Annotated in this window: 54 protein-coding genes, 2 CRISPR repeat arrays and 2 riboswitches (1 of these 58 running past the window's edge); of the genes, 13 read left to right on the top strand and 41 right to left on the bottom strand. The window is 36.3% G+C overall.

Features of this window, described 5'->3' with window-relative positions:
• From IGJ93_RS06380 to IGJ93_RS06355, 6 genes are all read right to left on the bottom strand, one after another.
• Positions 1-1,597 carry the 5' portion of an ABC transporter ATP-binding protein gene (locus IGJ93_RS06380; RefSeq protein WP_249024339.1) on the bottom strand. The gene continues 98 nt to the left of window position 1, outside the view, so 1,597 of the gene's 1,695 nt are visible here — the first part of the coding sequence; its start codon is at positions 1,595-1,597; its stop codon lies off the left edge, out of view.
• Between the two features lie 132 nt (positions 1,598-1,729).
• Positions 1,730-2,482 (bottom strand): MarR family winged helix-turn-helix transcriptional regulator, encoded by a 753-nt coding sequence (locus IGJ93_RS06375; RefSeq protein ID WP_075491518.1) that lies wholly within the window; start codon positions 2,480-2,482, stop codon positions 1,730-1,732.
• 507 nt (positions 2,483-2,989) lie between these two features.
• The gene (locus tag IGJ93_RS06370; protein WP_413130697.1) at positions 2,990-5,023 is read right to left on the bottom strand and encodes a penicillin-binding transpeptidase domain-containing protein; all 2,034 of its coding nucleotides are present in this window, start codon (positions 5,021-5,023) and stop codon (positions 2,990-2,992) included.
• A gap of 200 nt (positions 5,024-5,223) precedes the next feature.
• On the bottom strand, positions 5,224-6,579 hold the full coding sequence (celB, locus tag IGJ93_RS06365) for a PTS cellobiose transporter subunit IIC (RefSeq protein WP_086270944.1): 1,356 nt from the start codon (positions 6,577-6,579) through the stop codon (positions 5,224-5,226).
• Between the two features lie 14 nt (positions 6,580-6,593).
• On the bottom strand, positions 6,594-6,920 hold the full coding sequence (locus tag IGJ93_RS06360; protein ID WP_067481971.1) for a PTS sugar transporter subunit IIB: 327 nt from the start codon (positions 6,918-6,920) through the stop codon (positions 6,594-6,596).
• Positions 6,921-6,949: 29 nt separating this feature from the next.
• Entirely contained in the window at positions 6,950-7,900 is a 951-nt protein-coding gene (locus tag IGJ93_RS06355) for a N(4)-(beta-N-acetylglucosaminyl)-L-asparaginase (RefSeq protein WP_075491516.1), read from the bottom strand.
• Between the two features lie 355 nt (positions 7,901-8,255).
• Here IGJ93_RS06355 and IGJ93_RS06350 point away from each other — a divergent pair, with 355 nt between their 5' ends.
• Positions 8,256-8,408, top strand: coding sequence for a hypothetical protein (locus IGJ93_RS06350; protein WP_176694882.1), 153 nt, complete (start codon positions 8,256-8,258; stop codon positions 8,406-8,408).
• 251 nt (positions 8,409-8,659) lie between these two features.
• Here IGJ93_RS06350 and IGJ93_RS06345 read toward each other — a convergent pair whose 3' ends face one another.
• The 3 genes from IGJ93_RS06345 to IGJ93_RS06335 form a co-directional block, all read right to left on the bottom strand.
• Positions 8,660-9,955 (bottom strand): Sapep family Mn(2+)-dependent dipeptidase, encoded by a 1,296-nt coding sequence (locus IGJ93_RS06345; protein WP_086270945.1) that lies wholly within the window; start codon positions 9,953-9,955, stop codon positions 8,660-8,662.
• A gap of 9 nt (positions 9,956-9,964) precedes the next feature.
• Positions 9,965-10,693, bottom strand: a complete 729-nt coding sequence (locus IGJ93_RS06340) for a GntR family transcriptional regulator, LSA1692 subfamily (protein ID WP_067481965.1) — start codon at positions 10,691-10,693, stop codon at positions 9,965-9,967.
• Positions 10,694-10,827: 134 nt separating this feature from the next.
• Complete coding sequence (locus IGJ93_RS06335; protein WP_430597043.1) at positions 10,828-11,463, bottom strand: PepSY domain-containing protein; 636 nt, start codon at positions 11,461-11,463, stop codon at positions 10,828-10,830.
• A gap of 237 nt (positions 11,464-11,700) precedes the next feature.
• On the opposite strand from IGJ93_RS06335, the gene IGJ93_RS06330 reads away from it, so the two are divergent.
• A complete protein-coding gene (locus IGJ93_RS06330) occupies positions 11,701-12,291 on the top strand; it encodes a histidine phosphatase family protein (RefSeq protein WP_067481961.1) in 591 nt (196 codons plus the stop codon).
• 176 nt (positions 12,292-12,467) lie between these two features.
• Here IGJ93_RS06330 and IGJ93_RS06325 read toward each other — a convergent pair whose 3' ends face one another.
• The 12 genes from IGJ93_RS06325 to IGJ93_RS06270 all read right to left on the bottom strand — a co-directional run bounded on the left by IGJ93_RS06325 (position 12,468) and on the right by IGJ93_RS06270 (position 22,191).
• Entirely contained in the window at positions 12,468-12,677 is a 210-nt protein-coding gene (locus IGJ93_RS06325; protein WP_067481959.1) for a hypothetical protein, read from the bottom strand.
• A gap of 51 nt (positions 12,678-12,728) precedes the next feature.
• Positions 12,729-13,337, bottom strand: a complete 609-nt coding sequence (locus IGJ93_RS06320) for a flavin reductase family protein (protein WP_430597042.1) — start codon at positions 13,335-13,337, stop codon at positions 12,729-12,731.
• Positions 13,338-13,349: 12 nt separating this feature from the next.
• A complete protein-coding gene (locus tag IGJ93_RS06315) occupies positions 13,350-14,243 on the bottom strand; it encodes a VOC family protein (protein WP_095803628.1) in 894 nt (297 codons plus the stop codon).
• Between the two features lie 14 nt (positions 14,244-14,257).
• Positions 14,258-15,217 (bottom strand): ring-cleaving dioxygenase, encoded by a 960-nt coding sequence (locus IGJ93_RS06310; RefSeq protein ID WP_067481953.1) that lies wholly within the window; start codon positions 15,215-15,217, stop codon positions 14,258-14,260.
• Positions 15,218-15,253: 36 nt separating this feature from the next.
• Positions 15,254-15,676, bottom strand: coding sequence for a MarR family winged helix-turn-helix transcriptional regulator (locus IGJ93_RS06305; protein ID WP_067481951.1), 423 nt, complete (start codon positions 15,674-15,676; stop codon positions 15,254-15,256).
• 161 nt (positions 15,677-15,837) lie between these two features.
• Complete coding sequence (locus IGJ93_RS06300; RefSeq protein ID WP_067481949.1) at positions 15,838-16,410, bottom strand: accessory gene regulator B family protein; 573 nt, start codon at positions 16,408-16,410, stop codon at positions 15,838-15,840.
• 93 nt (positions 16,411-16,503) lie between these two features.
• Positions 16,504-17,241, bottom strand: a complete 738-nt coding sequence (locus IGJ93_RS06295) for a LytR/AlgR family response regulator transcription factor (protein WP_067481947.1) — start codon at positions 17,239-17,241, stop codon at positions 16,504-16,506.
• Between the two features lie 313 nt (positions 17,242-17,554).
• On the bottom strand, positions 17,555-17,710 hold the full coding sequence (locus IGJ93_RS06290) for an AgrD family cyclic lactone autoinducer peptide (protein WP_082294043.1): 156 nt from the start codon (positions 17,708-17,710) through the stop codon (positions 17,555-17,557).
• A 142-nt stretch (positions 17,711-17,852) separates the two neighbouring features.
• Positions 17,853-19,148: a sensor histidine kinase gene (locus IGJ93_RS06285; protein ID WP_140444158.1), complete on the bottom strand. Its 1,296-nt coding sequence runs from the start codon at positions 19,146-19,148 to the stop codon at positions 17,853-17,855.
• Between the two features lie 273 nt (positions 19,149-19,421).
• A complete protein-coding gene (locus IGJ93_RS06280) occupies positions 19,422-19,622 on the bottom strand; it encodes a cold-shock protein (RefSeq protein ID WP_067481945.1) in 201 nt (66 codons plus the stop codon).
• Between the two features lie 187 nt (positions 19,623-19,809).
• Complete coding sequence (locus IGJ93_RS06275) at positions 19,810-21,453, bottom strand: hypothetical protein (RefSeq protein ID WP_071868344.1); 1,644 nt, start codon at positions 21,451-21,453, stop codon at positions 19,810-19,812.
• 3 nt (positions 21,454-21,456) lie between these two features.
• Complete coding sequence (locus IGJ93_RS06270; RefSeq protein ID WP_067481941.1) at positions 21,457-22,191, bottom strand: ATP-binding cassette domain-containing protein; 735 nt, start codon at positions 22,189-22,191, stop codon at positions 21,457-21,459.
• A 170-nt stretch (positions 22,192-22,361) separates the two neighbouring features.
• On the opposite strand from IGJ93_RS06270, the gene IGJ93_RS06265 reads away from it, so the two are divergent.
• Positions 22,362-22,664 carry a DUF2316 family protein gene (locus tag IGJ93_RS06265; protein ID WP_071868343.1) on the top strand — a complete coding sequence of 101 codons (303 nt, stop codon included), beginning with the start codon at positions 22,362-22,364 and terminating at the stop codon, positions 22,662-22,664.
• A 114-nt stretch (positions 22,665-22,778) separates the two neighbouring features.
• Positions 22,779-22,928 carry a hypothetical protein gene (locus IGJ93_RS06260; protein WP_169819312.1) on the top strand — a complete coding sequence of 50 codons (150 nt, stop codon included), beginning with the start codon at positions 22,779-22,781 and terminating at the stop codon, positions 22,926-22,928.
• A gap of 437 nt (positions 22,929-23,365) precedes the next feature.
• Here the strand turns inward: IGJ93_RS06260 and IGJ93_RS06255 are convergent, their stop codons facing one another.
• The gene (locus IGJ93_RS06255) at positions 23,366-25,147 is read right to left on the bottom strand and encodes an ABC transporter ATP-binding protein (protein ID WP_284590488.1); all 1,782 of its coding nucleotides are present in this window, start codon (positions 25,145-25,147) and stop codon (positions 23,366-23,368) included.
• Positions 25,147-26,889, bottom strand: coding sequence for an ABC transporter ATP-binding protein (locus tag IGJ93_RS06250; protein WP_430597041.1), 1,743 nt, complete (start codon positions 26,887-26,889; stop codon positions 25,147-25,149). The genes IGJ93_RS06255 and IGJ93_RS06250 overlap by 1 nt, the downstream gene beginning before the upstream one ends.
• 135 nt (positions 26,890-27,024) lie before the next feature.
• Between IGJ93_RS06250 and IGJ93_RS06245 the strand changes: the two genes are divergently transcribed.
• Complete coding sequence (locus IGJ93_RS06245) at positions 27,025-27,861, top strand: AraC family transcriptional regulator (protein ID WP_095803624.1); 837 nt, start codon at positions 27,025-27,027, stop codon at positions 27,859-27,861.
• A gap of 66 nt (positions 27,862-27,927) precedes the next feature.
• Here IGJ93_RS06245 and thiT read toward each other — a convergent pair whose 3' ends face one another.
• From thiT to IGJ93_RS06230, 3 genes are all read right to left on the bottom strand, one after another.
• Positions 27,928-28,488, bottom strand: coding sequence for an energy-coupled thiamine transporter ThiT (gene thiT, locus IGJ93_RS06240; protein WP_067481930.1), 561 nt, complete (start codon positions 28,486-28,488; stop codon positions 27,928-27,930).
• Between the two features lie 55 nt (positions 28,489-28,543).
• A riboswitch (TPP riboswitch) is annotated at positions 28,544-28,645 on the bottom strand.
• Positions 28,646-28,777: 132 nt separating this feature from the next.
• Positions 28,778-30,097, bottom strand: a complete 1,320-nt coding sequence (locus IGJ93_RS06235; protein WP_071868338.1) for a PTS sugar transporter subunit IIC — start codon at positions 30,095-30,097, stop codon at positions 28,778-28,780.
• 170 nt (positions 30,098-30,267) lie between these two features.
• The gene (locus IGJ93_RS06230; RefSeq protein ID WP_430597040.1) at positions 30,268-30,981 is read right to left on the bottom strand and encodes a GntR family transcriptional regulator; all 714 of its coding nucleotides are present in this window, start codon (positions 30,979-30,981) and stop codon (positions 30,268-30,270) included.
• A gap of 174 nt (positions 30,982-31,155) precedes the next feature.
• Here IGJ93_RS06230 and IGJ93_RS06225 point away from each other — a divergent pair, with 174 nt between their 5' ends.
• Complete coding sequence (locus IGJ93_RS06225; protein WP_086270946.1) at positions 31,156-32,580, top strand: glycoside hydrolase family 1 protein; 1,425 nt, start codon at positions 31,156-31,158, stop codon at positions 32,578-32,580.
• A gap of 203 nt (positions 32,581-32,783) precedes the next feature.
• Positions 32,784-33,282: direct repeats of the CRISPR family, unit length 36 nt; unit sequence GTTTTAGAGCTATGCTGTTTTGAATGCTTCCAAAAC.
• A 177-nt stretch (positions 33,283-33,459) separates the two neighbouring features.
• On the opposite strand, the gene IGJ93_RS06220 is transcribed toward IGJ93_RS06225, so the two are convergent.
• On the bottom strand, positions 33,460-33,831 hold the full coding sequence (locus IGJ93_RS06220) for a pyridoxamine 5'-phosphate oxidase family protein (protein ID WP_075491538.1): 372 nt from the start codon (positions 33,829-33,831) through the stop codon (positions 33,460-33,462).
• Between the two features lie 214 nt (positions 33,832-34,045).
• Here IGJ93_RS06220 and IGJ93_RS06215 point away from each other — a divergent pair, with 214 nt between their 5' ends.
• Complete coding sequence (locus tag IGJ93_RS06215; RefSeq protein WP_067481922.1) at positions 34,046-34,483, top strand: PH domain-containing protein; 438 nt, start codon at positions 34,046-34,048, stop codon at positions 34,481-34,483.
• 65 nt (positions 34,484-34,548) lie between these two features.
• On the opposite strand, the gene IGJ93_RS06210 is transcribed toward IGJ93_RS06215, so the two are convergent.
• The 3 genes from IGJ93_RS06210 to IGJ93_RS06200 all read right to left on the bottom strand — a co-directional run bounded on the left by IGJ93_RS06210 (position 34,549) and on the right by IGJ93_RS06200 (position 37,005).
• A complete protein-coding gene (locus IGJ93_RS06210) occupies positions 34,549-34,926 on the bottom strand; it encodes a MerR family transcriptional regulator (protein WP_075491510.1) in 378 nt (125 codons plus the stop codon).
• A gap of 49 nt (positions 34,927-34,975) precedes the next feature.
• Positions 34,976-35,830 carry an aldo/keto reductase gene (locus IGJ93_RS06205; protein WP_071868335.1) on the bottom strand — a complete coding sequence of 285 codons (855 nt, stop codon included), beginning with the start codon at positions 35,828-35,830 and terminating at the stop codon, positions 34,976-34,978.
• 539 nt (positions 35,831-36,369) lie between these two features.
• The gene (locus IGJ93_RS06200; protein WP_071868334.1) at positions 36,370-37,005 is read right to left on the bottom strand and encodes a nitroreductase family protein; all 636 of its coding nucleotides are present in this window, start codon (positions 37,003-37,005) and stop codon (positions 36,370-36,372) included.
• A 105-nt stretch (positions 37,006-37,110) separates the two neighbouring features.
• Here IGJ93_RS06200 and IGJ93_RS06195 point away from each other — a divergent pair, with 105 nt between their 5' ends.
• Positions 37,111-37,470: a MerR family transcriptional regulator gene (locus IGJ93_RS06195; RefSeq protein ID WP_071868333.1), complete on the top strand. Its 360-nt coding sequence runs from the start codon at positions 37,111-37,113 to the stop codon at positions 37,468-37,470.
• 80 nt (positions 37,471-37,550) lie between these two features.
• On the opposite strand, the gene IGJ93_RS06190 is transcribed toward IGJ93_RS06195, so the two are convergent.
• Positions 37,551-39,689 (bottom strand): HelD family protein, encoded by a 2,139-nt coding sequence (locus IGJ93_RS06190; protein WP_285700360.1) that lies wholly within the window; start codon positions 39,687-39,689, stop codon positions 37,551-37,553.
• A 498-nt stretch (positions 39,690-40,187) separates the two neighbouring features.
• On the opposite strand from IGJ93_RS06190, the gene IGJ93_RS06185 reads away from it, so the two are divergent.
• Both IGJ93_RS06185 and IGJ93_RS06180 read left to right on the top strand, forming a co-directional pair.
• The gene (locus IGJ93_RS06185; RefSeq protein WP_071868331.1) at positions 40,188-41,015 is read left to right on the top strand and encodes a restriction endonuclease; all 828 of its coding nucleotides are present in this window, start codon (positions 40,188-40,190) and stop codon (positions 41,013-41,015) included.
• Positions 41,016-41,307: 292 nt separating this feature from the next.
• Positions 41,308-41,697: a YxeA family protein gene (locus tag IGJ93_RS06180; RefSeq protein ID WP_067481912.1), complete on the top strand. Its 390-nt coding sequence runs from the start codon at positions 41,308-41,310 to the stop codon at positions 41,695-41,697.
• Positions 41,698-41,772: 75 nt separating this feature from the next.
• Here the strand turns inward: IGJ93_RS06180 and IGJ93_RS06175 are convergent, their stop codons facing one another.
• From IGJ93_RS06175 to IGJ93_RS06160, 4 genes are all read right to left on the bottom strand, one after another.
• The gene (locus IGJ93_RS06175; RefSeq protein ID WP_067481910.1) at positions 41,773-42,489 is read right to left on the bottom strand and encodes a transaldolase; all 717 of its coding nucleotides are present in this window, start codon (positions 42,487-42,489) and stop codon (positions 41,773-41,775) included.
• 1 nt (position 42,490) lies between these two features.
• Positions 42,491-43,861, bottom strand: a complete 1,371-nt coding sequence (locus IGJ93_RS06170) for a PTS ascorbate transporter subunit IIC (protein WP_067481908.1) — start codon at positions 43,859-43,861, stop codon at positions 42,491-42,493.
• Between the two features lie 63 nt (positions 43,862-43,924).
• Positions 43,925-44,206, bottom strand: a complete 282-nt coding sequence (locus IGJ93_RS06165) for a PTS sugar transporter subunit IIB (protein ID WP_067481906.1) — start codon at positions 44,204-44,206, stop codon at positions 43,925-43,927.
• Positions 44,206-44,673: a PTS sugar transporter subunit IIA gene (locus tag IGJ93_RS06160; protein ID WP_082294042.1), complete on the bottom strand. Its 468-nt coding sequence runs from the start codon at positions 44,671-44,673 to the stop codon at positions 44,206-44,208. The genes IGJ93_RS06165 and IGJ93_RS06160 overlap by 1 nt, the downstream gene beginning before the upstream one ends.
• Before the next feature lie 448 nt (positions 44,674-45,121).
• On the opposite strand from IGJ93_RS06160, the gene IGJ93_RS06155 reads away from it, so the two are divergent.
• Positions 45,122-46,840, top strand: coding sequence for a BglG family transcription antiterminator (locus tag IGJ93_RS06155; protein WP_430597039.1), 1,719 nt, complete (start codon positions 45,122-45,124; stop codon positions 46,838-46,840).
• Between the two features lie 173 nt (positions 46,841-47,013).
• Positions 47,014-47,643: a CRISPR direct-repeat array (repeat unit 36 nt; unit sequence GTTTTGGAAGCATTCAAAACAGCATAGCTCTAAAAC).
• Positions 47,644-47,909: 266 nt separating this feature from the next.
• Here IGJ93_RS06155 and IGJ93_RS06150 read toward each other — a convergent pair.
• The 6 genes from IGJ93_RS06150 to IGJ93_RS06125 form a co-directional block, all read right to left on the bottom strand.
• Positions 47,910-49,289, bottom strand: coding sequence for an FAD-dependent oxidoreductase (locus IGJ93_RS06150; protein ID WP_270492564.1), 1,380 nt, complete (start codon positions 49,287-49,289; stop codon positions 47,910-47,912).
• 296 nt (positions 49,290-49,585) lie between these two features.
• Complete coding sequence (locus tag IGJ93_RS06145) at positions 49,586-50,455, bottom strand: histidine phosphatase family protein (RefSeq protein WP_430597038.1); 870 nt, start codon at positions 50,453-50,455, stop codon at positions 49,586-49,588.
• 497 nt (positions 50,456-50,952) lie between these two features.
• Positions 50,953-52,227 (bottom strand): phosphopyruvate hydratase, encoded by a 1,275-nt coding sequence (gene eno, locus IGJ93_RS06140; RefSeq protein WP_095803619.1) that lies wholly within the window; start codon positions 52,225-52,227, stop codon positions 50,953-50,955.
• Between the two features lie 106 nt (positions 52,228-52,333).
• Positions 52,334-52,399, bottom strand: a riboswitch (Fluoride riboswitch).
• Positions 52,400-52,442: 43 nt separating this feature from the next.
• Positions 52,443-52,745, bottom strand: a complete 303-nt coding sequence (locus IGJ93_RS06135) for a hypothetical protein (protein WP_095803618.1) — start codon at positions 52,743-52,745, stop codon at positions 52,443-52,445.
• Positions 52,746-52,817: 72 nt separating this feature from the next.
• On the bottom strand, positions 52,818-53,180 hold the full coding sequence (locus tag IGJ93_RS06130; RefSeq protein WP_430597037.1) for a hypothetical protein: 363 nt from the start codon (positions 53,178-53,180) through the stop codon (positions 52,818-52,820).
• 100 nt (positions 53,181-53,280) lie between these two features.
• The gene (locus IGJ93_RS06125; RefSeq protein ID WP_086270956.1) at positions 53,281-54,054 is read right to left on the bottom strand and encodes a MerR family transcriptional regulator; all 774 of its coding nucleotides are present in this window, start codon (positions 54,052-54,054) and stop codon (positions 53,281-53,283) included.
• 78 nt (positions 54,055-54,132) lie between these two features.
• Here IGJ93_RS06125 and IGJ93_RS06120 point away from each other — a divergent pair, with 78 nt between their 5' ends.
• Together IGJ93_RS06120 and IGJ93_RS06115 are read left to right on the top strand one after the other, a co-directional pair.
• Positions 54,133-55,851 carry an ABC transporter ATP-binding protein gene (locus IGJ93_RS06120; protein ID WP_071868328.1) on the top strand — a complete coding sequence of 573 codons (1,719 nt, stop codon included), beginning with the start codon at positions 54,133-54,135 and terminating at the stop codon, positions 55,849-55,851.
• Positions 55,852-55,855: 4 nt separating this feature from the next.
• Positions 55,856-57,646, top strand: coding sequence for an ABC transporter ATP-binding protein (locus tag IGJ93_RS06115; RefSeq protein WP_311797869.1), 1,791 nt, complete (start codon positions 55,856-55,858; stop codon positions 57,644-57,646).
• Positions 57,647-57,671 lie beyond the last annotated feature (25 nt).

The raw sequence follows: 57,671 nt of genomic DNA, 5'->3' as shown, positions 1-57,671 counted from the left end.
TGAAGTAAATTTGATCCGCACCAACAATTGTTGATAAACGATGGGCAATGACTAAGGTTGTTCGTCCTTTCATCAAATGATCTAATGCACGTTGGACTTTTTCTTCTGATTGTGAATCCAAACTTGCAGTTGCTTCATCTAACATCAAAATTTGTGGGTTTCGTAAAAACGCACGGGCAATCGCAATTCGTTGTTTTTGGCCACCTGATAATTTCACACCACGTTCCCCGATTTCAGTCTCCAATTGTTCAGGGAAATCACGAACAAACTGATCGGCATACGCTAAACTTAAGCCGTGCCAAAGTTCGTCATCAGTCAAAGTTCTACCCAAACCATATTGTAAATTATCTCGAATACTTCCAGCGAAAACAGCACTATCTTGTGACACGTAGCCAATTTGTGAACGCCATTCGCTCAAATTAAACGATTGAATGTCTTGATTGCCAGCTGTAATTTTACCAGCTGTTGGTTGGTAAAATCGTTCAAGTAAAGAGAAAATCGTTGACTTCCCGCCACCACTTGGTCCAGCAAAAGCGACCACTGTATTGGGTTTTGCATAGAACGAAATATCCTTTAGAATTGGATGATTTTCTTCATAGCTGAAAGAAATATTTTCTGCTTGAATCGTTTTTCCTGCAACATCGACAGCTACTTCACCGTTCTTTTCAACCGTTGTTTCCAAAATTTGTTGGATACGTTCCGTTGCCCCCATTGCTTTTTGCGCTTGAGAGAAAAACATCGCAAAGCTTGTCACGGGCGTGATGATATTAAACAGATATAAAAGGAATGCAACTAATTCGCCACTTGTTAACGTACCTGCTTGAACGCGTACGGCACCATAGCCAAGGATTCCAACAAACAATCCAAGCATTGCTGTCATCATGATTGGTTGTAAAACAGCTTCTATTTTGGCATCTTTGACACCTAAAACAAAAATCTTTTCGATAAACGTACGACCACTATTTTTTTCTGCTTCCTCGCCATTACTTGATTTGATCAAACGAATCTCAGCAAGTTTTTCTGTAGCATCGGCATTAAAATCAGCTGTCGCACCTTGTAGTTGACGACCAATCTTAGACATCATCTTACCAATTGGGATCATGATAATCATGACGACTGGTATTGCAACAAACATCAGCGTCGCCATCTTCCAATCCATAATGATCAAAATAATAACTGAGCCAACTAGTTGGATTGCACCAGTGATAAAGTTTGGAAATTGAGTCGTCACTAAATCTTTGATCACCGTTGTGTCATTTACTAAACGAGAACTGCTCTCACCTGATTTATGTTCATCATAATAACCTACAGGTAAATGAAGTAAATGTGCCCATAACTTTTCTCTTAGGGATTTAACAGAATGTTCACCAACATAACGAAGTAAAAAACCACCAATCGTTCCAAAACCAAGATAAACGGCAAATGCAACAAGTAGCACTGCGACCATTTTCCCGTCAATTTTTGATAATTCACTGGTATCAACCAGCCCCTTTGTTAACTGTGGGACGACCAAACTTGCTCCACTTGTGACTAGACTGAGTAAGATCCCAAATAAAAACAAACCTTTCTTGGAGCTTACACTGTTAATCAATTTCATAAAATCTTTGAATTTAAATGTTCCAGTAGATGCTGGTAGTTCTTCAGCAAATCTTGCGGGTTGTCCGTCGCCGCCTCGTGCCATGTTCTTTTCCTCCTAATACCTAAAAACTTGTTCTAAAATTTTTAATCGTTAAAAATCTTCCCACTCATCATCATTGTTTCTTTGCGAATCATCTTTGTTGAATGGATGCTGTCTTTCATTTGGACTGCCTCTCCAAAACTCACGTCGAAAATCACGACCAAATCGATTTGGAAAATCTTGTGAAAAGTCTGGACGACCACCACGTTCACCAAATGGCGATTTTCGCATCATTCGTTTCATTTCGCGACGCATTTTTCGTAAATCTTCAGGTGGTAAGTTTTGCCAATCTCCACCGTATTCTTCAAATAAAGCTTCCCGCATTTCTTGCATTGCTTGGAAACGATCTAATGGATCAATAAACTTTTCTGATTGACGATGAAATTCACCGCTCCATCCACTAGAAATTTTTTCTAATAAGTCGCTAAAAGTTGTCTGCTCCTCTTCAGTTAAACCAGCAAAAAAGATTTCGCTTTGATTTTCTTGTTTGAAGGATGCATTCTTTTCCGCTTTTGTTCTTCCTTGTTCCGTTAGATAAACGCGTTTTGTTCGTTTATCATTTTCATCTTCCTCACGGGTAACATCCCCACTTTTTTCCATTTTTTTCATTAGTTCTGCTAACGAGCTTGGTCGTAAATCTAAAACTTCAGCAAGGTAGCTTTGGACTAATCCATCCTCTAGTCGTAAAATTGCCAAAACTCGTTGTTGCCCAGTAAATTTTTGCTTTTTTTGACTCATAAAAGCATTGCTTGCTTCACTAATAAAACGTAGTTGCTTCATCAAACGTTCAGATAATTCACTCATCTTCAAAATTCCTTTCTTTTAGTTCGGTACCGAACTTTATTTCGTTAGTTATTATAGTTCGGCACCGAACTATTTGTCAACTACTTTTTATAAATTATTTTTTTGAGAGCTTTTGATGTCTTCAGTTGTACCAATTAACTACCCTAGAACAATAAAAAAGTAGGTATGACAAGACTTTTGTCATACCTACTTTTTCTGGATAGATGGTGTTCACCAAGCAACTTCTTGCTATCTTGTCGTAGTTAAACGCTTTGTACCACAACCTTTACTCACGGTGTTCCCAAGGCAGCTCCTTCGGCAATAATTCCTTCCTTCATAAAAACATGAGGAACTGTTTTTAGAAAGAAATTCTTATTGCTTGAAGCTAAACACCTTGTGCCACAACCTTATCCACGGTGTTCCCCAAACAACTCCTCGAAATAACTCATACCTGTCCAAAAATATGAAAAACTATTTTTGTCAGTTATTCATTATTTTTTCGGAGTTAAACGTTTTGCGCCACAACCTTTATTGATAAGTTTCATTTAGATAGTTTACTAATTCTGGTGCTCGTTGTGTTGCAGAGTCCCCTTCTTTTTTATCCTCTAGCATACTAATCATGAGATAGCCTTGGTTAGTTGGATTTGTAGCAAATAAGAAACTATTTTCTTGCCCTTTTTCATCTTGTTTTTCCTTGATTTCTGCTGTACCTGTTTTTGCTGCTAAAGGAATTCCTAAGCTAGCGAGTGAATGTGCTGTCCCATTAGGATCAGTCACAACAGCTTCCAAGTCTGGCAAGATTGTTTGAACAGCGGAGTTACTAACCACACTGTCTTTCGTTTTCGTTTTTGCATCTAAAACTAATTTAGGATAGATAAGATTTCCATTGTTAGCAAAAACGGAATACATCGTTGCTTGCTGGATAGGTGTAATCAATAATTCTCCTTGACCATAACCAGTATCTGCTAATAAAATTTCTGATTTGAAGCTATCTTCATTAGAAATCTGTGCAGGATTCATACTGATTGGTAGGTCTAAATCTTCACCAAAAATAAACTTATCTAAGCCCGCTCGGAAAGCTTTTTCTCCCATTTTCAATGTTTGTTGTGCCATATAAATATTATCAGAGTAAACCAACGCATTTCGTAAATTAACTTGTGCCACATCGCTTACCCGCGTCACTTCATACGACCCCCAAGAAGAATCCTTTTGCCATTTTAATCCATCAATGCTTAAGCTCTCTTCAGGATTTAGTGTGCCATTGTCCAAACCAATTGCGGCAGTAATCATTTTAAATGTCGAACCCGGCGCATAACCAATAGCAAAACGGCTGATAAATGGTTGGTTTTTGTCATCGGCATACACTTGGTAGTCCTTTTCAGAGATACCATTGGTCATTTTATTCGGATCATAACTTGGTGAACTTGCTAAAACGAGTAGATCGCCTGTTTTTGGTGTGGTAGCTACAGTCGAGCCAGCTTCTCCACCTAATTCATCGTAGGCAGTCTTTTGAGCCTTTGCATCAATCGTTAATTTAATTGATTTGCCATTCTTCACTTCTTGTTCTTGAAGTACGTTTTTTTCATTCCCATTTTCATCTGTGATAACTAACTTCCCACCGTTGGTTCCCCGTAATTCTTTATCGTAAGCCATTTCCAAACCAGAGCGTCCAATTTTTCCTACACTACTTAATTTTGGATTCTTTTCGATATCTTCGGCAGTAATGTCACCTACATAACCAATTAATTGTGCGGCAGCTTCACTTAATGGATAATATCGTCCAGTTACTTCTTGAATAGTTGCACCCGCAGGTAATTCTGGTGTTTCCCCATCAATGATTTTGAGTGGAACGAAGTAATCTGGTTGAACCCAACTTTGTGAGATAGCTTGGTTGATTGCATCTTCTGTTAGTTGTGTCCTCTCAGCAAGAGTTTTGATATTTGCCTCTTTTTCTGCACCTTCGCCTAACTTACTTGGAACAACACCGAGTTGCTTCAACTGGCCATTGGTTGCTAATCCTTCCCCGTTTCGATCCAGGATTTCACCACGCGTTGCCTCTTGTGTGTTCAAGCTGACTTTGTCCCCATTTTCCATAGTAGGGAAAACCAAATTAGGTTGCCAATTGATTTTGGGGCCTGTTTTTTCGCGAGTCAGTGTCCCTTCAAAAGTCAGATTTTTTAGCTCACCCAAAGCAGTGCTCATTTTAGCTGTGTAAGAAAAAGTATAGGTATCTTTTTTCTTTTTTTCGACAGTTAAATCTGACACGGTATATCCTTTTATATCAACAGCATCATAGATATTCTGGTACTTCTCCAAAATGTCTTGAGTCGTCCATTTCGATTTTTTTGTAGCTGTTGTTAAAAAGGTCGTTGCTTTTTGATAATCGCCTTTATCAAGTGCCTTTACAAATTGTTTAATCGTTGTTTTCGCTTCATCGACAGTTTTGTTTTCTTGATCATGTTGATAATAGAAAAATCCCCCACCAGCTATTGCAATGAGTGCTACAGCGCCTAAAATATATGGGACAGAGCTTTTTGTTTTTTTCTGTTCGCTTCTTTTCATCTGTATCCTCCCAATTTTTGCTTCAACCATCGTTGGTCGTTAAAAACACTTCTATTATATCTAACTATCATCTAGGTTGCTATCTTAAATTTTTTTTAAATTTGTTATTTTTTTGTTTTATGTACTACGTCTTTTCTAATAAATAAAAACCAACAAGACAAGAATCACCATTGTCTTGTTGGTTCTTTTAAGTTAAAAAATTAAATATCATCGAAATCAAAATCATCGAAGTTGATTTCATCTAGTTCTTCTTCCCTAGTCTTAACCTCTTCACGAAGATACTGGACATCCATTACTTTGATAAATGGATAATAGATTGCCATCCCCAAAACAAATAAAAGTCCTTGTAACACAGCACCTTGCCATCCACTCACTAAAAAGCCGGAAATGATTGGTGGTGTTGTCCATGGTAACTGAATTCCATTTGTGTAAGGAACCAATCCGATATTCATTGAAAAATACGCAATAATGATATTGATTGTTGGAACTAAAGCAAAAGGAACCAACAAAATAGGATTCAAAACAATCGGTAACCCAAAAATAACTGGTTCGTTAATTCCAAAAATACCCGGAATTAACGATAATTGTGAAAGCTTTTTGATTCGTTGACTTTTACAGAATAGAACCATTACCACAATTAACGACAAGGTTGAACCTGCACCACCAAAAGTCGCGAACATATCTTGAAATTGACCGGTAATGATGTTCGGAATTTCATGTCCGTCTTTGAATGCTTGCAGATTTTCGACGGATAAAGCTCGAAGAACTGGATTGAACACAGCACCAACGACACTGCTTCCGTTGATTCCAAAAAACCAAAAGAAATGCAAGAAAAGATATGCGATAATCATAGCGCCTAACGTATTTCCTAAGCTTAATAACGGCGTTTGTAAGAAGGTGAAGATAACATCTTGCAGATTGCCATAAGAAGTCAAGGAAACAAGCCAATTTACTAAAAACATCATTGTTACTACTACAAAACTTGGAATAAGTGCTTCAAATGATTTGACTACAGTAGGTGGAACACCATCCGGCATCTTGATCGTCCAACCTTTACGTACCATTGCAACGAATAAACGAGTAGAGATCAACGCAACAATCATTCCAAGAAACAACCCACTAGACCCCATCCACTTCAAAGGCAAGCTAGTTACTTCATAAACAGTCGTGCTTCCTTCTGGTGTAAATAATGTCTGATACGGAGTTAAAATAAAGAAGGAAACCAGTGCGATAATCCCAGACTGCATTGCATCAACATGAAATTGTTTCCCTAAACTGTACGCAATTCCGACTACGGCCAAAATGGTCATGACATCGAAACTCGCACTAGCAGGTACAGACATCATTGCCTCCCAGTTGTCACCAAGCAAGGCAGACATCCATTCATTCCACTGAGGAAGAGGAAAATTAGCAATTAAAAGAAAAACTGAGCCGACGATCAATAGTGGTGTTGACAATAGGAATCCATCACGAATAGCAACTAAATATTTATTTTCACCGATGACTTTGGCTAAAGGAGTTAGTACTTTTTCCAGCCAATTCAAAAATTTTTGCATGGTCGACCTCCACGTTATTGTTTATTTTTCTTGATTAATTTAAGTGCTTCTTTTAACGCACCTTCACCGTCCATCATGCCATAGATTTCTGGAGAGATTGCAGCAACCGGAATATTTTGTGGTGAAAACTGCGTCCGAACTTTTTCGAGCAAGAAGCGCACTTGAGGCCCCAATAAAATGGCAATCGGTTTTTCCTGCTCAACAACTTCTTGTGCTCTAGCAACTGGAAAGGCAGTAATTTCTAATGGCATCTGGTGTGCTTGAACGACTTCCATCATTTTATTGACCATAATACTTGTAGACATACCTGCATCACAAAACAAATAAATTTTTTTCTTCATATAATTCACTCCTTAAATGTTTTTTATTTTTAATCAATTGGTGCTTTGATTCTTTTCTCATAGGCTTCTAACCATTCCTGCGTGATTGGTTCAATCAACGTTGTCTGATTTTTCCCTGGATTAGCAAGAAAAATTTGTGGTGCTTGTGTTTGTGTACCGACACTAAAGGTGAATTCAACATTGGTTGCCACGCCCCACTCGCCTGCCTTATTCATTGCAATGAGTGAGAATGCGCCAGCTTTCCCATAGCGCTCTTTAAGTTTTGTTTCAAAAGAATAAACTGCTTGATCACAAGCTTCTTGTGGACTAGCTCCGCTGCCCATTAGTCGAACAATCTCGTAAGATAAACAGCCCTTCATCAAATCTTCGCCTAGCCCAGTTGCAGCTGCTCCACCAATCGTACTATCGACATAAAAGCCTGAACCAGAAAGTGGTGAATCACCGACACGTCCAGGCTTTTTCATAAACAAACCTGAGCTGGAAGTTCCTGCTGCCATCGACCCATAGGTATCTAAGGTGATAGCACCAACCGTATCATGACCATCATAAGGATCCAACTGTTTTTCTTGGATTTCTTTTAATCGCTTTTCCCAAATTTTATGGGCACGAGGTGTTAACATATTTTTTCGTTCAAAATCATGCAGCATCGAATATTGTGTTGCACCAGTTCCAACTAAAAAACTGTTAAATTTTTCTTCACTTAAACTTCTAGCCACTGAAATAGGATTTTTAACATCCGTAATTCCAGCAACTGCGCCAATTTTAAAAGAGTCGCCATCCATAAAAGCGGCATCCATTTCTAAAATGCCTTGAGCATTTGGCAATCCACCATAACCCACTGATTTATAATACGGATAGTCCTCCACAGTTTTAATCAGTGCTTCTACAGCATCTCCAGCTCGTTCATTTTTTTCTAAAAGTCGTAGTGCTTCAACGACACCATCATGTGCCATTCGCCAAGTAGCAATTGCACCTTGCATTCTATTCACCCTTTCTATTTCATTTTAACTAATGCGCTTTCATAAAAATATTATAATTAGTATATACTGTTTTGTATATACTGAAAGAATTAAAAAGTTGACTTTCTCATAAAAAAACAATCAAGCTCTCATTTCTGTAAAAAGGTTGTGGCACAAAACGCTTAGCTCCGACAAGATAGTTCAAAATAGCTTTTCATATTTTGAGGTGGATGCAAACTATATGGAAGAGTTGTTTTGGGAACACCGTGAGTAAGGTTGTGAAAGAAGTGCTTGGCTCCAATAAATCAGAATAAATTTTCAGAAATTGCTTCTAAAATTTTTGTGAAATTTAGACTTATTTGGAAGGAGTTGCTTCTTGAACGCAGTGGATAGAGGTTGTGGCACAAAGTGGTTAGCTTCAAGTAATAAGGAACCTTTTCTAAAAATAGCTTCCCATATTTTTAAGAAAAGAGGACTTATTACCGAAGAAGCTACTTTGGGAACACCATGGATAGAGGCTGCGATGTAAAACGTTCAGCTCCAAACAAGATGGCAAGCTGTCGCTCAAAGCCGTAGCTTATGTTTGAAGATGGCTGAAAGCTATGTGGAAAAGTTACTTCTTGAGTACCGTTTATTCGAAAAAGTCGGAAAAAATGAAAAATCTAGTCCCTCTTAGCATGTTTTCAATTTTAAAACCGCCTAAAATCAACGCTTTTAAAAACGGATTTTAGGCGGTCTATCTATTTGGGAAAATTTTTATCCTAGATCTTTTTTTGGTTCTTATTCAGTCAAAGCAATGATTGCCCGCATATAAATTTCCAAATTCAGCAGTAAGTCACGTTCATCCATGTACTCATCTTGATTATGTGCGATCCCTTTTTGCCCTGGAAATGAAGGACCAAATGCGACAATGTTTGGCATAAACCGAGCATAAGTTGCACCGGTAGTCGTTACGGGTGAACCATCTTCTTTCGTTACCTCTTCATAAACTGCACTCAATTTTTGGACAAGTGGATTTTCTTTAGGAAACGAACTACTTTTGATTCGACGAACAATTTCCATCGCGCTATTTTTTGGTAACTGTCCAAGAAGCGTTTCGGTTACTTCTTCTTCAGTTACGGAAACAGGATAACGGATGGCAATAGATAAGGACAAACCGGTTTCTGTTTTCAACAATTCATAGGGGGTCAAAATCAGTTTTCCACTGTCTTCGTCTTCAAAATTCAAAGCTAATCCTTCCCCGTTGTGTTGATTCGCGAGCGAATCTACTATCCAAGAAAAATAGTCCTGTAATTCTCCCGTTAATAATTGGTTGGTCTTGATTTTTTCAGCTAATAAGGTAATGGCATTTTCGCCTAACTCAGGTGCATTAGAGGGGGCTCGTTTCCCAGTTACCATGATTTCTTCCTGATTGACTGTGACAGCTAATTGGTCAGGAACATGATCTTTTGCTTGATCGCCATTAATATTACTGAGTTGATTTAATTCTTGCGTATCAAAAGCAGTCAAAATTTGATAGTTGACAATTCCACGCTCTCCGTACACGACGGGATATTTGCAATCAGGCGTAAAACCGAATATCGGTGGCTTTTCTTGGCTCAAATACATCGGAATGTCAGAACTACCACTTTCTTCATCTGTTCCAAAAAGGATTCGAATCGTTTTTTTAGGGACGAATCCAGCTTCTTTTAATAACTTCATACCATACAGACACGCCATAATAGGACCTTTGTTATCTAAGATTCCACGTGCATAAAAACGTCCAGCCTTTTTTGTTAACTGATAGGGTGGAAATGACCAGTCTGTACCTTCGGGCACAACATCCAAATGTCCAACAATTCCAATATACTCAGAATCTTTTCCCCATTGTGCGTACCCAACTGCATCTTGCACACTAGAAGTTTCAAATCCATAGCTTTTAGACAAAGAAAGGGCTTTTTCAAGTACCTCTTTTGGCCCTCGACCAAATGGCGCTGCTTTTTCGGGTGTCCCTTTCACACTTTTGATCTTTATTACTTCATTCAAATCTTGATAAAACTGTTCTTTGTTCTCTTCGATTAACTGGTGAATGTTCATAGTGACCTCCTATTGGCTGTAACGAGTTAGTGTATTTTTAAATGTATAACGGTCAGCTCGATAATATGAAATGTCATAAAAAATAGGTTCTGCATCAATGGCATACGTGACAGACTGCACTCTTAATAAAGGATTGCCTAAGGAAACATCTAATAAATCTGCCATCTCCTCCTCAACTAAAATCGCTTCGACTTCTTGATGAGAATAGGCGATTTCAACTTGTTTTTCCAATAGTTCAAACAACGAACCATTAAAATCCTCAATCGTAAAACCTGCAATAAAGTTTTCTGCTAAGTAGATTTTCTCAACGGTCATTGGCTCACCATCAAGTAAACGTCTTCGAATTAATTCGTAAATGGCTGTGTCCGGATTCAGCTGTAGTGCGCTACGAATTTTTTCATTGTCTGTGAGTAATCTTCGAAAAGAAATAACTTCTGTTTTACTCGTCTTACCATATGCTTTAGCTGCTTCAGTAAACCCTTGGAGACCTGCGCGCCCACTTTGAATCTTCTGTTGAGACATCACATAACTGCCTTTTCCTGGTCGTTTTACTAACACGTTTTTTTGAATTAACAGATCAATTGCTTTTCGAATTGTTAAACGACTGCATTGAAACTCTTTTGCTAAATCATATTCTGAAGGTAATTTTTGCGAACTGACATAGGTTCCTTCTTCAATTCGCTGTTCAATTTTTGAAGCGACTTGCGTAAATTTATTTCTAGTTTCTTTTTCCACCATAAAAATAGTCTGAGCTCCTTTAAATTTGGCTGATTTTTTACAAAAAAAGATATAGTATATACTTCACGGTATATACTATATCTTATGGACAAGAATTTCAATTATTTTGAGAGCGTTTTTTTCGAAGAGCTATTTTAGTCATCAACTTCGGTTTCTAAAATCTCACCTGTCTGAGCATTCATTTTAACAGTTGTTTCTTGTTGGTTGTTTTCAACAGTAACTTCCCAGAAAGTAATACCAAGATCCTTATCTAAATCCCAATCCGTTGCTGTTCCGCCGCCAACTTGCTGGACAGCAATCTCAGCAGCCTTTTCTATACTCAATAAATTTTGGATGTCAATTTTATCTTCTCTTCGTTTTACACCATTTTGCTCATCTCTATCAAGTTGTTCTTCTCGCTCTTTCTCCACCTTTTTCGTGACACCATCTACCCTGATTTCAAATTCAGTTGTGTCATTGACTCCTTCAATCTTGTAATAATAAGCACCAAATGAGGTATCTAATTCAAGAGAAGTGATATCACTATCAGGATAAGTAGCTTGATAGGTTTTGATTGCTTCTTCAACTGAGACGCGTAAGTCACCTTCAACTGATTTTCCTGCCACGGAAGAAGCAGTAGTTGAACTGTGATTGTCTTTCATTGCTTGTGTTTGGCTCGTCTGTGTGTTCGATTGATTTTGGCTTTGATCATCCTGCTTCTCATTGCTTTGACACCCTGCCAATAGTCCAAGTGTGCCGATAGCAATGCTCAAATAAGCAATTTTTTTCATTTTTTTAACTCCTTTTCGTCTATGTTCAATTAAAAATAGGAAGTTGACAACTGAGTGGGGTCATTCACCCACCAACTTCTTCAAGCTGTCTAAATTTATTATAACGGAAAATCGGGCAAAGGTCAGAAATTTTCAAATAAACGCTTGACTTAGAGTGCACTCAAGCCTGTATGATTTATTTAGAGACTAAAAGTAAACGCTACAAATAGCAAAATCTTACGTAAAGAAGGAATGAAAATGACAAAAAAATTATACCTTATGCGACACGGAGAAACGTTATTCAACCAACTAAAAAGAATTCAAGGTTGGAGCGATTCACCACTAACAGAAAAAGGTATTGCGCAAGCAAAAATAGCTGGTAATTATTTTTCTGCCAATCAAATCACCCTAGATCACGCTTATGCTTCTACTTCAGAAAGAGCCTGTGATACGTTGGAACAAGTCACTACGCTTCCTTATCAGCGAGTAAAAGGGTTGAAAGAATGGAATTTTGGTGTCTTTGAAGGTGAAAGCGAGTCGCTCAACCCTCCTCATGCACCGGGAGAAACTTCATATGGTGATTTTTTTGTACCTTTTGGTGGAGAAAGTAGTCAAGAGTTACAGGAGAGAATGGTCAATACATTGACAGAAATTATGGAAAGACCTGACCATCAAGAAGTGTTAGCCGTTAGCCACGGCGGCTCTTTGTATCTGTTTCTTCAAAAATGGCTGTCTTTCCCTGAAGTAAAAAAAGTCCAATTTTCAAATTGTTGTATTCTTGTCTTTTCTTATTCAGATAAGGAATTTCAATTTTTAGAGGCAATCAACCATGATTTTAGTGAGTTATAAAATTAAAAAAGCTAGACTGTGACTAGACTGTGAAAGAAGCATTTAACTTCAAGAAATAGAAATTACCAGGAATTGCTTTCTAAGTTTTGAACAACTTTCGCTTATTGGTGAAGAGACCATTTTAGGAACACAGTAAAAAAGAGGCTAGGATGAAATATCCCAGCCTCTTTGCTTTCTTATTTTTGATTCAATTGATTAAATAATCCACCAATCGTTTGATCCTTTAGTTCGATTGCTTGACCATCCAGAGTTGCTTCTACAACATGATAGTAATCTTGTAAAGGTGGGACCTCTAAATATTGATCATGCAGGAAAGCTGCTGGTTCAGCATATTCTTTCGTCATTTCATTGGCATCTGCCGCAGTTTTGTAAGTAATTTTTAACATCATAAACCCCTCTAATCTGTATAATTGATTCTTCTCTTTTCTCACTCGACATTAATCAGGGCGAACCAAGGTAAAGATATCTCCTATTTTAGCATAATTATTGCCAGCTAAACGGCTTACAGGCTTTAATTTCTCAATTAAGATGCGCCCGTCATCATAGATGGATTCATCCACTTGATAGTGCTTGATTTTTAATAAAAGCAAGTCCGCAGTAATTTGCTCATTTTCTTTGATTTCAATGTGTTGGTAGAGTTCTGTTTCAAAACGAATTTTCGATTCTCTGAGAACAGGTACTTTAACTATCTGAGCGTCCTCCGTCGAAAAAGTCGTTCGTGTTAATTCGCTCTCTTCTCTTGGCAATGTTGCCGCAGTTTTGTTTCCATCAGCAACGTTATCTTCATCTAAAATATGGATAACAGCTTCTTTTGTGGTTAAAAGATTGGCAGCTGTATCTTTCAATTCGTGCATTTTACGTTGAATTGCTAGCGAAATGATTGGCGGGTTCGAGCTAACAATCGAAAAATAGCTGAACGGCGCAATATTCACAATTCCATTTTCAGAACGAGTAGTTACTAACGCTACTGGTCTGGGAACGATTGAGCCAATCAATAATTTATAATTTTCTCTTTCAGTTAAATCTGAAGGTGATTTTTGGATCATTTTTTTCTCCTTCTATAACGTATTCAATTTGGGAAGTCTTTTTAAAATTGCTGACTTTTGTGGTAAAAATTTATCTGGTAACATAAATTCCTCACCAAGTGTTTCTAAAGGTTCGTCAACAGTAAATCCAGGCGTCCCCGTTGCTAATTCCAACCAAACATTCCCATGTTCTTGCAAATAGATGGATTGGAAATATTTACGATTTTTGATTTTTGTCACAACGTATTTGTCTTCTTGTAATCTCGCTTTCCAATCTGGTAACGAATCATCTTCAACCAAGAATGCGACATGGTGAACTGTTCCTGGCCCGAATCTACCAGGAGTTAAAGTTTCTTTAGGAACAATCAATTGTTGCTCCTCTTCCTCACCGAAAACAAGATGGTAGCCGAAAGCTGAGTTACGTACCAAAGTCATACCCAATCCTTCCGTTAATAGCTGAACCGTTGCTTGGGGATCTGCAGAAAGTAATACGCCGCCAAATAAACTAAGAATCGCCGGGGTCTCCGAAGTTTTCTGATTTTCAACTAAAGCAATCGTCAATCCATCTGGATCAGCGAATTCAATTGTTGGTTTTCCAAATAAATCCGTTTGTTGCGTAGTAATTGAAAATTCTTCTAAACGACTAAGCCAATAACGCGTACTTCCTAACGGTATTTGAAAAGCCATCGTTCCAACTTGCCCACTTCCAACTCTGCCTTTCGTTTCATATTTCCAAGAAAAGAAAGTGATGATGGTACCGACCTCTGCATCATGATTCCCAAAATAAAGATGATAACTATCTGGATCATCAAAATTAACAGTTTGTTTCACTAAGCGTAACCCTAAAATGTCACGATAAAAATGAAGTGTTTGATCTAAATCAGCAACGGTTGCAGAAAAATGATGAATTTTATTTAATGGACGCATACTATTCTCCTTTGTTAACGTTTTGTATCAAAAGGTTTAATCGCGCTTTCGATTGATGCACGTTGATTTTCTAAAAATGGTGGTAATGATAAGATTTCGCCTAACGTTTCGTAAGGTTCGTCCTCCATAAATCCTGGTTCGTCCGTTGCAAATTCAACTAAAATATGTCCCAATCGAACATAAAGTGATTCAAAATAGTAGCGGTTGACATAACCTGAATTTGGTAATCCAAGATCGTCAAAAATCTTTTGCCAAACTTCTAAAGAACTACGATCAGCTAAACGGAATGCAACATGATGAACTTCACCAAAGCCTTGTTGCCCCTGAGGACTAGTTGTATCTTCTACTAAAATAACTTGTGCCCCATTTCCACCTTCACCGATTTCCAACAAATGACGGTTACCGTCAACAGCGATTTCTTTAAAGGTTAAAACATTTTCGAAAAGTGCACGAAAATCATCAAAGTAAGAAATTGTGATTTCCACAGGACCTAAACCGTAAATAGCAAACTCAGTTGGAACTGGTCCATTTTTCCAAGGTGTACCTGGACGAACACCTACGTTCGTTTCATCGGAAATCAATTGGTAAGCTTGCTCATCTTCATCCCAAAAACGTAAAATCTTCTTACCGAAAAGTTCAGAAATTTCTTCATGTTTCACAGCAAATTCATCAAAACGGCGCAGATAATATTCTAGTGCTGCATCAGTGGGAACACGAAAACCAATTCTTGAAATTGAATTGGTGCCCTTTTCACCTTTTGGATTATTAGGGAAGTCGAAAAATGTCATGGTTGTTCCGGGTGTACCATAATCATCAGCATAATACGTGTGGTATGTTTGGATATCATCTTGGTTTACTGTTTTTTTCACCAGACGCATACCCAAAATATCTGTAAAGAACTGATAATTTTTCTTAATGTCACTTGTCATGGCAGTTACGTGGTGAATTCCTAAGGGTTTATCTTGTATATTCATTTCAATTTCCTCGTTTCTTCATAGTTATATTTATTGTCAGTTATCTTTTACTTTTTTTAATAGTTTTTCTAGTTGCAATAGTTCATCTAATTCAAAATCAGCGAAACATCGACCAATTGTTGCTGCGTGTTGCGGAAAAATTTCAGCCATTAGTTGACAACCCGGATCGGTAATCGCAACATACGTTTCACGACGATCTGCCTGATTCGTTTTGCGCTCGGCTAAACCTTTTGCTACCAGCTTATCAATCACGTAGGTGGTACTGCTACTAGCAATCAAAATTCTCTCTTGGATGGTTTGAGGTGTTTGCTTGCCTTTATGGTAAAGAAACTCAAGTACAGAAAATTCGGTGATATTCAAACCATAATTTTTAACGTCTTTTTTCACCACAGCTTCCAGTTTTCCACTTACGCGCAATAAACCAATGAACGCATTTAAAGCCTGAGTTGTTTGTTCCATTTTTCCACCTCCATCTACTTAAAAATAAATATCTCTAATTCGAGATAATAATAGCGGGAATGAATTTAAATTGCAATTTATTTGTCTTAAAGTTAAACACAACTAGAATTTTAGAAAAGAAAAAAGCTACCTCCCATTGTGAAAGGTAACTTTTTAACTTACTACTCTTTAACTTTGATGAATAAAAGAATTGTTGCACTTGTCATTCCTAACAGGATGCACATTCGATAAAAATCACTAGGAATCGCTACGCCAATGAATAAAATTACTATACTGACAACGATTGCTTTCATTCGTGTTTTCTCAACTCCTGCTTTTAAACGCTTAGGATCGATTGCTGGTCCTTTGAATCCGATAATCACTGTCAAAAGTGCTGCAGCGCCTAAAAAAGCAAGTCTACCAATGGTAATATCAAAAAAGATGGCACCAAATGGCACAATCACTAATAAAAAAATACTTTGGATTGTACATAACCAACTCTTGCTAGCGTGATAGCCATAAGAATTTCGGCGAATGACGAAAAACGTCACGTGGGTAACAATCACAGCTGAAACAATTTGCAAGAATGCTGCAACAGCATAAATAAAGACAAGTTTAATTAATTCAACAAGTAATGTCGAAAGACCATACTCGATTTTTGCAGTTTCAAGTTCAGAAAGGTTTAAATTTGAGCCAAGCTTTTGACTTAAGTTCTTTGCTATTTTCTCCTCTAGTGAAACATATTCATTTGTCATATTTTCATCTCCCCTAAACTTGATTATATAAGGAGTTGAAAGTGAGAGAAAGCAAACTCATAAGTGTTAGTTATTTCAGCAAAAGTGTTAAGTTTATTTTTGATTAAAACGATCAACTAGTTTTTTCAAGTGACGAGTAGACACTAGGCACTCCTCGTCATTGACCATTGTGATTACGCGTTCCTTTTTGTCAATCCGACTGATATTGTTGACATTCACTACATAAGATTGGTGACAGCGATAAAACGATTGACTGAATTTCTCCACATCTTTGATTTTTCCAGTATATTCGACCATCCTGTTATCCAAATGAATAATCAGCTTATGCGGTGTTTGGCTCGATTCGAAAAATAAAATCTCGTCTACGAATAATTTAATGTCCAGCACACCACTTTTGATTCGAATCTGTTCACGACTAGGAAGCTCTGTGTTCATATAACGTTGCATCGCAGTGTCAATGCAGCTAATCACTTTTTTCTGTAATTCTTCAAAGTCGTCTTTTACTAAGTAATCCATAGCTTCTACTTTATAAACAAAAGTTAAATAAGCCATATCACTATAAGAAGTTATAAAGACAATTTTAGCAGTCGGATCATACTCGCGGATTTTTGCACCTAACATGATTCCATTCATTTCGGCATTGAGGTCAATGTCTAAAAAATAGAGTCCTTCTGTTCGTTCCTTACGAATAAAGTTCAAAACATCATTAGGATCAGGAGTCTCCATGGCAAATTCTATATCATAATCCATCATCATTAGATAGTTTTTTACAATTTTGGTAATTCGATTTCTATGAACTGTTTCATCATCACAAACAAAGATTTTCAACACAGCTATCGCCCCACTTCATCTCTCATTTTTACCGCTTTATTATTAAGCGAAACGCCCAAACTTTTAGCGCTTGGGTAAATTATTGTATCATAGTTTTGTTTTATTTTGTGAAATACTTCTCAAGTAATTCAATAGGTCTATCTTCATAGTAAACGCTATTCTGAAAAAGGCAACCCATCACAAAAAAAGGCTTACCGAATACCAATCAAAAGCTCATAAAAAAAGACATAACACTGTCGGCTGACAATGCTATGTCGATAAAACAACTACGATTAAAAGCATTCACCTTATTGGCAAAAGCTCTTAAAGGTAATTATTTTTCCATTTCATTTTTTAACGCTTCTGGCATTTTTGGTTCGTAAGTAGCTAATAAACAAATACTAGTTGTAGAAACTAGTTCATAGGCAACCAACGCAACAGCTGATACCATGCTTAACATTTGAATCTTAACATTTGAAAATTTTTTCATGTCTTCTCCACCCCTAATTCAATAGTAAAATAATAGCGTGTTTTGCTACTACTCTATAAAAATTATAATAAGAAAAGTGATATAGACCTTAAACAATCAAAAGTGCGCCTTTTTTAAGAAAAAGTGCGCACTTTTGATTCGCTTAATTCAATTTGTCAAAAATCGTAATGATTTGAATAAATTGATTGTTGTCAATTTTTGTTTCTAAATACACATTTGGTTGGGCTTGGACCAATTCGTCTAAGTTTGTTAAACCAATTCCACGATTCTGAGATTTAGTTGAAAAATTCGCTTGTTTTAAAACATGTAGTTTAGGAATTTTCTCCCGACAGCGATTACTAATGATAAACAAACACGCCTGATTATGAATGGTTACGGTTAATTCGATTTCGGGATTGTCAACATTTTGTGATTCTTCAATCGCATTATCTAAAATAATCCCCAGCATCCGAACTAGAATCAGCGATGGAACTGAAATTTTGTCAATTGTTTTTGGCACATGGATATTAACGCGAATTCCTTGTTCATATGCACTATACAGTTTACTGATGATAATACTTTTGATTTCTCTAATTTCTAAATGACTAACGGATGCCATTTTTAAGATTTCTTGATCAAAGATTGTCCCAGTTCCTTTGATACTGGAGTAAAAATAGTTTTTCAGACCAGTTACATCATCATTTTCGATGTAATCTTCTAAAGAAATCAGAATGTTTTTATAATCATGTTTAAATTTTCTGAGTTCTGAATAGTTTTTCTCGATTTGTTCACTGTAATCAATCAAATAATTCATTCGGTTTCTTTGCTCTTTTGCTTCGTATTCCGCCTGTTTGACGAAGATGATTGAAAAACAAATCAAGGCAGATAACATTCCGTATAGAACAATAAAAAATGCATTTGCGTGTCCAAAATATTCATTTAGTGAGGGATAGCGATCAATTACGATTAGAGCAAAGTACATCATAAATGTCAATGTGACGATGGTTGTACTAACTTTCAAGATTAAGTCATTACCGAAATATTTTTTGATAATAATTTTTTTGAATATCCAAGCGAACAAAAAGTAGATAAGTGTGTTAATTGCTAAACGAAGAACTTGATTTACTTGATTATCATAATCAAGTCCCGCCATGTACAAACCAGTAGCGAATAAATTATCAGCAAAGATATACAATAAAATCGACAAGGATGACGAAAAGAAAGACCAGTAATAACCACGTCGAAAGTACAATAGAATACCACACATGTAGAGCCATAACATTCCGGTTGAAACCACATCTAATTTCATATACGTTAGCACATAGACTATCATGATTCCAACACAAAACAATAGATATTTTTTATTTGTTAATTCATCGTTGAAATAGCCTAGGACAAATAACATACTTGCTAACTGTCCAACGATCATAGCCAAAATGATGAAACTAGGTATTCCCAAAATATTCTCCCCCTATTTCCCTAACTACAACCGTTTTGTTTACATTTCTTTTGATTATAGCTAACTATTTTGAGCCATATCTATTATATCAAAAAAACGCAAGTTATTATAAAAAAAGCACAATTAATTATGGATCGTTCAGAAATGTAAATATTACATAAATAATACACTGTAATGTCTTGCTTTTTTTAGTAGATATAGAAAAATATTCGACCCAAATAAAGACACAAAAAAACCGCCTCAGACGAGACGGTTAACAGTCAATGTAATAATTTAAGCTTTTACAATGTTAGTTGCTTGAGGTCCACGTTGACCTTCTTCGATATCAAAAGTCACAGATTGACCTTCTTCTAAAGTCTTGAAACCTTCACCTTGGATAGCTGAGAAATGTGCAAATAAGTCATTTCCATCTTCACCAGTGATAAATCCAAAACCTTTGTCTGCGTTAAACCATTTTACTGTACCGTTATTCATATTATAGTTCCTCCTAATTACGTATCAAGTACGCTTTTTGTTGCAATTAATTGTTGATAAGCAAAAGGAGTTTTGTATAATGTGCCATACAGCTCAAATTACGTTTCAAAATAAATTACTTGTTTACTATACCATGGGCACTGGCTGAAAGCAACCTTTTTGCTAATAAGTTTATTTTTCTTTGGAATTAATCTTTGATTCTAAATGTTTTAGGTGCTTTTTTATAAATAATCACGAAACCAATCCCGACATAGAGTAAGCAAGCCACCGACACGATGATTGCATAAAAGAATCCTGATACTTTTAATTGTAGATTCCCATACGCTATCCAATAAAAAAGTATGGCAATGATTTTATACAGCGGACTGACCACTTCCATCTCACTAGTGAATGGTTGAATCAAGTAATAGATAAATAATTCATGAAATGAAAATAAGGCAGATAATGCCAGTAATAATAAGGCTAAAACACCAAAAAATGTCCAAGATAAAAAGAACCCATTAAGCACCGATAAAAGAAGATAGACACTAAAAATTCCGATTGATAATAAACCATTGTAGAAAAAAGTCTGCTTGAAACGGTAATTGAATCCATGAATGATTGTTCCTGCTTCACGATAAAATGGATAATAGAGCATCGCTACATCACAGTTAACAAAGACCATTTGAACGACTTTCTTTCCAAAACTCATGACATACATGATAAAAAATAGCAGACTTAAGGTTCTTGTCATCTCTTTTTCAGTCAAAGCTTCTCTAACATCAAAGAAACTAAGAATAACAACAACAATTAATGCAGCAACTATCGTATACACACGTAATCGAAAAGCACGGTTCAGTATTTTACGATACCGACTAAATAATAAAGCATTCAGATATTGGTTACCATCTAAATGAGCGAATCGTTCCTCCTGGTTCATCACTAATTTTTTCTGCATGGCTAATCCATCACTAAGATAACTTTTACCAGAAGCAAGTTCTTGACTGGCAACATTCGACAAAGTAGTCATCTCACTCCAATAAAAGACATAGTCCAGTTCCCTTTTAAAGTGGAGTAAAGCATACCAACTGAAGATGAGAAAAACGATGGATAGCGTGATTCCAACCCAAGAAAGGAAAAATGTTAACACAGCTACTGCTAATTTTACCCAGACAAGAATCACCGTGCTACTAATAACAACAATAGTCACTACACTACCAAAAATCACCCGTTGGCGCTTTGATAAGTGCCAAGTGAAAATAATTCTACCTAAATAAAGATAAAAACAGCGAGAACCAACATACGTTAAAAAAATAAAACAAGTTACTTTAATCGGTTCACCGATAGCAAAACCATAAATGATGGCAGCAGGAAGATATCTTAGGCCATGTATAAAGCTGTCAGTTAGTTTATATCCACGGATGATCCTCTGCTTAGGACGTTGGAAATGTTCAATAAAGTCAACAATTCTCTTCTCTCCTGAGATAACGAACCCATCATAAAAATTAAACAAAACAACCACTACCATGAACCACAAAAATAAACCAAGATTGCCAGTGTGGTGAGTAAATGCTTTACCGGAAAATAAATCTGCTCCGCTCAATAGTATCGCGAGTCCATAGTAAAGAGCCAACCATAAACCTTTGGCGAGAATACTGCGGATATTTTCAATTATCAAACCAATGACGGTTAAAATTTGTTTCAATTCATAACTTTGATAGAAACGAGTAGGTATGAATTTTCCAATAACAGGTATTTTTCGTGAATAAAAAACAAGTCCATTGACCTTTTTAGTGACTGAAACTTGTTCTAATTGCCAATAGTCGCGCAAATAATCAAACATCCGATTCATAGACTACGCCTCTTCCTTTGTAAAAGTAGGCCGTTCTTCTCTATCAGACAACAGATCAATGATTTCCTCTTCGAAATCTTGGTCATGAATCTTATCTGATGCAATACCAATCAATTTTTTGTGGTGTAGTAACACGATTTCGTCACAAAGATCTTGTGCTAATTGTAAAATATGAGTCGAAAAAATAATAACCGAGTTCGTTTTCATCTTTAAAATCAACTCTTTCATCTCGTGGGCGGCAACAACATCAAAAGACGTTAATGGTTCATCTAATAATAAAACAGGTGGTTGGACCATAAGTGAAACCAAAAGCTGTACTTTGTTTTGCATTCCGTGAGAAAAATCTTTTAGCAAACGGTGTTGGTCTTGACGTTCGATCCCTACTGAATCTAGATAATTTTCTGGTCGTTTGATTTCTTCAATCCGATCTTGATTGATATCAATAAAAAACTTCACAAACTCATATGCTGTCATAAATGCTGGTAAATGTGGCATCGTATAAACAAAACCGATTTCAGTATTGTCATAGTCTGTGTTGAGAATGCCATTTTTTTCAAGGCCAATCGTTCCATTATCAAGTAATAGATTTTTTGAAATACAATTGAACAAGGTTGTTTTCCCAGAACCATTTCGTCCAAGCAAACCGTAGATTTTTCCCTTTTCAAAGGTAAAGCTAGCATCATCAAAAATCACTTTTTCATCAAAATTTTTCGTTATGTTTTCCAATACTAATTTCATTGTTCACCTCTTAATTTTTTTGTTCTTGTCTTCCTCGTTTCCTTGCTAATTTTACTTTACTGCATATTGTTAAGCTTTCCAATAGTGAATCACGTTTAATCACAGGTTTTACTTGTATTTTTCATTTATTAGGACTATTATTTCTACTATTAAATCAAGGAGATGGTCTGATGTCTTTAACAAAACAGCAACAAATAAATACACTAAATGAATTTCAAGAAAACTTTGCTTTACTAGGTTCATCGACTCAAGAAATTGCTGATGAATTAAGAATTTCTCCGGAGAAAATAGAAGCCATTTTGCTACTACAACCAGCTACAATCGAAGAACCTTGGATTCTAAAAAATTATTTAATCGAAAAATTAATTGAGCAAGGAAAAACACCTATTCCTTTCTCTGCTTTAATTGGCGATTATCATGATTATTGGTTCCTTGACACAAGAAAGATTGAAAAAAGAATACTCACGGATTAATCTTAAGAAACTCTTTACTAGCTGTTTTTTCTCTTTTATGTTATATTAATTGTGGAATTTCGTTATCAACGTAGTAGTTGCCTTTCGTTAAGATTTAAGAAAGGAGAATGAATTATGACATTCTATAACAAAAACTTACAATATCGTGTTACTTTAAATACTGATTTGAATCTATTTATCGTTTTTGATAAAGACAATGCAAACCACGTAGCTACAGGTGTCACGATTGAACAAGCTGTACAAGAATTGAAAAAATCCCTATAGGAGAGATATCTCATATGAATGATTGCAGTTCTAGTCATTAAAAGCACCTACTGGATGAATACAGTAGGTGCTTTTTTGGTTCTGCTATTTCTTCAGTTTTCTTTAATTTGTAATTAGATTTCTTGCTATTAAGGATATTCCCTGCTATTATTGTTCTTAACACGAAAAATATTTTTATCGCGAATTGTTAATTTGTTTGATGAAATTTAATCAACACTGGCGTAACCTTGGAGTTACAAGGATGTATTAGAGGTTAGGGAATACATCGTTTAAATGAGAAAAATTAATTGTTAGTAATAGTCACCACCAACTTTAGAATAATAAATATTGATTAGTTAGATAGCCTTCTCTTAACAGAGAGGGCTATCGTTCATTTTACAAGAAAAACAGCAAGAAGATACGAACTGCCTCGTATGCTCCTTGCTGTTTTTTCGTTATCAATTTGCTTGAAGTAAATCATATTGTGATTGATACAAATGATGATAAAGACCTTGTTTCTCCATCAATTCTTCGTGTGTCCCTGCTTCTGCAATTTTCCCACCTGCGACATAAAAAATTTGAGAACTATTTTTAATTGTCGATAATCGGTGAGCAATAATAAAGGAAGTGCGTCCTTTCAATAACTGCTGCAAACCTTCTTGTAGTAATTCTTCTGTTTTAGTATCAATACTTGAAGTGGCTTCGTCCAAAATCAAAATTTTTGGATCTGCCAATAGCGCTCTGGCAAAAGAAATTAGTTGGCGTTGTCCCGCAGAAAGTGTGCTACCTCTTTCTTCGACAACGGTATCGTAGCCATCTTTTAGCTCTTTGATAAAATCATGAGCTCGAACGATTTTAGCAGCTGCAATTATCTCTTCTTTTGTTGCATCTAACTTTCCGTAACGAATATTATCAATAATTGTCCCAGAAAAAACAAACGTATCTTGTAGCATGACGCCCATTTGTGTTCGTAATGAAGCGAGTGTGACTGACCGAACATCATGACCATCCACTTGGACACTTCCCTCATTAACGTCATAAAAGCGACTCAAAAGATTAATAATAGTTGTTTTCCCCGCGCCTGTCGGGCCAACTAACGCAATACTCTCACCTGCGTTAATATGGAAGTTAACATCATTTAAGATATTCTTGCCTTCTTCATAACGGAATGTGACGTGATCGAATGTAACATTTCCTTTAATCGGTGGTAAAATCTGTGCATTTGGTTCATCTTGGATATCAGGTACTTCATCCATTGTCTCAAAAATCCGTTCCAAGTAAGCTGTTGCAGTAATCAGTGAGTTATAAAAATTTCCAATATTGATTACCGGATTCCAAAAATTGTTGATATAACCGATAAACGCAATCAATGTCCCTGTTGTAACATTAACCCCGATTTGACGAATACCTACAAAATAAATCAAGCAAGTTGTCATTACTGCAATATTTTGAACTCCCGGCCACAGCATGAACTGAACCTTGACAGCTTTCATCCAGGAGGAACGATACTCATCACTGACTTCATTGAAAATCTCGTAGTTTTCCTGTTCACGAGCAAAAGATTGTGTGATTTTTATACCGGATATACTTTCATGAATATACGCATTTAAATTTGATTGCTTATTACTCAACACTTGATATGCTTTACGTTGTTTCGTTTTGATGACCATAACAATCACAAATAACACTGGCAGTAAAATTAAACTATACAAGGTTAATTTGACATCAATAAAAAGCATAAATATTAGAGTAATTAGCACATTGAAAATGTCTGAAATCAAGTTAATCAGACCATTACTTAGCAGGTCGCTTAACGTATTGATATAGTTAACGACCCGAATCAAAATTTTCCCATGAGGTCGATTGTCAAAATAGGAAAATGGTAAATGTTGTAGATGTTCAAAGATTGCATAACGCATATCTTTTAAAATATCTTGACCAATCTCGGTAATTGCATAAATTCGATAACGCATGCACCAGCCAATGACCACTAGCGAAATGAAAAAGATCACACTTATTTGGACCAATAATGTGGTATTTCCTTTTGGAATCACATCATCAATGGCAATTTTGGTAAAGTAAGGTCCCAACATCCCGGCAGTATTGGCAAGAATGATGACGAACAAAGCCTTGAAAATCGCTTTTTTATAGGGTTTAACATAAATGGCTAAGCGACGGTAATGTGACCAATTGAATTCTTGCTCCAGTGTTTCATCCACATCAAATTTATTACGTGCCATTAGTTCCCCTCCTTCTCTTGGATACCTAATTGTTTTTGGTAAACTTCATAGTATCGCCCTCTTTGTTCCAGTAATTCTTTGTGTGTTCCTTGCTCAATTACTTGTCCTTTTTCCATCATTAGAATCAAGTCAGCTTCACGAACAGAAGAAATACGATGAGCGATAATGAATGTTGTTTTTTCAGTTGTTAGTTGCGTTAACTCACGTTGGATCTTGAATTCTGTTTCCATATCCACAGCTGAAGTCGTATCGTCCAAAATAAGAATTGATGGGTCTTTCGTTAAAGCTCTTGCTAAAGAAATGCGTTGTTTTTGTCCGCCAGAAAGTCCTACACCACGCTCACCTACAATTGTTTCGTATCCTTCGGGCATCCGTGAAATAAATTCATGTGCATCAGCAATCTGTGCCATTTGTTGGACGTACGTTTCATTTGCTAAAGGATTACCAAAAGCAATATTATCTTCAATCGTGTTAGAAAATAAAAAGACATCTTGCATAACCATCGAGATGTTTTCACGTAATTGACGAACAGGGTACTCTTTTGCATTCTTTCCATCAATCAAGACTTCACCTGAAGTTGGATCATAAAAACGACCAACTAGGTTAACTAACGTTGTTTTCCCAGAACCTGTTTCCCCTAAAATACCAATCGTTTGCCCTGGACTAATCTTAAATGAGATGTGTTTCAAAACTAATGTATTTGGGTCATCAGAAAAATGGAATGAAACATCTCTAAATTCAACATGCCCTTTGATTTTTTTTGCTTCATCATGAGTCAATACAGGAATTTGTGGTTTGGTTCCTAACATTTGACGAATTTTGATACAAGCTGCCGAAAAACGTTGAACATCGTTAATCAACCAGCCGCTCATTCTCATCGGCTGATTCAGCATCCATAAAAAGCCATTGAATGCGATCAAATCACCCAAGGTCATCTTTCCTTGAATAACAAATAACCCGCCTAAAATCAACGTAATCACGTTCAAGCTTCCAGCTAGTCCATCTAACCAAGGTAAGTATTTCATAGACACCTCGGCTGATTTTATGTTTTGTACTTTGTAATCTTCGTTGTGCTCAACGAATTTTTGAATTTCAAAGTCTTCTCTAGCAAAAGCTTTGACGACTCGATTTCCCCCGATGTTCTCCTCAACCATCGAATTCAAACGGGAAAAACTTTCACGAATCTCAAAAAAGATTGGTCGTGCTTGCTTTGACATCTTCTGGGTAAGCAAGAAAATGATTGGTGTGATTGCAACCAACGCCAACATCAATTGCCAATTAATTGTTGCCATTACGATGACAGCAATACTGAACCATAAAATACATTCAATGATGTTATAAACGACCCACGAAACAAAATGACGAATAGCGTCTGTATCCCCAGTCATTCTAGCCATAATGTCCCCAACTCGAGTGTGATTAAAGAAATCAAAATCAAGTTCTTGTAACTTTTGATACATTTCTTGTCGTAATTCAAACAAACTGTTCTGACCAATACGTTCAAATAGAATCTGATAAGTATATCGAATGATCGTTCGAAAAATCGTGATACCAATCATTAATGCTAATAAAGGAATCAATAAATTGGCTTCACCTTTTTCAATTACTTTGTCGACAATCTCACCAGCCACTAATGGGTTGACTACAATTAAAAGCGCATTGATTATTAAAAAAATAATTGCCAGAAATCCTTTATTTGCATACTTCTTTACATATTGCCAAATCCATTGATAATTGCTCATTTTATTTCCCCTCCTATACGAAAGCCTTTTCTCAATCAAGTACTAGCTTATCTTTAATAAATTTGAAAGAAAATGGTTATTCTTACTTGTTTTGATGTACAATATTATCAAATCCACAAGAAAGGGTTTTCATTTATGAGTTATGCAAATGCCCAAATATTTAACCCAGAAATTATTTACGCTTTTGATCCTTGGAATGAGCAAGGAAACAAAAGTGACATCCATACCCATGATTTTCTAGAAATCAGTATTGTTTTAGAAGGTCAAGCGAACTACACCATCGAGGAACAAAAATTTCAATTAAATGCTGGTCAAATTATGCTTTTTAACCCTGGCACCCATCACGGTGAAGAACAAAGAACAGGAACTTATTCACATCAACTTCATATTGGTTTAACGAATATTTCATTAGACGGACTAAAGAGAAATCACTTACCAACTAAAAAAGCAATTCTTAATCTTGGGGAATACCAATGGGAATTTCTCGACAAAGCGTGGCGTCTAGTTAAAGAATATAGTGAAGAGCAACCTGAGTTTCAATTGATGGTCAAAGCGTTAATTATCGAAATGTTAGTACTTATTTTAAGAAGCCTAGAAAAAGTGCAAGATAATACAGTCACTCTAGCCCTTTCAAAAAATGCCAAACGAAAACAGTATTTAGTCAATCATGCCATTTACTATTTAGAAAACCATCACACGCAAGAAATTACTTTAGAGCAATTAGCTGATACGTTGTATGTTAGTCCTACGTATTTATCAAAAGTTTTTAAAGAGTCTACAGGTATGAGCCCCATCAATTATCTTATCCAAGTTCGGCTAAAACATGCCAAGGAACTACTAGCAAACGAGCAACTAACTATCCGAGAAATTTCTCAAGCTGTTGGTTATCAAGATGCGTATCATTTTAGTAAGCTCTTCAAAAAATATTACGGCGTCTCTCCTTCACAACTAGCAAAGAAATCACTGGCATAACAAAAAACTCTTAAAAGACTTATTCATTCTGAGTCTTTTAAGAGTTTTTTTATTTTCAATTCCTTTTTACTTCAAAGGATCAAATAATTTTGGTGAAACTCGATAACATATAACGACAACGATTGCTACAGCGATTGCAGTAGCAAGGCCACTTGCGCCATTCATGACAAATGAAAAAAGCCAAGGGTTCATACCTTCTGGTGCGTAATCTCCCCAAAAAATACCGCCAGCCACAAAATGCCAGAAAAAGCGAGTAAAGGTTCCAACCACCGATGAGACAATTAGGATTCCATAAATTTTGGTTGTCTCTCCATTCACCATTGCGCGATGCAAAGATAAAGTAAACAATCCAGCGAATCCAGCAAAGGTAAATGCAATTGGGTATTCAATTAAAACTTGTGGGATACTTAAAAATTGAACTTTCCCCATTAAAAAGTGTAATAGACCCCAAATCAAGCCAGCACCTAACCCCGCCTTGAGACCTCTACGTAAAGCATAAATAGTTATTGGAATTTGCCCGATCGACAAAGTAAAACTGCTTCCAATGTCTAGTGGAATCAATGAAAGCACCATAGCTAATGCTGCGATAATTGTCCCCTCAATCCAAACTTTTGTTTCTGAATGCATAAAAAAACTCCTCCTTTAGAATCACCACAATTCACAAAGGAGAAGTGTTAGCTACACTTCCACTCGTCACAATTCCTACGTTCGTATGACCGAAACAGGTACGGAGGGTTTAGAGTAAACTCATTCTCAGCCTCGAAAGGCTCCCCTTTGTGAGTAGATTCTATTATTTTTTACTTACCCGACTAGCATAACATATTTTTTCTTTCGTCAGAAGTGAAAAGAATTTTTTTGTTTAAGCAAATCAAAAAGCGAACCATTGAACTGTTCGCTTTTTTAAGATTTCTGAACTTTATTTTGTCATATCAGACGTAACTTTTTCATCAATACGTAAAAATGGTAAATAGATGAACACGCTAGCTGCAATAATTATCACTTGAAGAACTGCAGCACGCCAGTCCCCTCCAGTCGCTAAGAAACCAGAAATGATTGGTGGTGTCGTCCAAGGAATTTGGACAACGACGTGATTGATCAATCCAACTGCAGTCGCAAAATAGGCGACGGTTAACGAAAAAATTGGTGCTAAAACAAATGGAATAATCAAACTAATGTTAAAGACGATTGGTAACCCAAAAATAATCGGCTCGCTAATATTGAAGATAGCTGGTGTAACAGATAACTTAGCAAAATCTTTGTAGTCCTTACGACGACTAAAAATAAAAATCGCAATAAGTAAAGCAATTGTATTACCAGAGCCGCCCATTACAGCAAAAGTATCTTTGAATGCCATATTGATGATATGAGGAATCTCTTCTTTATTTGCATACGCAGCCATGTTTTCTTGCATATTTTGAATCAAGAATGGATCTAATAATGAACCTGAAATGACAGCTTGATGAATTCCGAAACCAAAAAATAGATTTGCAATAGATGTTAACAATAAGAATCCTGGTAGTCCAGTAGTGATTTTACTTAAAGGCTTTGTAATGATCGTAGTAATCAATGTGTTGGCATCCATATGGAACAACTGATTGATAGCAAATGAACCAATCGCAAATACTGTGATCGTCAACATAATCGGAATCAAGACATTAAATGATTTCAAAACAGCTGGTGGAATATTTCCAGATAAATTGATCTGAAGTTTTTCATTTTTAGATAACTTAATAAACAATTCTGTTGCTGCGAGACCAACAAAAATACCGACAAACATGCCTGAAGCTCCAGTGTAAGCAATCGGAATCACTCCACTCACTTCAATTGCTTTTTGACTGTTCTCTGGAGTGAACATCGTAACCATTGGTGTAAGGACAATAAAAGTAGAAATAGCAACCAACACTGCAGCGATTGAATTTTGATAATTGCGGCTAACGCACATATGATAAGAAACTGCTGCTACGACTAACAATGTAGTAATGCTAAGTGTACCATTGCTAATTGAAATTCCGATTTCTTGAATTGTAGATAAAGTAGCCGGTCGAATAAAGTGACCTAGAAAACCGGTCGGCTCCAATATGACATAGTTAATCAAAGTGACAAATCCTGCCAGCATCATAAAAGGCATGAATGTTGCAAATGCATCTCGCAACGTTCGTAAGTGAATCTGGTTTCCTAACTTTGTTGCGACCATCCCAAACTTTTCAAGAATGATCTCTTTTTTATTTTTACCCATAAAACTCTCCCCCTTCATTTGTAAGCGATTGCTTTCACCTAGATAATAACTCGTCTTTTTAATAAAGTAAATATCTTTTTTTAAAAATATATACTTTTGTCGAAAAATAAAAAATAAACAGCAAGAAGTTAAGCTTAACTTGCTGTTTATTTTGATTGTATATCCGATTTTTATTTTTCAACAAAGATTGCCTCAAAAATGAAGTCCTTATAAATATGTCTGGATAACGAATACTCAAACGGCGTTCCTGAGGACAAAGAAACGACTTTATCTACTTCAATCATAAATTCACCGGGCTCGATATTTAAAATTTTTGCATCAAACTCATTGGCGATATCTCCCTTAAACCATAAATGAGAGGATTTTATTTCCAAATTTAATTCGTCTGTGATATAAGCATAAACTGATTTTTTCAAATGCTTAGGTTCCAATCCAGGTATAACAGCCAATGGCATAAATGTTTGTTCAATCGAATAAGGTTGATGGTCTATAAATCGACTTCGAATAATATTGTAAATATAATCTTTTTCGCTGATTTCCAACATCTCCGCCACTTCTTTTGAAGGAAGTTCAATCGAAAAAGTATGGATTTCAGAGTCAACATGTTCTTCTCCCATCGCGCTCAATAAACCTTCGTTTGGACCGAAAACTTTTGAATTATCAATTGGTTTACGTAAGACTTCTGTCCCAAATCCGCTACGTGTTCGCAACACGCCCTCGGATACTAATAAATCAATTCCTTTTTTTACAGTTAATTTACTTGTTCCGTATTCTTCCGCCAATTGGTCACCAGTCGGCAATTTTGTTCCAACCTGATATTTATCATCCATGATTTTTCGCTTAACATCTAAATAAATCTCCATATATTTGGGAATCTGTTTCATACTTATCCTCCTTTCACTTAAAACAATAGCTTCTCATATACTTTACCATACTTTCAGCTGTTTTTAACTAAAAAAAATAAGCTCCTGTCGTAAAAGTATATATTTTTATAAAAAGATGTTTATTTTATTTGAAAGCGGTGTTATGATTGGTATGAATTTAAAGGAGGTCTATCAATGAGTACAATCAAAAAATTATCCTTTCCAGAAAATTTTTGGTGGGGATCTGCGTGGTCTGCTGAACAAGCTGAAGGTCGTGGCGAAACAGGAAAAGCTGAAACGGTGTGGGAACGTTGGTATAAAGAACAACCTAATCGCTTCTATCAAAGAATCAGCTCAGAAATCACAACCGATCACATTCATCGTTATAAAGAAGATATTCAATTGATGAAACAAACCGGACATAATTCTTTTCGAGTATCTATTTCTTGGGCAAGAATGTTTCCGCAAGATGGTGTAGGAGAAGTGAATCCACAAGCGATTACTTTCTATCGTGATTTATTTACTGAAATGAATAAAAACGGAATAAAAGTTTTTGCTAATCTTTATCATTTTGATATGCCTGCTAAGTTACAGGATCAAGGTGGTTGGGAGTCACGGGATGTTGTTGAGGCTTATGTCCATTTTGCAAAAACGTGTTTTGAAGAATTTGGCGATTTAGTCTTTCACTGGTTTACGTTTAACGAACCACTTGGCCCAATCTTAGGCTCTTATTTAGAAGACTTCCACTATCCCAATTTGGTTGACTTTAAACGCGGAAGCCAAGCCGCATTTTTTACGATCTTAGCTCATGCGAAAGCAATCGAAGTCTTTAAAACATATAATTTATCAAGCAAGATTGGTGTCATTTTAAATCTTAGCCCAACTTTTCCAAGAAGTAATAATTCCGCTGACGTCAAAGCCGCGGAGATTGCAGATTTATTTTATACACGAAGCTTTTTAGATCCAATGGTGAAAGGAAACTTCCCGCCCAAACTGGTTGAACTTTTAACCGAATATGATCAGTTACCACTCGACTTTACTCAGGAGGATTTAGCAACGATTCAAGCGAATACCGCCCAAATTTTAGGATTGAACTATTATGAACCTCGCAGAGTAAAAGCTCGTCTAACAGCAATCAATCCCGAAAGCCCCTTCCTACCTGAATGGTTCTTTGAAAATCATGTAATGCCCGGACGTCGTATGAACGAATATCGTGGTTGGGAAATTTATGAAAAAGGAATCTATGATTTATGTATGGATATCAAGAATAACTATGGAAATATTGAAGCATTTATCTCTGAAAATGGCATGGGTGTTGCAAACGAAGAACGATTTATGGATGAAGATGGACAAGTAATTGATGAGTATCGGATTGAATTTATTCGAGACCACTTAGCTTATCTTTGGAAAGCAATTGATGACGGCTGTAACATCAAAGGATATCATTTATGGACATTTATTGATTGTTGGTCATGGATCAATTCGTACAAAAATCGTTACGGACTAGTTTCCTTAGATCTACCTACTCAAAAAAGAACAATCAAAAAAAGTGGCGAATTTTATAAAAAACTAAGTGACGAAAATGGATTTAATTACGATATTGATTTGTTAGTTCTTTAAACAATTATATCCCTGTAGCTCAGACTCATTCAGCAACCAAAAACTGGTTATGACAGAAAGTCAGTTTATGCTATACTAAAGAAAACTGTTCGTTGACATTCAAATAGCCAACATATTACCAAATAAATAGAAAGAAGCATTCAAACTGAAGCCTTGCTATGGGCGAATAGTGCGATTACGGAGCCTCAAAAAATTTATCCGAGGTTTTAGAGCTATGCTGTTTTGAATGCTTCCAAAACTATATGATGTAAGTCCATGTTTACGGTGTCGTTTTAGAGCTATGCTGTTTTGAATGCTTCCAAAACAACCTAAGAAAGCTTAAAAATAGTAATTTAGTTTTAGAGCTATGCTGTTTTGAATGCTTCCAAAACGACTTGCACCCCACATGACAACACTAATTTGTTTTAGAGCTATGCTGTTTTGAATGCTTCCAAAACTAAGAGATGTTACAATATCAGACACTTATCAGTTTTAGAGCTATGCTGTTTTGAATGCTTCCAAAACTGTACGTTCTAAAACCCATTTATTTTCTTTGTTTTAGAGCTATGCTGTTTTGAATGCTTCCAAAACCAAAAAAGGCACAAACAATTATTCACACTGGTTTTAGAGCTATGCTGTTTTGAATGCTTCCAAAACCCATACGATCCAAGAGTAGACTACAACAACGTTTTAGAGCTATGCTGTTTTGAATGCTTCCAAAACTGTCGTGTTTTGGATTATGACTTTGCTGCTGTTTTAGAGCTATTAGTTTTGAATGCTTCCAAAACTAATAGATTTGCTGAACAAGCTACTCAAATGTTTTAGAGCTATGCTGTTTTGAATGACTGGCTAAATGTATGATAAAAAAGGACCGCCCATTGAGAGCTGGTCCTTTTTTTGTTAAATTTTTTGATCAATTTCAGTGACAGTTATTTGTAGCACACGGCTTAAGAACGGAAACTTTTCCTTCATTTCATTAAAAATTGGTCCCCCTGTGATAAACTCAGCGGTTCCGTGCAAATGGAATCCTGCACCAGGTCCTACTGTACCAATGACTTCTTTGCTTCCAACGGTTAACATCACTTGATTATTTTTTTCGATATCTTGTTGAACACTGTGCATCCCAGCTGCAGGAATATATAATTTATCGCCACTGATTTGAACATAGCTATTCCAAGTGTTCACAGCATGAAAGCCCGGAGCATTTTCACTCGAAGAAATTATTGTTACTGCTCCCTCATGTCTCATTACCTCTAAAAATGTTTCATTCATCATTTTGCAGACCTCATTTCAATTATCGTAAGTTTATTATAGCACCACTAAGTATTTCGTTCACTTTCTAGTAATAAAAAAATCAGACTTATACCCTAAAAATATATACTATAATTATGCGCGACGTGGTACGATAAAATAAGGTATGATTAGTTAAACAGTCAATCATACTAAGTGTTTAGACACAAAAAACAACAACTTAGGAGGTATCAATATGGCATTATTTAATAATCTTGTACAAGGAGCTTTAGGAAATTACTCAGAAAAAACGCCAGAACAATTGACTCAAGAATATGGAGCATATCTTTTTGATAATGAAGAAATTACGATGGGCTATCAATTGGTTAGGGATGCGTTGATTTTTACCAATCATCGAGTGATTTTTGTTGATAAGCAAGGAGCAACTGGTAAGAAAACCGCCTTCCACTCGATACATCTTGATTCAATTGTCGAAGTCGATATGGAAACTGCTGGAACAGGATTAGATGACAGTGAGATTACAATTACTTATCTTAAAAATATTAATCAACGTTCAAACAACGAAGTGCATGCCGTACATAAATTTGAATTTCCTAAAAAGACGGATATCTTACCCTTATACCGCTATCTAGGAAATGTCAGTATGACAAATCGAACGCGAATCAACAAATAATTTTGAATTGTTTCGCCCACTTTACCCTATCAAAAGGTGCAGTAAAGTGGGCTTTTTTTCGTTATTTATTGTAACTTTTGTTCAGACTCGCGCATGTGCCCTTCGTAGTTTTCGACTTTAAATAGCAAATAATCATGTGCTTCTTGCATTTTAGTTATTTTTTCTTGCATCAGCTCAGCTTGCTCCAGTAATAATGCTTTGCGAGCTGGGATCGTTGAATCATCGTTTTCATAAATCATCGCCACATATTCGCGTAAGCTTTCCACACCCATTCCTGCATTCCGCATCGTTTTTGCGAATTTCAACTGATTAATACTTCTTTCTGAAAAATCACGTAGCCCGTTTTCTTGTCTTGGTACGGGCATAATGATTCCGATTCGTTCATAATAACGGATGGTATCATTCGATAGTCCTGTTAGATTGGCTGCTTCTTTGATATTCATGTTGTTTCCCTCCGGCAATTGATCATTTTGCAGCTACATTGATTAAAAATCAAAGTCTTTCCATAAACCATTTTACTCTTTCTGGATCATGATGGTCAAAAAATGCTGATTCTTTTTGATCTAATTGAGCAATCAACGCAAAATCCTCCGCTGATAATTCAAAATCAAAAATAGCAAAATTTTCTGCCATTCGTTCGGGATTCACAGATTTTGCCAAGGCGATGATTCCTCGCTGCATCAACCAGCGCAAAACAACCTGCCCAACTGTTTTGTTATACTTTCGACCAATTCCGGCTAACGTTTCATTAGTAAACAGCTCATGCCGTCCTTCCGCAAAAGGTGCCCATGCTTCCATTTGAACATCACACATTTTATGATAACTGACAGCTTCTTGTTGTTGGTTCCAAGGATTAACCTCAATTTGGTTGACTTGTGGTTGGGCTACTTCATTCATTTTGACAAATTCAATTAGCTTTGCCGAATCAAAGTTGGAGAGTCCAATTGATTTAACCAAACCTTTTTCTTGTGCAGTTGCCAAGGCACGCCATGCACCATAAATGTCGCCATAAGGTTGATGAATCAAGTACAAATCCAGATAGTCCAGATTCATATTGATGAGTGATTGTTGGATAGCTTGGGTTGCCTTTTCTTCTCCCATTTGTTGAATAAAAAGTTTTGTTGTGATAAAGAGTTCTTCTCGTTGAACAAGCCCTTCAGCAATTGCACGTTGGATTCCTTGACCAGTTTGAACCTCATTTCCATATGAAATAGCTGTATCGATTAAACGATACCCGATTTTGATTGCTTGATAGACCGCTTCAGCAGTGTCTGCTAGTGGGATTTGATAGACACCAAAACCTAATTGTGGCATTTTTTTTCCGTTGTTTAATAGTTTGCTATTCACTATTCTTCACTCCTTTTTTAAGATAATCCCATTCAATCATCTGGAGTGCACTCTAAGTCAAGAAAACATTTTGCTATTTCTTTATTATTAACCACAACATGTTCATCTACTTCGATTAATAAGTAAGTCATCAACTTCTTACTGATTAATGAAATTTATAAACACGAGACGAGTACTCTTTAACTCTAAAGTAAAAGGAGATGTGAGAATACTTGTCTTGCATCCCTTTTTCCAGATAAATGGGTTCAAGAGGTAACTTCTTCAAAATAAAAATAAATTTCACAAAAATTTGAGAAGCAGCTTCTGGAAATTTATTCTTATTTATTGGAGCTAGACACTTCTTTCACAGCCTTATTCACGGTGTTCCCAAAGCAATTTCTTCGACAATGACATTAAGTGGAAATCTCACAAAATTTGAAAAGCAATTTACAAAAATTTCTATTTACTAAAGCTAATAACCTCTGTCACAAGGATTTTTTAAGCAAAAAACTCCCACCCGATAAAATTTGGGTGGGAGTTTTACTTTGTAGTAGATGTTGTTATTTCCAACTGCTGAATTCATCAACAGTTAATCGAATTGAACGATAACCTTCCTCGACTGCCTTACCAATGGAAAGGATCATGACTGGAACATATCTTTCAGGATCTAATGAAAAAGTTTCAGCAAGCTGATCTTGGTAGAAACCGGTCATCGGATTTGTGTCATAACCATACGAACGAGCGATTAACATCAACTGCATAGCGAATAAGCTTGCATCTGTTTTGACCACTTCTCTAAGCACTTCTGTTGGTAATGAAGAGTAGCCTGCGCGAATAGTACTCACTTGTTGTTCACGTACTTCTAAAGGCATCATTTGTTTCTCAACAGCCTCATCATAAATTCGCTCTACATTTTCATAAGCTAATAAATCGCCAAAAATCAATAGCATCGCTGATGAAGTTTCATTTTGCAATTTATTTCCCATCAATACGGGTTCAAGTGTGGCTTTTGCTTCATCCGACTCAACGACCACCACTCGCCATGGTTGAATATTGGCAGCTGACGGTGCGGTGCTAGCTAATTTTAGCATCTCTGTCATTTCAACCTTCGAGATTTTAACTTCAGGATCATATTTTCGGATTGATTTTCGTTCAGCGATAATTTTGTTAAAGTCATTTAAATGTTCTAATTTCATCTGATTTCTCTCCTTTTTTCTTGACATCCTATTGTTCAATCAATAAGATGTGTTTATCTTAAACTATGAACCTTTGTTTATAGCAAGCATAAAGGAGAAATTTTTTTGAAAACAAAAACTGTTTCAGAGCTGACAAAGATTCCTATTTCTACACTCCGTTTTTATGAACGACAACAGTTGATTCCCAAAAGATATATTTCACGAGATAATAATAATTACCGTGTATATGCGGAGGAGGTCGTTCCCTATTTAAAAAGATTAAGCATGCTAGCTTCTACTGGATTTACTATTTCTGATTTGCAAAACTTGACCAGTGACGCACAAAATTTGACAAAGGAAGAACGAATTACTTTTACAGAAGAAAAGATTCAGGAAATAACTGCCATGCAAAATGACTTAGAAAGTGCGAAGGAACTCTTGTCTAAAATGGTTGCAGAAAGTAAACAAAATGATTGCGTCCTCTAATTTTTTTTAAGAAGCGCGAGACAAAACACAAGAATGACTCGTGTTTTGCCCCGCGCTTCAATTTTTAATCCTCAATCAATTCAATTTTTCTTCAACTGCTCCGTTAAAAATCTTGTCAATTCTCCCTCATACGTAATCCACACCGCTTGCGTTCCACGAGAAATCGCTGTATAAAGCAATCGTTGATCTTGCTCTGTCTGATAATTTTTGTCGGAAACATCAAACAAGATGACATGGTCAAACTCTAATCCTTTTGCTAATTCAATTGGTAGAATCCGTACTTTTTTTGTCACATGATCAGAAAGTTCTGCCCGCAAACCATCTGCTTCTGCTAATGTTTTTGTCAGGATTGTATAAATTTTCTCAGAATCCAGTTGTTCAATCAGATGGATAAACACTGACAGTCGGTCATAAGGGAGCCACTGAATTGCTTCTCCGTCTGGACGAATAGGTGTAATTTGCATTTCTTCGGGATTTTCCAATAATGATGCAAATAGTTTCGTGATTGCGCCACTTGAACGATAACTTGTCGTTAATTGATAATAAACAACGGAGTCTCCTATCAGCTCACTGATTTCAGCAAAAGAAATCTGACTGTTAAAAATCCCTTGATTTTCGTCTCCCACCATTGTCAAATCAGCATGTGGCCAAAAATGACGTATCAATTGAAGCTGCGCAGGTGTATAATCTTGAATTTCATCAATCAAGATAACTTTGTAATCCAAAAGGTCAAGCTTTTCAACTAATGTATGCTGAATGAACAATTGGATTATTGCTTCATCGAGGGTCAAAATTTCTTGTAACAGATATTCTTCTCCTGTAAATGCTTGATACAATTGAACAATCAAGTTGGTACTATCCAACCAATCGAGCTCATTGATTTGCTCTGTTACTCTCCGATATTTTTTCCTCAATAAGATTTCGGCGTATTTTGCTAACGCTGTTTCTGATTGTTCCGTTAATAATTTACCAAAATATTCTCGTTGCTGTTTTTCCGTCAGTTCTAATAACTGATTTCTCAACTTTGCACTTTGGCTTTGTTGCAACAAGTGATGTTCCCACTGCTGAAGCATTTTCTCTTTAGTGCCTGCAATTCGTTCACGTAAGTCATAGTTTGTTGGTGTAGAGTTAAACAACTCAGCAATTTGTTCAGGTGTAAAGAAGACTTGTTTCTTCTGGTTCACCTCGTTGAAGGTGACCTGTAGTGAACGAGTATTCTCTAAAATAAATGTGATAAATGCTTGACTTCGTAAGACGCGTTCTTGTCTGGTTGCCTCTTGTCGACTGATACGTTGAAAATAAGTTGTTTCATCTTCCACTTTAGCTTCTGAAAAGTCTCTTGCCAATTGTAAAATAGTTAAGGTCGGTGGATTTTCTTCTCCTAAACTAGGTAAGACATCTGCAATATAATGACCAAATGCTTGGTTAGGTGAAAAAATCAAGATATCTTTTGCAGAATACGTTTGTTGATTTTGATAAAGGAGATACGCAATCCGTTGCATAATTGTTGAAGTTTTACCACTGCCGGCTACCCCATTGACCAGTACATTTTTTGCTTCTTGATCACGAATAATTCGATTTTGCTCTTGTTGGATTGTCGCCGTAATATCTCGCATCGTGCTCGAAGTATTTTGCGCTAATACGTCAAGCAATACATCATCTTGAATGGTTGTCTTAGTATCGAAGTAATTGATTAGTTGGTCTGCTTTAGTAATTAACTGTCGGCGATTTTCAATTGCTACTTCAATTTCTCGGTTGTTCACTTGATAATGAGACTTCCCTAGCTCATTGTTATAAAATAGTTCAGCAATCGGTGAACGCCAGTCGTAGATTAAATCTGATCCTTTTTCAGTGGTAAAACCATTGATTCCAATATAAAAATCTTCATCTGGTTCTTCCTCCAAAAAATCCACGGAAATTTTACCAAAATACGGCGAAGCTAGTAATCGCTCAACCTTTTCTAAATTCTTTCTAGCGGAATCCAGTTGAATATTGTACTGGTCAATTTGCCGATTCAAGGCTTCAATATTGGCAAAGGTGTCTAAATTATCAGTGATATTGTCCATGTTTAAACGAATATCACCAGTCATTTCTTCAATGTGCTGTCGCCCATGCTGATCTTTTTGTTGAATCAACTGCAGTAATCGTTTTTTTTCTGCTTTCAACTCTTGATAAACTGACGTTAAATGCTGTTGTTCTTTTTTCTCTACATTCTTCAAGAAAACACGCCCTTTGCCTATTTATTAAATTACTAAAAAATGATCCGTAAATGTTTTATCTACGGAATAGCAGTTTACAGCCACATCCAATCAAAAACAAGGCTACAATTACAATTTTTTTTGCGGTATAATAAAGATATAAGAGAAGAACGATTTTAGGACTTTAAGTGTGGACTACTTGTTGGTCTGCTTTTTTTGTAAGCTGTTATATTTTTTGAATTTTAATCGCTACATAAATCTTTATTTTATTAAAACACAAAATTTTTTAGTGTATAATTAAAAAAAGAAATAACAAGAACGATGCTTTTTAATAACTAAATATTCTAGTCCATTTTTTAGGAAAGAAAACGAATTATTCACTTTATTTAGCGCCCCTTTCTTCTCCTTTATGAGAAAATAAGAACCTTAGGAATACAAATAATTCTGAATGCCTATTTAAAAGATTAGATAGTTATGTTCTTACTATGAAAAAGAAAATAAATACTGGAGGCATATTAAATGAAAACTTTTAGAATTATTATGGCAGCACTTTTTGGTATTTCGGGGTTTGCTCTTTTATTTGATGCAAGTAGTCCATTAAGTGAACGTCTTGGTGGTTTTGGGATTAGCCTTGTATTTGCTTACTTTATTCTGCCAAAATTTCTTCGATTAATGCTATTAGAGAAAGTAGGATTTGATCATTCAAGATTGAATCACCTAAATAAAATCAATCAAGAAATTGAGAACTCAACTGCTGAAAAAAAACATATAAAAAATGAACTTCAAGACTTAAACAAACAAAAAAAGAAAATAGTCCATGAGATGGATCGTGTACAGCGTAAGAGTTTTGAATATGAACTACAACAAATCGATCAACTAACTCAAGTTGAATTTGGTCGATATTGTGAGAAACTCTTAGAAAAAATCGGCTACAGTGACATTAATAATACTGTTAATTCAGATAATCAAGGACTGGATTTGCTTGCCACAATGGGAACAACATCCTATGGTTTTCAATGCAGAAAACACTCTAGTGTACTTGGAAACAGCGTGGTTCAACAAGCACTGGCGGGTAAAACATTTTACAAGCTTGATAAAGTTAGTGTAATTTCAAACAACTATTTTTCTGCAAGTGCAAAACAGCTTGCACTAGAGGGAAATGTTGAATTGTGGGATCGAGATACTTTAAAAGAGTATTTAAGAGATAAATATTCTGCTGAACGCAATTCTAAAAATGAAGCTGAAAACTTAGAAAGTCTCTCTCCTTCTACTGGGTTAGAAACAGCTTCTTCAGAGCCACTACCAAACGCGGTAGAAAATGATGAGTCTGATTGGTCTGACTTTTAATAGATTAAAAAATTAGCTTTAAAACTAAATTTGTTTGTAAAAAAAATCACTGTTTTTTCTCAGTGATTTTTTTTATATCTCATATACACCCTCTATCCACTTCAACCTTCATTTTTACTTTTAAACCGAAGGCAAAAATAAGGAAAACGATATAAACACTTCTTCGCAAATTTAGTTGATCTAGTTTATTTTTGCATTTGCTTATCTTGCAAAACTGTTAGCACCCTGTTAGCCCTATCTTGGATCACCCTTGGTATACTAGAACATATTTCTAGGAGAAAAAGGTGATAAGATGAAAAAAGTGATTGGCGTAATATTTTTAGCATTACTGGCATTTGGTGGATTTAAAGGGTATCAATATTATCAAGATACTTATGTTGGTGAAGTTGCCTATGCCCATGTGCCAAACGAAGTCCCGGCTAAAGTAAAACATAAAAGTGAAAGTGCTATTGGTGACAATAGTCCTTGGTTTTCTTACGACTACGACCTTACTTTTGTTAAAGAAGACGGCTCAACTGAAAAACGAGAGATTCAGATCTCTAATGACAATGCGGAACCATTGATTCCAAATTCATATGTCAAAGTAAAAATGAGTAAAAAGCGGATTATCGAAGGTCCCAATACAATTGATCAAAAAGACTTACCCGAGAAAGTAAATAATAAACTTGTTACTACTAACTAGTCCAATAAATCTTATAAAAAGAGAAGCTTGGAACAATCAGTCGATTGCTTCAAGCTTCTCTTTTTATTGCTTAAGTTATTCTTCATCCAAAATAGTAAATCCTAGAGTTTGGATATCTCGATTGAACATTTTGACGGTTTCCAACGAAAGTTCATTCAAGTCCATGTGATACATTGACAATTTAGAAAGGATTGCAGGCGTCACAGTAATAATATCAACACCTAACTGTTCTGCTTGCACGATGTTGTAAACTTCTCTTGAACTTGCCCAAAGTAATTTAGTTCCTTCTTTACGGCCACAAATTTTCAAAGATTTTTCCATCAATGGTAAGGGATCGATTCCTGTGTCAGCAACACGTCCAGCAAATACAGAAACGATGTTTTCAGTGCCATTCGCTAATGCACCAACTGTGGCTTCTACTTGTTCTAAAGTCATGATAGCTGTGATGTTAAGTTTCAATCCTTTTTCTGATAATCGCTGGATTAATTCAGTTGATGACTCACCTTTCGTATTCATGATTGGAATTTTGACGTAAACATTGTCGCCCAATGCAGCGAGTTTCAAAGCTTCTTTTTCCATCGTTGCAAAATCATCGGCAAAAACTTCAAAACTGATAGGTAATCCTTCGACTTTTTCCAATACTTCTTTTGCAAAAGCAACATAATTCGTAATTCCCGCCTGTTTCATCAAACTAGGGTTAGTTGTAAATCCCGAAACGATTCCAGCAGCTTTCATCTTCAACATCTCTTCAATCACTGCACCATCTGAATAAATATCAAGGTTAAAATTCATGTTAATCAAGCTCCATTTCTTCATTATTAATTGCTGTTTTAGATGGTCGAATAATACTTGGAGCAATCAAAGCGACTAGAACTGCCACAATGATGACATAGATTCCCGTTTGTCCAAATTGACCACCAACTTTTCCTAATAAAATACCAATCCATCCAAAGTCAAAATCACCAAAGGTTGCATTTGAAAATCCTAGCTGGCCTAAAACTGGTAATAAAAGTGCTGGTAAAAAGGCTAAGAATAAGCCATTGACGAATGAGCCAACCACTGCACCACGTCGTCCCCCAGTTGCATTACCGTAAACACCGGCAGTTGCACCACAGAAAAAGTGCGGAACCAATCCAGGGATAATCAATACACCACCAAAAGCGCCAAGGATAAACATACCAATCAAGCCACCAACGAAACTTGAAATAAACCCAATGATAACTGCTGTTTGTGCATATGGGAAAAATACCGCACAGTCAACAGCTGGCACAGCATTTGGAATGACTTTATCAGCAATTCCCTGAAACGCAGGTAATAAATCAGCAAGAATCATACGGACACCAGAATAAACAATTGTAACGCCTACTGCGAATTTCAATCCACAAAGAATCGCGAATAAATAGGGTGATTTTCCGTCTGATAAAGTCGAAACAAATTCAGGTCCTGCCGCAATAGCGGAAATCAAGTAAAAAATCACCATCGTTAATGCAGTAGAAATTGTCGTATTTCGTAAGAACCCAAATTTTTCTGGCACTTGAATATCTTCTGTCGACTTTGAACCTTTTCCAACGATGCTCCCAATAAAAGCGGATAAGTAATAACCAATCGAGCCAAAGTGTCCCATAGCTATTTCATCACCATCAGTGACACGAAGCGTATATTTTTGACCAATTGCTGGAGAAATTGCGCTCCATGCACCTAAGAAAAACCCGCCGACTAAAATCAAAGAGGTTCCAGAAAAGCCAACTGCACCTAATACTGCCGATAATAAACACGCCATAAAGAATGAATGATGACCAGTTAAAAAGACATATTTATAACGGGTAAAGCGTGCGACTAACAAATTGACAATCAGTCCAACGATTAAGATCGACATTGTTTCAACACCAAGAATTTTTTGTGCGACAGAAGTTACAGCTTCATTATTTGGCACTACTCCTGTAATGTGAAATCCTTTTTCAATCATCTGAGAAAGTGGATCAAGGTTTCCACTAATAACGTCTGCACCTGCGGCTAACATCAAGTAACCAAGAATTGGTCCCAATGTTCCGGTTAAGATTTTGTGTCCAGGTGCTTTCATTGCAACCAAGCCAACCAGAGCAACTAACCCCATCAAAATTGCTGGTTCACTAAACATATCCTTGAGAAATTCCAAAAATTCCATTATGAATCCTCCTGTTTTATTGAATCTATTTAATCCTCTCATATGGCCATATAAGATAAATGATTACCCTTTACTTAATTCTTCCAATACTGGTAAAATGTCTTCCGAAATTTTTTTCTTGTCTGCGTAGCTTCTAACGACAGCGACTTTTTTGTTTGCAGGAAACTGTTTGGCAAATTCATCGACTGTTACAAACAGATCGGGTTCTTCTCCCAACGCTGCATTAAAATCACTGGATTTCGCATCAACTTCAAACCCATTCTTTTTCGCAATCTGATTGATTTTCATTGCCAATAAATTACTACTACCAATTCCATTCCCACACACTGTAATAATTTTGATCATTATAATTCCTCCTCTTCTTTGATAAACTTTTCTGCTAGTTTAATAAATGCTGTTTTTGTCGATGTTTCTAATAATGCATCGACTTTTTCCTCTTCATCAATTAGTGCGGAAATTTTTTGAAGCATTGCCAGATGAGCCTCATTATTATCCGTTGCTAGACAAATAATTAAGTACACATCTTTTACATCACCAAAAGAAATCGGCTCAACTAATTTCAAAATACTAAATCCTGTTCCTAATGCGCCCGCTTCTGGTCGGGCGTGAGGCATTGCAACTCGTGGTACTAATACCATGTACGTACCCATTTCTCGAACGTTTTTGATCATTGCCTGAATATACTTTTCTTCAATGATTCGTTCTCGTAGTAAAGGTTCTGCGGCTAACTTCACTGCCTCTTCCCAGTTAGCAACCTTTGATTTGAATGCTAGATGATTTTCACATAAATAGTGCTGTTCGATTTCTTTCACTCGATTACCTCCTCGCTATCCATACTATAAATGAAATCGCATACATTCGATACCACTTCTCTTTCCTTTTCAAAGTGGAAAGAGCTGAATTTTTTAGTTCAATGACTTCCGTTATTAAATGGAAATCATTTGACCACCTTCAAACGAATCCATCGTGCCTTGGAACTGTAAGCCTTTTCTTTCTTTTGGATTTCTTATTAAAATCTGCCAATTGTAATTCAGCTCATTCCTATATATGATAACAATTAAGGGGGTAGCTAATTATGTTTGCGTATAAAAGATTAAACCAGCTGTTTCAACGTCTCTATACCGAAAAAAATTGTTCCAGTGAGCAGCTTCGGACTTTTCAGTTTCTAAACGAACAATCAGAAATGATTTGAAGGAGTTAAATGATTTTCTAGCGAAATACGATGCCACAGTCGTGCTCAAAAGAGGTATTGGATACGAAATGTTACACAAAGAAAATGTTCAAGAACTATTTACCGAGCTGCATTCACAATCAACCACCCCATCCCATCAACTAGAAACTTCTGAAGATCGAATCAAGCAATTATTACTTCTGTTCTTATTTTCAGAGAAAGAAATATCACTAGATGAACTGTGCAATCAATTATATGTCGGGCGAACGACAATCTTAGGTTATATTCGCCAGCTTCGCTTATTACTTGCTTCTTATGAGATCAAAATCACTTCAAAAGTAAACATTGGGTATAAAATCGTTGGGGAAGAATCAGCTATCCGGCAGGTAATCTCAGATCAATTAATTGAAAAAAATTTTGAGAGCTATATCTCGCAGTTTTCTCGTAATGAGTATGAACTGTTTCACGAAATCAACTTAGTCGAACTATCACAGTTAGTAACAGATTACTTTCCACCTAATCTGTATAAAATTTCTGACTATCATCGAAAAAATTTTGTTATTCACCTAGCCATTGCTATCCTTAGAGTGAAAAATCAGCATCATCTTGAATCTGTTTCGAGTTTTTTTATTATTGATGAAAAGATTCAGTCTTCAATCAGAGAACTTTTGGCAGCTATCGAAAAAAAGAATCAAATCAGCTTTGACCTTCAAGACGAAATCTGGTTACAGAACCATCTCTTTTTAGATTTACAACAGCCGCAACATTCCAGTAGCCAAACAACTAAGATCTATCAATTTATTGATCAGATGTTGATGGAACTTAATGAAATGATTGGTGAAGACCTGCAACAAGATGAGATTTTACGAAAAGATCTCTTTATCCATTTTTCTAGTTACCTGACATTAAAGGAAATTATGAAAAATAAAAAAAACCCCCTATTATCGGAGATCAAAAAGAATTTTTCGTATGCCTTTGAATTAGCTGTTTTGGCAACAAACAATAGTAAGTGGCTAAGCACCTTTGAGTTCACCGAAGATGACATTGGTTACCTAGCTTTACACATTGCGGCAGCGATTGAGCGAAAAAAAGCACACACAGCAGATAAAAAACGAATTTTGGTTGTCTGTGGTCAAGGCGTTTCGACAAGTCGGTTGATTGAAGCGATGCTCAAGAAGCGTTTTTCTGATCAATTAGAAATCATCGATACTATTTCCTATGCAACTTATCAAACAAAAAAGTTAACAAACGTTGATTTTCTTATCTCAACAGTTCCTCTCGAAGATAAACAGATTCCTGTTATCCAAATCGACTTTTTAGATATTAAACAAGGGATGGGCAAAATTGAAAAACTTTTAGCTGCTGAAGAAGAAAAACGTCATTTTTTGAGCTTGTTTGATCCAGCCTTATTCGTTGTCAACAATCAGCAACTTACACGGGACGAATTAATCCAGTCAATCGGAACTATTTTACAAGAACAAGACATTGTCGCTGAAGATTTTATTGAAAAAGTGATTGATCGAGAAGAAATTGCACCAACAAATATCACTGAGTTGATCGCAATCCCTCATGCTATTGATGCCTCCATCCAGAAAACAAAAATTTTTGTTTACATCTCAAAAGAACCGATTTTTTGGCGTCCGAATGCAACCGTAAAAATCATCTTTTTACTTGCCGTTGCTGAAGATGACAAAGACAAACTCCAAGCTTTTTTTGAGTATTTATCTGATCTTGTAGAAGACCGAAAACTACAACAAAAAATAGCTGATACGCAAAATTTTGAAATGTTTCTAGGTACTATTCGTTAATTAAATTAGGTATCAAAAAAACGCAGTTTCATGAATAGCTCCCTACTTTTAAGGAACTACATGAAACTGCGTTCTTTTTTACTGCAAATTATCATCAGTTATTCTTGAGTCAATATCACGTATTCTTTCTGCTACTTTTTATAAACACATACTAAAACAATGACAGTTTCAGTCAAAAGTAAGCATTCAAAACAGCATAGCTCTAAAACCAATATTGAGGGGCAGTACATATTAGTTCAGTTTTGGAAGCATTCAAAACAGCATAGCTCTAAAACTGCTACTATTGAATACACTGATGCAGTTTTGTTTTGGAAGCATTCAAAACAGCATAGCTCTAAAACATAACTTAACAGCGACAAATTACGATTCTGGTTTTGGAAGCATTCAAAACAGCATAGCTCTAAAACGCAGTTAAACAATCATAGATTTCGCAACTTGTTTTGGAAGCATTCAAAACAGCATAGCTCTAAAACAACTCAAATAAATAGTTTTGTATCAAAGCTGTTTTGGAAGCATTCAAAACAGCATAGCTCTAAAACAACAGTTGTCTACACTTCTCTTAACCCTGCGTTTTGGAAGCATTCAAAACAGCATAGCTCTAAAACAGAAACTTTGTAAAATATAACATTCCCACTGTTTTGGAAGCATTCAAAACAGCATAGCTCTAAAACCTACCATTAGCTTTGCGCACATCTTGTAAAGTTTTGGAAGCATTCAAAACAGCATAGCTCTAAAACTGCTGCAAACACAGGCTCCCACCTCATTTCGTTTTGGAAGCATTCAAAACAGCATAGCTCTAAAACCTCGGTTCAAATTTTTGAGGTTCCGTAATCGCACTATTCGCCCATAGCAAGACTCCAGTTTGAATGCTTCTTCGTTAACGTCATTGGTTATTCTTATTTCAAGGAACACTTTTCTTTAGTATAGCATGAAACCTTGTTTGCAACGAAAATAGTTGGAAAACAATAAGCTTTTCACTATACTGGCTATCATTTGATTGTAAATGAAAAAATCAACCTCCAAAAGCCTGTCCATTTGACTACTTTTGGAGGTTGATTCAATTTTCGCTTTATTCAATAAATTCTTTTTCAGCTAAAGCATGTTGTGCTGCTAGGTTCAACAGACTCCATTGACGGTCAAATCCTGGTTGGAAGAAAAAGTCTGCCTCAGCTAAATCTTCTAGTGTTAATTTTTGTTGGATTGCTAAAGCTAACACATTTCCTTGAGCAGTAATATCATAAGTTGATAACACAGCTCCACCCAAAATTTGATGGGTCGTTGGATCGAAAAATAGTTGAACAGAAACTCTCGTATTTCCAAATTTTTCTGGTACATATTTTGGTCGTAAAGTATCTTCAAAGTAAGCAGAGGCAATTGTTACTCCTGCTTTACCCGCTGTAAAACTATTCAAACCACTTGCAGCAAAATGATAGTCAAATACACTCAATGCGGATGAACCAACTACTCCGCCAAAAGGTTGGCTTGGAATGCTTTCAAATAAATGTTGCACAACATAACGTGCTTCTCTTCTGGCAACTGTCGCCAAAGCAATTGGCATTTTGGCACGTGCCGGAATCGAATAAGCAAGTGTTGCATCACCAACGGCATACACATCTGGAAGATTGGTTTGAAGGTATTCATTCGTTACAATCCAACCACGTTGATCTAAGTCAACGGTTCCTTCTAACCATTCAGTATTGGCTTTTACTCCTGCTGCTTGAATGATCAAATCAGTTGGGATTTCTTCACCGTTTACTTGAATAGCGGAAACATTTCCTTTGCCTAAAAATGCTTCAATTTTTGCGCCGGTCATGACTTGGATTCCTTTTTCTGTTAAATGCTCTGCTAAAATATCTGTCATTTCTTGGTCCAGATAAGTGCCTAATGGACGGTCTATCATATCTAAAAGGATTACTTCTTTCCCAGCTTTACAAAAAGCTTCGGCTGCTTCAATACCAATATATCCAGCACCAATAACTGCTACATGTTTAACATCAGGATCATTGAGCTTTTCTTTGATTTTCGTTGCCCAGTTATACCCACGCATCAAATAAACATTTTCTAAATCGGCACCTGGAACTGGAAGCGAATTTGGTGTGACACCAGAACTTAAAATCAATTTATCATATGCATAATCAGTAGTCTGATCTTCCAGTATATTGGTGACAGTCACTGTCTTTTGATCTGCATTGATTGCTTTTACTAAATGATTATTCAAAATGTGTACATTTTCTTCTGGAAAGTTTTCTGGTCGAAAGTTTCTGACATCATTTACATCCGTTACTTGGTCCTCTAAATAAAGTTCCATTCCACACGACATAAACGAAATATAATCTCCAGCCTCAAATAACGTAATCTCCACATCTTCACCATATCTAGATAATAATTCTAAAATAGATTGATGTCCGCCATGTGATGCACCTACGATGATAACTTTTCTTTTACTCACGATAAATCTCCTTCCTTGTATAAAAAATAAAATTCCCCCCACAGTTCCAGAATAGTACGAACGAATTTATCTGTCATACCATTTGCTTGTGAAAAATCAAAAGTTATTTTTTAGTTTTCCGGAGCTGACCGCTTGGAGCCACAACCTCATCCACAGTGTTCCCCAAGCAACTTCTCGAAATAATTCATAACTGTCCAAAAATATGGAAAGCTATTTTTGTCAGTTGTTCATTATTTTTTCGAAGCAGAACGCTTGGAGCCACAACTTTTTTGAGCAAGTTACTTTTCATCTGCAGACTATTTATCTTTTGCACCTTTTTCTAAGTAAGATAAATCATTAACTGATTCCACTGTATACTTACCATCTTGATAAATAATTTTACAAACGCTGGCATTTTTTAAGCCAGTTGGCGGAACTTCTGCCGATTCATCAATTGATGCGACAAATGAAGCAATTGTCATACCGTGTGAAGTGATTAAGATTTTATCTTGCCCTTTTTCCTCAGCTGTTTTAACAATGTCAGCTACTGCACTCGAAACACGGTCAATAACTGTTTGATAATCCTCTGCTCGCCAACTCACTTCATCAGCAGCGACATCATGCTCTTTTCCTAATTCTTCAAGTTTCTTTTCATCTAATTCATGTAAAGTGTCTGCAAAACCTTGGATTGTTTTGACGAATCCTTCTTCATCCATTTCATTTTGCCACTCTTCTAACGTTTTTCCTTGTTCTTTGGCAATTTCGCTCCACATTTCAGGATTGGGAATTCCTTCATAGGTACCAAAGTTGAATTCACGTAATCGTTTGTCAGTGTGTAATGTATCTAAAAGCTTTTCTTGTCCATTATTTTTCAATACTAAGGTTGCTGTTTCGACTGCTCGTCCGCTATCACTAGAATAAACTGCATCAAAATCTACATCTGCTAATCCCCTCCCCAAGTCTTCTGCAACAGCGATGCCTGCCGGTGTTAACGGTGCATCGATCCAGCCTTGCGAGCGATCCGTTGTGTTCAGCATAGTTTTGCCATGTCTTGCTAAATAAATTTCTACTTGATCTGGCGCTTTATTTGCCTCTTTTTCAGTACTTGTTGCGGAGTTTGTTTCTTGACAAGCTGATAAAGAAAACATCAATCCAATCATTCCTACTACTTTCAACCACTTTTTCATTTCTATCCCCTTCCATTTTTAAGCACATGTCAAAAAATTCCAACGAACGTTTTAACAATGTACTTCTTAATACATTCTTTTTTAGTGATAGCGAGTTGCTATAATCAAAATGCTCCTTTCTTTAAGCTACTTGTTACTAAAATTTCGTTTTAGCAACTAGTAATTCTATTACCAACTATCCTCAGATAGAATTACACAAAAAAAGACCTAACCAGTCGAAACTGGTCAGGTCTTGCTTAACTTAATAATAACAATCCTATTATTCTTTGCTTATTCAATTTACTATACAAATAAATTACCATTTAGAGAAAGCGCTGTCAATACGATTTGTTCTTTCTTTTTCTATCTCAGACTTTCTTTTGCTTTTAGTTAGCATTTTCAACGAATCAAGCGTGTTTGCTGCTCACATAATAGCTGAAAAAAGAAAAAAGAGGTTCAAGTGAACTTTCTCTCGCTTGAACCCCTTTTTTAATTAAATTTAGCTAATTCTTTGTTTTTTATTGGACTTTAGGAAACTGTGCAAGTGCGCCGTAGCCTTCTAGCTCTTCTTCGATACGTAAAAATTGATTGTATTTTTCAACACGTTCACTGCGTGCCATCGAACCAGTTTTAATTTGACCAGCATTCATCGCAACTGCAAAATCGGCAATAAATGTGTCTCCTGTTTCACCAGAACGATGAGAAATCATCGTTGTGTAGCCATTTTTTCGTGCCATTTTGATGGCTTCAATGGACTCTGACACTGTTCCAATTTGATTTAGTTTAATTAAAATCGAGTTGGCAACACCTTTGGCAATTCCTTCAGCAAAAATCGTTGGATTAGTTACAAAGATATCATCACCAATTAGTTGAATGGTTTGACCCATTTCATCCGTCATTTTTTTGAATCCGTCCCAATCATGCTCTGAAAATCCGTCTTCAATAGAAATGATTGCTGGATATTTTTTAACTAAATTTTGGTAATAAGCAAGCATTTCATCAGAACTTAATTCTTTTCCTTCAAAATGATATTTTTTTGTTTCATCTTCATAGAATTCACTGGAAGCTGGATCAAGTGCGATACCAATTTCCGTTTTTGGTTCGTAACCTGCTTCTTCAATTGCACGATAAAGCATTTCAATCGCAGCTTCTGTACTTCCTAGTTTTGGTGCGAAGCCACCTTCATCTCCGACAGCTGTTTCGTAGCCGTCTTTTGCTAAAATATTTTTTAATGTATGGTAAATGTTAGCAATTTTTTCTACGCCATCACGGAAAGTTGTTCGTTGAATGGGCGTAATCAAAAATTCTTGCACATCAATACCAGAATCTGCATGAACACCTCCGTTGATTACATTGAAAAATGGTTGAGGGAGCTCTAAATCAACGCCACCAAGATAACGATACAATGGAACTTTTTTACTTTGTGCCGCTGCGCGAGCAACCGCCATTGAAACACCAAGAATCGCGTTTGCTCCAAGTCGTCCTTTGTTTGGTGTTCCGTCTAAATCAATCATCATTTTATCAATTTTTGCTTGGTCAAAAGGTGAAGTTTCCTTCAATGCATCATTGATTTCTCCATTGACATTAGCAACAGCTTTACTAACTCCTTTTCCTAATAAACGAGTACCGCCATCACGTAATTCCACGGCTTCACGATCACCAGTAGAGGCGCCGCTTGGCACTTCGGCTCTGCCTAATGTTCCGTCAGATAAAATCACGTCAGCTTCCACCGTTGGATTTCCGCGTGAATCAAAAATTTCTCTTGCTTTTACTTGTTCAATTACTACTGTCATCTTTTTTTCCTCCTAGTTTTTACAAAAATGCAACAAAAAAACGCCTATTGTAAAGCAACTACTTAAAAACAGAGTACAACAAATACACTCTTGGACAAGTAATTAGTTTACAATAGGCGCCATCAGCTGATTTACTCAGCGTTTAGGAGGGAGCACCATCCCTCACACATAACGTTAGCACGTTTAGATAATTGTTTCAACTAGAAACACTTCTATCATTCATTTTCCAGCTTAAAATAGTAATCGATGATTGCTTTTATTCCTTGATAATCTTTGATTACAAAGAGATTTGATGGCACTTCAATAATTGGTAGCTTTTTTTCATTGATGAATGGTGCTAACTGTCTCGGTACAATCAGATAGTCTACCTGCTCTTTATCTCGAAGGTAATTCAGCGAAACATCATAGTCTTTAGAAAAGAACTCTTTTAAATGTTGCTGATTTCTTAAGCCTATAGGGAGTGCGGAATAAGACAATCCACCGTCTACCGCTAAGACAAAACAAATCTTCTTTTTCATTACAAACACGCTCCTCACTTATAAAAACAGTAACAATTTCTTATCAGTCCAATTCTCATAGTAACAGTCACACTAATTGATGAATCTCGGATTAACGGTTGAATTAGAAACAAAGAAATCTGTCTTGATTTGAATATCAAATGTTTCTGCAACTAATTTTTCAATTGTTGCGAAAGAATTAGTCGTGCTGATTCGATAGATTTTTGTGCCGTAGTTGATCCATTCAGCTGCTTGCAACAATTCTCGGTAGCCACGTACATCCGGTTTTCTATCAGTAAATACGACAAAGTAATCATGGATTAATTCGCCATTACTTGAACGATTCATACTTGTTGTTGCCCTTTTGATAGGGGTTCCAATTTTTTCGTACAGTTGTAAAGGGCTTCGTCCCCAAATATCAACAGTTTTTTCAGCTCCTTGCTTACGTTTAGCCATCTTATCCCTTCTTCATCATAACTCATTTGTTTCTTTTATCCTACAACGAATAAGGCAAATTTACGAATCTTACTTTTAGACAGACTTATCGAATTGTCTACTATTTGTTTTGTTTCCCTTTGTTCTTGATTTCAATCCAAGATAAATAATACTCCTTATCAGAAGTGTGCTCATATTGTTTTCTTACGAGAAACTCGCCAATAACTTGCTGAATATCATAACCCTTAGCTGTTAACGTACGAACGACCTCTTGAAGATTATTTCGGTCGTTATCTGCAGGATCTACTTCAATGATTACTGGTTGATAATCAAACGCTGGGTTGTATTCCCAAAGGATTTCTTCTTCAATTTCGTCTTCAAAAGATGTGCCGATACAAAAAACATATTCTAGCGATTGACCTTTTTGTTGCCAAATAATCCCTGAGTTACAATTTTTTTCTAAATATTTCCGTGCAGTAAAGTTTTCATCTAAATCAGCACGAACCATTTTCGTAAAGTCGATTTTCAAATCATGTGTTCCAGTCAAATCAAACCCAGTGGATGAAAGATGTCGTTTTCGTTGCTCGATTTGTGCCATTTCGCCTTTTAATCTTTCAATTTCTTCTGCCAAACGTTTTTCTGTCTGCTCCAGAACTTCATAAACTTCTTTTTCTGATTTTCGATAAATGCCTTGAACATCTTTGATTGATAAACCCAAACTTCGAATGAATTTGACATCATACAATGCAAATAAATCATCATAGGTAAATGTCCGATAATCATTGGCTTCATTTCGGGAATTCGTTAGCAAACCAATGGAATCCCAATAACGAATCGTAGATGTTGGCAAGTTCAAAAATTTCGCAGCTTCACCAATAGAAAATGTTTTATTCATTTTTTTAAAACCTCCTTGACCTTAAAGCTACTTTAACCTGTATACTCCATTATTGTCAAAACTAAGGAGGCATGACTTATGAAAGTACTAAAAAATTTCTTGTTGCAAAATAAGGGCATTGTTGCTCTGACTAGCAGTTTCATTGTTTTACAAATCATCGGAATCTTAGGCGTGCCTATGCTAGTAGCACGGCTAATCAATCTTGGCATTTTAAAAAATGATCTTGACGCAATCAAGCTTATTGCCATTCAAATGATTATCGTTACGGTTTTAGGTACGATTGCCGCCGTGATTGGTAGCTATCTGTCAGGAATTCTTGGCGGACGTTTCGGTCGCCAAATCAGAAAATCGTTTTTCCAAAAATTTCAGGAACTAAGCATTTCTGATATTGATAAAATTGGTTCTAGCACTCTGCTCACTCGTATGACGAACGATGTGGACAATGTGCAACAAATGATTGTGATGTTTTGCCAATTGATCCTACCTGCTCCAATCATTGCTGTTTTTGCTTTGACCATGACGTATCTCAATGCGCCAAACTTGTTGTGGATTCCACTGGTAGCTATCCTCTTTTATTTGGTCGTATTATTGTTTTTACTGAAAAAAGGAACACCCATTGCATTAAGTATTCAACCAAAAATGGATCGAATCACTACTAAACTAAGAGAGTTTTTTACTGGAATCAACATGATTCGTGCATTCAACAATCAGGACCATGAAGAAATGAAAACGAATGAATCATTTACCAACTACGCGAATCAAATGATTCAAGTGAATAAAATTTTTGCTTTTATCACTCCTACCGCTTTTCTGATTATGGGTGTTGTCTATGCATCCATTCTTTGGGTCGGTGGTTACCTCGTGGGCAATCAGACCATCCAAATTGGAAACATCGCAGCAATTACGGAATATGCGCTTTTGGCACTCTCATACCTTATGCTTGCAGCAATGGTTTTTGTGGTCATCCCTCGTTCCGTTGCTTCATTGAAACGACTGGAAGAAGTGATGGATTTTGAACCGTCAATCAGTGACCCTGAGCCGTTTTCTTTTCAAATCAGAGATGCTAGTGCTGCAAGCTATCAAAACGTTTCTTTTGCGTACGGAAAAGAAAGCAATCCAGTGATTGAAAAAATTTCATTTACAATCCCAGCTGGAAAAACAACCGCTATCGTTGGCGCAACTGGTTCTGGAAAAAGCACGTTAATGAAGCTTCTTTTACGAATCAATGACCCTACAAGTGGTGAAATCAAATTGAATGATGTCCCAACGACTGCTTTGACACAAAGCAGTATTCGTAAACAGGTTGCTTATGTTCCACAAAAAGCATTTTTATTCAAAGGAACAATTAAATCAAATCTTTTAATGGGAAAAGCAGATGCCACACCAGCTGAAATTGACCAAGCAGCAAAAATTTCTCAGTTAAAATCATTTGTAGATACTTTACCCGATAAATATGAGTCATTCACTGCACAGGGAGGCAGTAACTACTCTGGTGGACAAAAACAACGAATTTGTATCGCGCGAGCGTTAATCAAGCCCGCTTCAATGTATGTTTTTGATGACAGTTTTTCTGCTTTAGATTATCAAACAGATGCCGCTTTGCGAGAAGCTCTCACAAAAGAACTGTCGAACAAAACATTAGTAATCATTGCCCAACGCTTGAGTACAATCGCCCATGCCGATCACATCATCCTCATGGAAAATGGCAAGATTGCTGGTGAAGGCACACATCAAGAATTGTTATGTACCAACAAAATTTATCAAGAAATTGCAGCTTCGCAAGGAATGAAGGAGTGATAATATGAAACAGAACAACATGATGCCGAATAAAAAACATCTGATGTATCGCTTTTGGAAATTACATCGTTTTGAACATAAATATTTTTATCTATTGATGTTTTGTAGTTTGGTTGGAAATATTTTAGTGGTTGCAATGACCTTCATGATGGCGCTAGGAATTGATAAAATCGTCGCGGTCATTCAATTGAAAGAATCTTTGCCAGTAACACTTGACTTACTCACAGAACAATTGCTTCCAACTGTCTTACTGTTAATTCTGTTTTCGCTAATCAGTAGTGGACTTTCCTACGTGCAAGAACGAGCAATGGCGACATTGAGTGAACGACTTACTTTGAATACTCGAAAACTAATTACGAAAAAAATCAAAAAATTACCGATGTCCTTTTTTGATAATCATCAAGTTGGCGATCTAATTAGTCGGACGACTACAGGCTTGAATCAGCTTTCTCAAGTATTATTGACCGGTATTAACCAACTATTCACATCCGTCGTTACCATTCTTTTTGCGGGAATCATGTTGATTTACATCGACAGTAAAATGTCAATCTTAGTGATTGGTTTATTGGTTCTTAGCGGACTGGTAACACACAAATTTTCAGTGATCAATAAAGAAGTGGCCGATAAAGCACAGGTGAAACTTGGTAGTATCAACAATGAAATGGAAGAATATCTTTCTGGTGTCATTGTTTCAAAAACCTTTAACCAAGAAAATCAACAAACAGAGGCTATCAGTCAAACAATTGATGAACATTATACTGTATTTAAACGTGCTCAATTCTTGAACTTTGCTATCTACCCTTTATCCCGTGTTATTAACCAATCAGCTTTTATTTTTAGTGCGATATTTGGTGCAATGACCGTATTAAGTGGCGGAATCACGATTGGTTTCTTGCAAGCATATCTACAATATATCAATCAAATTTCCGAACCAATTTCAACAGCTTCTTACGTCATTAACTCGATTCAAGCTGCCATGGCTTCGATTGAACGGATTTTCTATATTTTGGATCATGAAGAAGAACAAGCAGATACAAGTCGAACAACCATTCAACATCCTGCTGGAAATATCCGATTCAAGGATGTTCGCTTTGGCTACTCCCCCGACAAAACATTGATGAAAAAAGTTGACTTTGATGCGAAAGCAAACCAAAAGATTGCCATTGTTGGACCAACCGGCGCAGGCAAAACAACGCTAGTCAATCTACTTATGCGATTTTACGACATCGAATCTGGCCAAATCGAATTCGATGGCATTCCAACCACTGATCTTCCAAGAGAAAATCTTCGCTCCTTATTTGGAATGGTCCTACAAAATACTTGGTTATTTGAAGGTACGATTGCTGAAAATATCGCATATGGAAAAATGGATGCAACACGAGAAGAAATTATCCAAGCAGCTAAAATCGCTCAGTGTCATCACTTTATTCTGACGCTTCCTAATGGCTATGATTCCATCGTCACAAGTGATAATGGTGGAGGCCTCTCACAAGGGCAACAACAATTGTTGACCATTGCTCGTGTCATTTTGGCAAATCCACCAGTGGTTATTTTGGATGAAGCAACTTCTAGTGTGGATACTCGCACAGAATTACAAATTCAAGAAGCAATGAACTCGTTGACCCAAAATCGGACAAGTTTCGTCATTGCTCACCGCCTTTCCACCATCGAAAATGCTGATTTGATTTTAGTGATGGATAAGGGCGACATCATTGAAAAAGGAACGCATAAGCAACTGTTGAAACGTCCAACACTCTATCGTTCACTTTACAATAGCCAATTTCAGGCAACTTGATTTAAGTAAAAAAGATAATAATAGC

Origin of the sequence: Enterococcus sp. DIV0174, from assembly GCF_050529065.1 — a bacterium.
Classification (GTDB): domain Bacteria; phylum Bacillota; class Bacilli; order Lactobacillales; family Enterococcaceae; genus Enterococcus_B; species Enterococcus_B thailandicus.
This window is presented reverse-complemented; position numbering and strand designations above follow the sequence as displayed.

What these genes read in the sequence shown, in the direction of transcription:
- IGJ93_RS06245 (WP_095803624.1), top strand. Translation starts at nt 27,025, where the DNA reads ATGAGTTATGCAAATGCCCAAATATTTAACCCAGAAATTATTTACGCT.
- IGJ93_RS06360 (WP_067481971.1), bottom strand. Translation starts at nt 6,920, where the DNA reads ATGAAGAAAAAAATTTATTTGTTTTGTGATGCAGGTATGTCTACAAGT.
- IGJ93_RS06335 (WP_430597043.1), bottom strand. Translation starts at nt 11,463, where the DNA reads ATGAAAAAAATTGCTTATTTGAGCATTGCTATCGGCACACTTGGACTA.
- IGJ93_RS06375 (WP_075491518.1), bottom strand. Translation starts at nt 2,482, where the DNA reads ATGAGTGAATTATCTGAACGTTTGATGAAGCAACTACGTTTTATTAGT.
- IGJ93_RS06315 (WP_095803628.1), bottom strand. Translation starts at nt 14,243, where the DNA reads ATGCGTCCATTAAATAAAATTCATCATTTTTCTGCAACCGTTGCTGAT.
- IGJ93_RS06120 (WP_071868328.1), top strand. Translation starts at nt 54,133, where the DNA reads ATGAAAGTACTAAAAAATTTCTTGTTGCAAAATAAGGGCATTGTTGCT.
- IGJ93_RS06370 (WP_413130697.1), bottom strand. Translation starts at nt 5,023, where the DNA reads ATGAAAAGAAGCGAACAGAAAAAAACAAAAAGCTCTGTCCCATATATT.
- IGJ93_RS06290 (WP_082294043.1), bottom strand. Translation starts at nt 17,710, where the DNA reads ATGAAAAAATTTTCAAATGTTAAGATTCAAATGTTAAGCATGGTATCA.
- IGJ93_RS06280 (WP_067481945.1), bottom strand. Translation starts at nt 19,622, where the DNA reads ATGAATAACGGTACAGTAAAATGGTTTAACGCAGACAAAGGTTTTGGA.
- IGJ93_RS06260 (WP_169819312.1), top strand. Translation starts at nt 22,779, where the DNA reads ATGACATTCTATAACAAAAACTTACAATATCGTGTTACTTTAAATACT.
- IGJ93_RS06155 (WP_430597039.1), top strand. Translation starts at nt 45,122, where the DNA reads ATGTTACACAAAGAAAATGTTCAAGAACTATTTACCGAGCTGCATTCA.
- thiT (WP_067481930.1), bottom strand. Translation starts at nt 28,488, where the DNA reads ATGCATTCAGAAACAAAAGTTTGGATTGAGGGGACAATTATCGCAGCA.
- IGJ93_RS06305 (WP_067481951.1), bottom strand. Translation starts at nt 15,676, where the DNA reads ATGGAACAAACAACTCAGGCTTTAAATGCGTTCATTGGTTTATTGCGC.
- IGJ93_RS06340 (WP_067481965.1), bottom strand. Translation starts at nt 10,693, where the DNA reads ATGGTGGAAAAAGAAACTAGAAATAAATTTACGCAAGTCGCTTCAAAA.
- IGJ93_RS06125 (WP_086270956.1), bottom strand. Translation starts at nt 54,054, where the DNA reads ATGAATAAAACATTTTCTATTGGTGAAGCTGCGAAATTTTTGAACTTG.
- IGJ93_RS06320 (WP_430597042.1), bottom strand. Translation starts at nt 13,337, where the DNA reads ATGATCCAAAAATCACCTTCAGATTTAACTGAAAGAGAAAATTATAAA.
- IGJ93_RS06135 (WP_095803618.1), bottom strand. Translation starts at nt 52,745, where the DNA reads ATGAAAAAGAAGATTTGTTTTGTCTTAGCGGTAGACGGTGGATTGTCT.
- celB (WP_086270944.1), bottom strand. Translation starts at nt 6,579, where the DNA reads ATGCAAAAATTTTTGAATTGGCTGGAAAAAGTACTAACTCCTTTAGCC.
- IGJ93_RS06175 (WP_067481910.1), bottom strand. Translation starts at nt 42,489, where the DNA reads ATGAATTTTAACCTTGATATTTATTCAGATGGTGCAGTGATTGAAGAG.
- IGJ93_RS06355 (WP_075491516.1), bottom strand. Translation starts at nt 7,900, where the DNA reads ATGCAAGGTGCAATTGCTACTTGGCGAATGGCACATGATGGTGTCGTT.
- IGJ93_RS06215 (WP_067481922.1), top strand. Translation starts at nt 34,046, where the DNA reads ATGGCATTATTTAATAATCTTGTACAAGGAGCTTTAGGAAATTACTCA.
- IGJ93_RS06185 (WP_071868331.1), top strand. Translation starts at nt 40,188, where the DNA reads ATGAAAACTTTTAGAATTATTATGGCAGCACTTTTTGGTATTTCGGGG.
- IGJ93_RS06310 (WP_067481953.1), bottom strand. Translation starts at nt 15,217, where the DNA reads ATGAATATACAAGATAAACCCTTAGGAATTCACCACGTAACTGCCATG.
- IGJ93_RS06325 (WP_067481959.1), bottom strand. Translation starts at nt 12,677, where the DNA reads ATGTTAAAAATTACTTACAAAACTGCGGCAGATGCCAATGAAATGACG.
- IGJ93_RS06225 (WP_086270946.1), top strand. Translation starts at nt 31,156, where the DNA reads ATGAGTACAATCAAAAAATTATCCTTTCCAGAAAATTTTTGGTGGGGA.
- IGJ93_RS06270 (WP_067481941.1), bottom strand. Translation starts at nt 22,191, where the DNA reads ATGAAATTAGTATTGGAAAACATAACGAAAAATTTTGATGAAAAAGTG.
- IGJ93_RS06170 (WP_067481908.1), bottom strand. Translation starts at nt 43,861, where the DNA reads ATGGAATTTTTGGAATTTCTCAAGGATATGTTTAGTGAACCAGCAATT.
- IGJ93_RS06345 (WP_086270945.1), bottom strand. Translation starts at nt 9,955, where the DNA reads ATGAACATTCACCAGTTAATCGAAGAGAACAAAGAACAGTTTTATCAA.
- IGJ93_RS06165 (WP_067481906.1), bottom strand. Translation starts at nt 44,206, where the DNA reads ATGATCAAAATTATTACAGTGTGTGGGAATGGAATTGGTAGTAGTAAT.
- IGJ93_RS06255 (WP_284590488.1), bottom strand. Translation starts at nt 25,147, where the DNA reads ATGGCACGTAATAAATTTGATGTGGATGAAACACTGGAGCAAGAATTC.
- eno (WP_095803619.1), bottom strand. Translation starts at nt 52,227, where the DNA reads ATGACAGTAGTAATTGAACAAGTAAAAGCAAGAGAAATTTTTGATTCA.
- IGJ93_RS06115 (WP_311797869.1), top strand. Translation starts at nt 55,856, where the DNA reads ATGAAACAGAACAACATGATGCCGAATAAAAAACATCTGATGTATCGC.
- IGJ93_RS06145 (WP_430597038.1), bottom strand. Translation starts at nt 50,455, where the DNA reads ATGAAAAAGTGGTTGAAAGTAGTAGGAATGATTGGATTGATGTTTTCT.
- IGJ93_RS06330 (WP_067481961.1), top strand. Translation starts at nt 11,701, where the DNA reads ATGACAAAAAAATTATACCTTATGCGACACGGAGAAACGTTATTCAAC.
- IGJ93_RS06130 (WP_430597037.1), bottom strand. Translation starts at nt 53,180, where the DNA reads ATGGCTAAACGTAAGCAAGGAGCTGAAAAAACTGTTGATATTTGGGGA.
- IGJ93_RS06230 (WP_430597040.1), bottom strand. Translation starts at nt 30,981, where the DNA reads ATGAAACAGATTCCCAAATATATGGAGATTTATTTAGATGTTAAGCGA.
- IGJ93_RS06180 (WP_067481912.1), top strand. Translation starts at nt 41,308, where the DNA reads ATGAAAAAAGTGATTGGCGTAATATTTTTAGCATTACTGGCATTTGGT.
- IGJ93_RS06250 (WP_430597041.1), bottom strand. Translation starts at nt 26,889, where the DNA reads ATGAGCAATTATCAATGGATTTGGCAATATGTAAAGAAGTATGCAAAT.
- IGJ93_RS06210 (WP_075491510.1), bottom strand. Translation starts at nt 34,926, where the DNA reads ATGAATATCAAAGAAGCAGCCAATCTAACAGGACTATCGAATGATACC.
- IGJ93_RS06265 (WP_071868343.1), top strand. Translation starts at nt 22,362, where the DNA reads ATGTCTTTAACAAAACAGCAACAAATAAATACACTAAATGAATTTCAA.
- IGJ93_RS06200 (WP_071868334.1), bottom strand. Translation starts at nt 37,005, where the DNA reads ATGAAATTAGAACATTTAAATGACTTTAACAAAATTATCGCTGAACGA.
- IGJ93_RS06275 (WP_071868344.1), bottom strand. Translation starts at nt 21,453, where the DNA reads ATGAATCGGATGTTTGATTATTTGCGCGACTATTGGCAATTAGAACAA.
- IGJ93_RS06220 (WP_075491538.1), bottom strand. Translation starts at nt 33,831, where the DNA reads ATGAATGAAACATTTTTAGAGGTAATGAGACATGAGGGAGCAGTAACA.
- IGJ93_RS06300 (WP_067481949.1), bottom strand. Translation starts at nt 16,410, where the DNA reads ATGACAAATGAATATGTTTCACTAGAGGAGAAAATAGCAAAGAACTTA.
- IGJ93_RS06235 (WP_071868338.1), bottom strand. Translation starts at nt 30,097, where the DNA reads ATGGGTAAAAATAAAAAAGAGATCATTCTTGAAAAGTTTGGGATGGTC.